54 protein-coding genes, 2 tRNA genes and 1 pseudogene (1 of these 57 only partly in view) are annotated in these 56,121 nt (G+C 62.1%); 16 read left to right on the forward strand and 41 right to left on the reverse strand.

Annotated elements, in window-relative coordinates:
• The 5 genes and pseudogenes from KO538_RS26960 to KO538_RS26980 all read right to left on the reverse strand — a co-directional run.
• Positions 1–456 (reverse strand): annotated as a pseudogene (locus KO538_RS26960) (GGDEF domain-containing protein); the annotation flags it as partial.
• A gap of 174 nt (positions 457–630) precedes the next feature.
• Complete coding sequence (locus KO538_RS26965; protein WP_070300827.1) at positions 631–1,083, reverse strand: hypothetical protein; 453 nt, start codon at positions 1,081–1,083, stop codon at positions 631–633.
• A 269-nt stretch (positions 1,084–1,352) separates the two neighbouring features.
• Positions 1,353–2,258, reverse strand: coding sequence for a ribosome small subunit-dependent GTPase A (gene rsgA / locus KO538_RS26970; RefSeq protein WP_034785059.1), 906 nt, complete (start codon positions 2,256–2,258; stop codon positions 1,353–1,355).
• Positions 2,255–2,620: a 4a-hydroxytetrahydrobiopterin dehydratase gene (locus KO538_RS26975; protein WP_219330197.1), complete on the reverse strand. Its 366-nt coding sequence runs from the start codon at positions 2,618–2,620 to the stop codon at positions 2,255–2,257. The genes rsgA and KO538_RS26975 overlap by 4 nt, the downstream gene beginning before the upstream one ends.
• Positions 2,617–3,897 (reverse strand): M48 family metallopeptidase, encoded by a 1,281-nt coding sequence (locus KO538_RS26980; protein WP_219330198.1) that lies wholly within the window; start codon positions 3,895–3,897, stop codon positions 2,617–2,619. The genes KO538_RS26975 and KO538_RS26980 overlap by 4 nt, the downstream gene beginning before the upstream one ends.
• 56 nt (positions 3,898–3,953) lie before the next feature.
• Here KO538_RS26980 and orn point away from each other — a divergent pair, with 56 nt between their 5' ends.
• Complete coding sequence (gene orn / locus KO538_RS26985; protein WP_175560553.1) at positions 3,954–4,550, forward strand: oligoribonuclease; 597 nt, start codon at positions 3,954–3,956, stop codon at positions 4,548–4,550.
• Positions 4,551–4,690: 140 nt separating this feature from the next.
• Here the strand turns inward: orn and KO538_RS26990 are convergent, their stop codons facing one another.
• Together KO538_RS26990 and gcvA are read right to left on the reverse strand one after the other, a co-directional pair.
• Positions 4,691–5,056 (reverse strand): hypothetical protein, encoded by a 366-nt coding sequence (locus KO538_RS26990; protein WP_219330199.1) that lies wholly within the window; start codon positions 5,054–5,056, stop codon positions 4,691–4,693.
• Positions 5,053–5,997, reverse strand: coding sequence for a transcriptional regulator GcvA (gene gcvA / locus KO538_RS26995; protein ID WP_092717770.1), 945 nt, complete (start codon positions 5,995–5,997; stop codon positions 5,053–5,055). The genes KO538_RS26990 and gcvA overlap by 4 nt, the downstream gene beginning before the upstream one ends.
• 237 nt (positions 5,998–6,234) lie before the next feature.
• On the opposite strand from gcvA, the gene KO538_RS27000 reads away from it, so the two are divergent.
• From KO538_RS27000 to KO538_RS27020, 5 genes are all read left to right on the forward strand, one after another.
• Positions 6,235–7,134, forward strand: a complete 900-nt coding sequence (locus KO538_RS27000) for a DMT family transporter (RefSeq protein ID WP_058051029.1) — start codon at positions 6,235–6,237, stop codon at positions 7,132–7,134.
• Positions 7,135–7,346: 212 nt separating this feature from the next.
• Complete coding sequence (locus KO538_RS27005) at positions 7,347–8,432, forward strand: hemin-degrading factor (protein ID WP_219330242.1); 1,086 nt, start codon at positions 7,347–7,349, stop codon at positions 8,430–8,432.
• Positions 8,420–9,358, forward strand: a complete 939-nt coding sequence (locus tag KO538_RS27010) for a hemin ABC transporter substrate-binding protein (protein WP_219330200.1) — start codon at positions 8,420–8,422, stop codon at positions 9,356–9,358. The genes KO538_RS27005 and KO538_RS27010 overlap by 13 nt, the downstream gene beginning before the upstream one ends.
• Positions 9,355–10,407 (forward strand): iron ABC transporter permease, encoded by a 1,053-nt coding sequence (locus tag KO538_RS27015; RefSeq protein ID WP_219330201.1) that lies wholly within the window; start codon positions 9,355–9,357, stop codon positions 10,405–10,407. Before KO538_RS27010 ends, KO538_RS27015 begins: the two co-directional genes overlap by 4 nt.
• Before the next feature lie 8 nt (positions 10,408–10,415).
• Positions 10,416–11,204, forward strand: coding sequence for an ATP-binding cassette domain-containing protein (locus tag KO538_RS27020; RefSeq protein WP_219330202.1), 789 nt, complete (start codon positions 10,416–10,418; stop codon positions 11,202–11,204).
• Positions 11,205–11,213: 9 nt separating this feature from the next.
• Here KO538_RS27020 and KO538_RS27025 read toward each other — a convergent pair whose 3' ends face one another.
• The 6 genes from KO538_RS27025 to KO538_RS27050 all read right to left on the reverse strand — a co-directional run bounded on the left by KO538_RS27025 (position 11,214) and on the right by KO538_RS27050 (position 17,611).
• Positions 11,214–11,648: a hypothetical protein gene (locus KO538_RS27025; protein ID WP_219330203.1), complete on the reverse strand. Its 435-nt coding sequence runs from the start codon at positions 11,646–11,648 to the stop codon at positions 11,214–11,216.
• Complete coding sequence (locus KO538_RS27030) at positions 11,645–13,084, reverse strand: efflux transporter outer membrane subunit (protein WP_219330204.1); 1,440 nt, start codon at positions 13,082–13,084, stop codon at positions 11,645–11,647. Before KO538_RS27030 ends, KO538_RS27025 begins: the two co-directional genes overlap by 4 nt.
• A complete protein-coding gene (locus KO538_RS27035) occupies positions 13,081–14,151 on the reverse strand; it encodes an HlyD family secretion protein (RefSeq protein WP_219330205.1) in 1,071 nt (356 codons plus the stop codon). The genes KO538_RS27030 and KO538_RS27035 overlap by 4 nt, the downstream gene beginning before the upstream one ends.
• A gap of 28 nt (positions 14,152–14,179) precedes the next feature.
• On the reverse strand, positions 14,180–15,718 hold the full coding sequence (locus KO538_RS27040) for an MFS transporter (RefSeq protein ID WP_374106894.1): 1,539 nt from the start codon (positions 15,716–15,718) through the stop codon (positions 14,180–14,182).
• Positions 15,719–15,899: 181 nt separating this feature from the next.
• Complete coding sequence (locus KO538_RS27045) at positions 15,900–16,835, reverse strand: LysR family transcriptional regulator (protein ID WP_072456293.1); 936 nt, start codon at positions 16,833–16,835, stop codon at positions 15,900–15,902.
• Between the two features lie 77 nt (positions 16,836–16,912).
• Positions 16,913–17,611, reverse strand: coding sequence for a UPF0149 family protein (locus KO538_RS27050; protein WP_034759318.1), 699 nt, complete (start codon positions 17,609–17,611; stop codon positions 16,913–16,915).
• A gap of 103 nt (positions 17,612–17,714) precedes the next feature.
• On the opposite strand from KO538_RS27050, the gene KO538_RS27055 reads away from it, so the two are divergent.
• Together KO538_RS27055 and KO538_RS27060 are read left to right on the forward strand one after the other, a co-directional pair.
• Positions 17,715–18,728, forward strand: coding sequence for a serine/threonine protein kinase (locus KO538_RS27055; RefSeq protein ID WP_219330206.1), 1,014 nt, complete (start codon positions 17,715–17,717; stop codon positions 18,726–18,728).
• Positions 18,729–18,853: 125 nt separating this feature from the next.
• Complete coding sequence (locus KO538_RS27060) at positions 18,854–21,289, forward strand: hypothetical protein (protein ID WP_219330207.1); 2,436 nt, start codon at positions 18,854–18,856, stop codon at positions 21,287–21,289.
• A gap of 10 nt (positions 21,290–21,299) precedes the next feature.
• Here KO538_RS27060 and KO538_RS27065 read toward each other — a convergent pair whose 3' ends face one another.
• The 11 genes from KO538_RS27065 to KO538_RS27115 all read right to left on the reverse strand — a co-directional run bounded on the left by KO538_RS27065 (position 21,300) and on the right by KO538_RS27115 (position 31,750).
• Positions 21,300–22,253: a hypothetical protein gene (locus KO538_RS27065; protein WP_219330208.1), complete on the reverse strand. Its 954-nt coding sequence runs from the start codon at positions 22,251–22,253 to the stop codon at positions 21,300–21,302.
• 224 nt (positions 22,254–22,477) lie between these two features.
• The gene (locus KO538_RS27070; protein WP_034759290.1) at positions 22,478–22,852 is read right to left on the reverse strand and encodes a hypothetical protein; all 375 of its coding nucleotides are present in this window, start codon (positions 22,850–22,852) and stop codon (positions 22,478–22,480) included.
• A 24-nt stretch (positions 22,853–22,876) separates the two neighbouring features.
• Complete coding sequence (locus KO538_RS27075; RefSeq protein WP_219330209.1) at positions 22,877–24,115, reverse strand: TerD family protein; 1,239 nt, start codon at positions 24,113–24,115, stop codon at positions 22,877–22,879.
• A complete protein-coding gene (locus KO538_RS27080; protein WP_034759282.1) occupies positions 24,112–25,098 on the reverse strand; it encodes an HpcH/HpaI aldolase/citrate lyase family protein in 987 nt (328 codons plus the stop codon). Before KO538_RS27080 ends, KO538_RS27075 begins: the two co-directional genes overlap by 4 nt.
• Positions 25,091–26,197, reverse strand: a complete 1,107-nt coding sequence (locus KO538_RS27085; protein WP_219330210.1) for a cysteine protease StiP family protein — start codon at positions 26,195–26,197, stop codon at positions 25,091–25,093. The genes KO538_RS27080 and KO538_RS27085 overlap by 8 nt, the downstream gene beginning before the upstream one ends.
• The gene (locus tag KO538_RS27090) at positions 26,194–26,946 is read right to left on the reverse strand and encodes an HAD family hydrolase (RefSeq protein WP_070300863.1); all 753 of its coding nucleotides are present in this window, start codon (positions 26,944–26,946) and stop codon (positions 26,194–26,196) included. The genes KO538_RS27085 and KO538_RS27090 overlap by 4 nt, the downstream gene beginning before the upstream one ends.
• The gene (locus KO538_RS27095) at positions 26,924–28,081 is read right to left on the reverse strand and encodes a phosphoribosyltransferase domain-containing protein (RefSeq protein ID WP_072456304.1); all 1,158 of its coding nucleotides are present in this window, start codon (positions 28,079–28,081) and stop codon (positions 26,924–26,926) included. The genes KO538_RS27090 and KO538_RS27095 overlap by 23 nt, the downstream gene beginning before the upstream one ends.
• Positions 28,078–29,115 (reverse strand): ATP-grasp domain-containing protein, encoded by a 1,038-nt coding sequence (locus tag KO538_RS27100; RefSeq protein ID WP_219330211.1) that lies wholly within the window; start codon positions 29,113–29,115, stop codon positions 28,078–28,080. Before KO538_RS27100 ends, KO538_RS27095 begins: the two co-directional genes overlap by 4 nt.
• Before the next feature lie 95 nt (positions 29,116–29,210).
• Positions 29,211–29,927 carry a TIGR00266 family protein gene (locus tag KO538_RS27105; protein ID WP_034759265.1) on the reverse strand — a complete coding sequence of 239 codons (717 nt, stop codon included), beginning with the start codon at positions 29,925–29,927 and terminating at the stop codon, positions 29,211–29,213.
• Positions 29,928–29,991: 64 nt separating this feature from the next.
• Positions 29,992–30,567, reverse strand: coding sequence for a TerD family protein (locus tag KO538_RS27110; RefSeq protein ID WP_034759261.1), 576 nt, complete (start codon positions 30,565–30,567; stop codon positions 29,992–29,994).
• Between the two features lie 100 nt (positions 30,568–30,667).
• Positions 30,668–31,750, reverse strand: coding sequence for a DUF475 domain-containing protein (locus KO538_RS27115; RefSeq protein WP_219330212.1), 1,083 nt, complete (start codon positions 31,748–31,750; stop codon positions 30,668–30,670).
• Positions 31,751–31,997: 247 nt separating this feature from the next.
• Between KO538_RS27115 and KO538_RS27120 the strand changes: the two genes are divergently transcribed.
• From KO538_RS27120 to KO538_RS27130, 3 genes are all read left to right on the forward strand, one after another.
• On the forward strand, positions 31,998–32,423 hold the full coding sequence (locus tag KO538_RS27120; RefSeq protein ID WP_219330213.1) for a divergent PAP2 family protein: 426 nt from the start codon (positions 31,998–32,000) through the stop codon (positions 32,421–32,423).
• Positions 32,424–32,662: 239 nt separating this feature from the next.
• Entirely contained in the window at positions 32,663–33,835 is a 1,173-nt protein-coding gene (locus tag KO538_RS27125; RefSeq protein ID WP_219330214.1) for an efflux RND transporter periplasmic adaptor subunit, read from the forward strand.
• A 3-nt stretch (positions 33,836–33,838) separates the two neighbouring features.
• The gene (locus KO538_RS27130; protein ID WP_219330215.1) at positions 33,839–37,060 is read left to right on the forward strand and encodes an efflux RND transporter permease subunit; all 3,222 of its coding nucleotides are present in this window, start codon (positions 33,839–33,841) and stop codon (positions 37,058–37,060) included.
• A gap of 78 nt (positions 37,061–37,138) precedes the next feature.
• Here the strand turns inward: KO538_RS27130 and KO538_RS27135 are convergent, their stop codons facing one another.
• The 6 genes from KO538_RS27135 to KO538_RS27160 form a co-directional block, all read right to left on the reverse strand.
• Positions 37,139–37,534, reverse strand: coding sequence for a hypothetical protein (locus KO538_RS27135; RefSeq protein ID WP_219330216.1), 396 nt, complete (start codon positions 37,532–37,534; stop codon positions 37,139–37,141).
• A 237-nt stretch (positions 37,535–37,771) separates the two neighbouring features.
• Positions 37,772–38,695 carry an S-adenosyl-l-methionine hydroxide adenosyltransferase family protein gene (locus tag KO538_RS27140; RefSeq protein WP_219330217.1) on the reverse strand — a complete coding sequence of 308 codons (924 nt, stop codon included), beginning with the start codon at positions 38,693–38,695 and terminating at the stop codon, positions 37,772–37,774.
• Between the two features lie 17 nt (positions 38,696–38,712).
• Positions 38,713–41,226 carry a TonB-dependent siderophore receptor gene (locus KO538_RS27145; protein WP_257620613.1) on the reverse strand — a complete coding sequence of 838 codons (2,514 nt, stop codon included), beginning with the start codon at positions 41,224–41,226 and terminating at the stop codon, positions 38,713–38,715.
• A 112-nt stretch (positions 41,227–41,338) separates the two neighbouring features.
• The gene (locus tag KO538_RS27150; RefSeq protein ID WP_219330218.1) at positions 41,339–42,217 is read right to left on the reverse strand and encodes an NAD(P)H-hydrate dehydratase; all 879 of its coding nucleotides are present in this window, start codon (positions 42,215–42,217) and stop codon (positions 41,339–41,341) included.
• 20 nt (positions 42,218–42,237) lie between these two features.
• Positions 42,238–43,002, reverse strand: coding sequence for a histidine phosphatase family protein (locus tag KO538_RS27155; protein WP_070300876.1), 765 nt, complete (start codon positions 43,000–43,002; stop codon positions 42,238–42,240).
• Between the two features lie 80 nt (positions 43,003–43,082).
• Entirely contained in the window at positions 43,083–44,483 is a 1,401-nt protein-coding gene (locus KO538_RS27160; protein WP_219330219.1) for an L-cystine transporter, read from the reverse strand.
• A gap of 263 nt (positions 44,484–44,746) precedes the next feature.
• On the opposite strand from KO538_RS27160, the gene KO538_RS27165 reads away from it, so the two are divergent.
• On the forward strand, positions 44,747–45,124 hold the full coding sequence (locus tag KO538_RS27165; RefSeq protein ID WP_092717848.1) for a nuclear transport factor 2 family protein: 378 nt from the start codon (positions 44,747–44,749) through the stop codon (positions 45,122–45,124).
• A 9-nt stretch (positions 45,125–45,133) separates the two neighbouring features.
• Positions 45,134–45,523: a hypothetical protein gene (locus KO538_RS27170; protein ID WP_219330220.1), complete on the forward strand. Its 390-nt coding sequence runs from the start codon at positions 45,134–45,136 to the stop codon at positions 45,521–45,523.
• A 3-nt stretch (positions 45,524–45,526) separates the two neighbouring features.
• Here KO538_RS27170 and KO538_RS27175 read toward each other — a convergent pair whose 3' ends face one another.
• The 4 genes from KO538_RS27175 to KO538_RS27190 all read right to left on the reverse strand — a co-directional run bounded on the left by KO538_RS27175 (position 45,527) and on the right by KO538_RS27190 (position 47,186).
• Positions 45,527–46,132: a YigZ family protein gene (locus KO538_RS27175; RefSeq protein ID WP_219330221.1), complete on the reverse strand. Its 606-nt coding sequence runs from the start codon at positions 46,130–46,132 to the stop codon at positions 45,527–45,529.
• A gap of 94 nt (positions 46,133–46,226) precedes the next feature.
• Positions 46,227–46,586: a hypothetical protein gene (locus tag KO538_RS27180; protein WP_219330222.1), complete on the reverse strand. Its 360-nt coding sequence runs from the start codon at positions 46,584–46,586 to the stop codon at positions 46,227–46,229.
• Between the two features lie 67 nt (positions 46,587–46,653).
• Positions 46,654–46,848, reverse strand: coding sequence for a hypothetical protein (locus KO538_RS27185; protein WP_219330223.1), 195 nt, complete (start codon positions 46,846–46,848; stop codon positions 46,654–46,656).
• 29 nt (positions 46,849–46,877) lie between these two features.
• Complete coding sequence (locus KO538_RS27190; protein WP_219330224.1) at positions 46,878–47,186, reverse strand: hypothetical protein; 309 nt, start codon at positions 47,184–47,186, stop codon at positions 46,878–46,880.
• Positions 47,187–47,499: 313 nt separating this feature from the next.
• Here KO538_RS27190 and KO538_RS27195 point away from each other — a divergent pair, with 313 nt between their 5' ends.
• Positions 47,500–48,687 carry a phospholipase D-like domain-containing protein gene (locus KO538_RS27195; RefSeq protein ID WP_219330225.1) on the forward strand — a complete coding sequence of 396 codons (1,188 nt, stop codon included), beginning with the start codon at positions 47,500–47,502 and terminating at the stop codon, positions 48,685–48,687.
• Here KO538_RS27195 and KO538_RS27200 read toward each other — a convergent pair whose 3' ends face one another.
• The 6 genes from KO538_RS27200 to KO538_RS27225 form a co-directional block, all read right to left on the reverse strand.
• On the reverse strand, positions 48,688–50,322 hold the full coding sequence (locus KO538_RS27200) for an N-6 DNA methylase (protein ID WP_219330226.1): 1,635 nt from the start codon (positions 50,320–50,322) through the stop codon (positions 48,688–48,690). It lies immediately after the preceding gene.
• Complete coding sequence (locus tag KO538_RS27205; RefSeq protein ID WP_219330227.1) at positions 50,319–50,501, reverse strand: hypothetical protein; 183 nt, start codon at positions 50,499–50,501, stop codon at positions 50,319–50,321. The genes KO538_RS27200 and KO538_RS27205 overlap by 4 nt, the downstream gene beginning before the upstream one ends.
• 248 nt (positions 50,502–50,749) lie before the next feature.
• A complete protein-coding gene (locus tag KO538_RS27210; protein ID WP_219330228.1) occupies positions 50,750–50,935 on the reverse strand; it encodes a hypothetical protein in 186 nt (61 codons plus the stop codon).
• Positions 50,925–51,920 carry an IS481 family transposase gene (locus KO538_RS27215; protein WP_219330229.1) on the reverse strand — a complete coding sequence of 332 codons (996 nt, stop codon included), beginning with the start codon at positions 51,918–51,920 and terminating at the stop codon, positions 50,925–50,927. Before KO538_RS27215 ends, KO538_RS27210 begins: the two co-directional genes overlap by 11 nt.
• A gap of 842 nt (positions 51,921–52,762) precedes the next feature.
• Positions 52,763–52,838 (reverse strand) — tRNA-Lys (locus KO538_RS27220).
• Between the two features lie 79 nt (positions 52,839–52,917).
• Positions 52,918–52,993: transfer RNA gene (locus tag KO538_RS27225), tRNA-Lys, on the reverse strand.
• 120 nt (positions 52,994–53,113) lie between these two features.
• On the opposite strand from KO538_RS27225, the gene KO538_RS27230 reads away from it, so the two are divergent.
• Together KO538_RS27230 and KO538_RS27235 are read left to right on the forward strand one after the other, a co-directional pair.
• The gene (locus KO538_RS27230) at positions 53,114–53,572 is read left to right on the forward strand and encodes a MarR family winged helix-turn-helix transcriptional regulator (RefSeq protein ID WP_034759213.1); all 459 of its coding nucleotides are present in this window, start codon (positions 53,114–53,116) and stop codon (positions 53,570–53,572) included.
• Positions 53,569–55,056, forward strand: coding sequence for an MDR family MFS transporter (locus tag KO538_RS27235; protein WP_257620614.1), 1,488 nt, complete (start codon positions 53,569–53,571; stop codon positions 55,054–55,056). The genes KO538_RS27230 and KO538_RS27235 overlap by 4 nt, the downstream gene beginning before the upstream one ends.
• On the opposite strand, the gene KO538_RS27240 is transcribed toward KO538_RS27235, so the two are convergent.
• Positions 55,050–56,121, reverse strand: partial view of an NADH:flavin oxidoreductase/NADH oxidase gene (locus tag KO538_RS27240; protein WP_219330230.1) — the 3' portion only. It continues 17 nt past the right edge of the window; the window shows 1,072 of its 1,089 coding nt (coding positions 18–1,089); its start codon lies beyond the right edge, outside the window; it ends in the stop codon at positions 55,050–55,052. The two genes, KO538_RS27235 and KO538_RS27240, sit on opposite strands and share 7 nt — an antisense overlap.

Genomic DNA, 56,121 nt, shown 5'->3' on the forward strand with positions numbered 1-56,121 from the left:
GGCCAGGCTGGCGCGCATCGCATCGCCGGCGCCGCGCGCTTGCTGCGCCGCGGCCAGCAGTTCGGCATCGCAGCGGGCATGGTCGCCGCGGTCGACGGCGATCGAGGACAGCAGCCAGTGGGCGTCGGCGCAGCCGGCGCCGTCGCCGTGTGCGCCGCAGGTGGCGCACACGGCCATGGCCAGGCTTTCCGCGGAGTCGAGCGCGCCTTGCAGCCAGGCCACTTCCGCCTGCACCAGTTGCAGGCGCGCGCGCGCCTGTTCCAATGCGGCCGCATCGAAGTCGGCCAGCGGCAGCAGCAGATGCGCTTCCTCGCTCAGCGCAATTGCTCTGTTGCCGTCACGCTGGCGCAAATGCCAGGACAGCAACAGCAGCAGCGGTACGCGCCCGGCGCCGCGCAACGGCAGCAATGCGCTTTCCCACTGCGCTACGTCATGTTCGAGCGCGAACATTTCCATTCAAGCATTCTCCCCGCAAACAGTGGCGCCAGCCTGTGTCCGCACAGGCCATGTGTCATGGCATTGTAAGCTGCATTCAGGGGAATTGTTCAGTACGCCTGTCAGAATTATGTCGCCGGCATGACGCCGCAGGCGGGGCGATTTGCCCCATGCCGCATGCGCTCTGCCGTGCGCCTAGCGTGAAACCAGACGAACGCTGTTGACGCTGACGCCGCTGATGCTGCGCGTGTCGTCAGGCAGGCGCAAGCCCGACAGCAGCTGGGCGTTGTCGATGGTCACCTGTTCGCCCGCATTGCTGAAGGCGAATGTTGCACCTTTTTGGGTGGCAAACTTGCCAGCTCCGATGGGAAGGATTCTCACACTGGGTTTTGGCTGCATTTCGCGGTCGTCGATCAGGCGGCCATAGAAGTGACTGTCTTGCTGGCGCACTTCCAGCCGTTGCCCGTTCGACAGGCGGTATTGCCGTTCGATCTCGGACGCTTCCTGCGCCGTCACATGGTAGTACGCGTTGCTGCTGACTCTGACGCTGCCAGTGGTTTGTGGAGTCGCAACGGTTTGCGCGTGGGCGGTGCCGGCGACAAGCGCGAACAGGGCGGCGGCAAGGGGGAGGAAACGTTTGGTATGCATGACATTCACCTTCGATCAGGATGGCTGGATGGATGGGAGTTAGATCGTGTGGTCGCTGGCAGGTTTCCGGCAGGGACTGGTGACAAGGTAGCAAACGGCCTTTGCCATCGCCAGCGGCAGGCGATGGAAGGCAGGTTTTACGCGATGAAGTGCATAAAACGGCAGATGAACGGTTTTGGGATTAAAGTCGGAAGGCGTGCTCGGCGGCGAAATTAAATTTCGCCTGCCGGGTGTTTTGCGGCGCTATATTTGAATGAGGGAAATATTTCTTAATACAAGGTCTGCGCCGATTCGTGCAGCAGCTGGCCATACAGGGTATGGCGCATCTTGGCAATCTTGCCTTCCGATAAGGCTTGCAGGATGGCGCATTGCGGCTCGATCAGGTGGCGGCAGTTATAGAACTTGCAGCCGCCAAGATACGGCTGGAATTCGCGGAAGGCCCGCTCCAGCATGCCTTCGGACAGGTGGTACAGGCCGAATTCCTGGAAGCCGGGCGAATCGATGATGGAACTGTTCGCGCCCAGTTCGTCGAGCTTGTACAAGCGCGTAAAGGTCGTCGTGTGCTTGCCCGTGTCGAGCGCGGCCGAAATTTCGCGCACGGCGATGTCGGCGTCCGGCACCAGCAGGTTGATCAGCGACGATTTGCCCATGCCCGACTGGCCGATCAGGATCGACGACTGGCCCGCCAGCAGCGGCGCCAGGGTGGCCACGGCGTGCTCGGGTTCGGCACGGGCCGACACTTCATCGACGGGGTAACCCATCGAGGAATACGGCAGCAGGCGTTCGCGGGCGCGCTCCAGCGAAGCGGTCACGTCCGTTTTGTTGAGGATGATGCGCGCTTCGATGCCGGCCGCGTCGGCCGCCACCAGCGAGCGCGAGATCAGGTCGTCGGCAAAGCCCGGCTCCGTCGCCACGACGATGAACAGCTGCGTCAAATTGGCGGCCAGCAATTTCGATTTGTACTGGTCCGAGCGGTACAGCAGGGTCTTGCGTTCCTCGATGCGGTCGATGACGGCCTGGTCGTTGGAAGTGCGCGTCAGGTGCACGATGTCGCCAACGGCCACATTGGTTTTCTTGCCGCGCGTCACGCATTGCAGCTTGGCGCCGTCCACGTCGGCCAGGTAGTGGCGGCCGTGGGCGGCGATGATGACGCCCGTCAACTTGCCTTCGCTCATGCGGACACCTGGCTGCTCTGGTAGATGAGGTCTGCCTTGGCGGCGCAGATAAAGTCGTTTTCGGACAGGCCGCCGGCGCCCTGGTTGACCGAGTGCGTGTCGTAGCGCACGGCGCAGGTTTTGTAAGTAATGATGAGCTCCGGATGGTGGTCTTGCGTATGGGTCATATAGGCCAGGGCGTTTACGAACGCCAGGGTCTGGTAGTAATTCTTGAAGCCGAAGTCGCGGCACAGCTTGCCATTTTGCACCGTCCACTGGGGCAGCAGGGCGTGCAGGGTGGCGATGTCCGTGTCGCCCAGCGCCTGCTGGCGCTGCGCGCAGGACAGTTGGGCCAGGTCTTGCGAGGTCGATGGCGTATTCATGTGGCAGCCCCTTTCAGGTGGCGGATGCGCACGCTGGCCGGCGGGTGCGAGTCGTAGAAGGCCGAGTGCAGCGGGTCGGGCGTCAAGGTCGACGCATTGTCTTCATACATTTTGACGAGGGCCGAGACGAGGTCGTCCGCCTGCGTGTGCGTGGCGGCAAAGGCGTCCGCTTCGAATTCGTGCTTGCGCGAGCTGAGCGACGTCAACGGTCCCAGCAGGAAAGTGAAGACGGGCAAGGCCAGCATGAACAGCAGCAGGGCCAGCGCATCGGTCGGCTGGCCCGTCAAGGCCAGGGCGACAGGGTCGACACCGAGGCCCGCGTAAAACCATGGCTGCGTCTTCAGGAAACCCAGCAGCGCGAGGAAACCCAGCGAAATGACGAACATCATGGCGATGCGCTTGACGATGTGCTTGAGCTTGAAGTGGCCCAGTTCATGCGCCAGCACGGCTTCGATTTCCTGCGGCGCCAGGCGCGACAGCAAGGTGTCGAAGAAGACGATGCGCTTGTTGGCGCCAAAGCCCGAGAAATACGCATTGCCGTGGGCGCTGCGCTTCGAGCCATCCATGACGAACAGGCCTTTCGAAGCGAAACCGACGCGCTGCATCAAGCCTTCGATGCGGCTTTTCAGCGCTTCGTCGGCCAGCGGCGTGAATTTGTTGAACAGCGGGGCGATGACGGTCGGGAACAGCACCATCATCAGCAACTGGAAGCCGCTCCAGACGAACCACGCGTACAGCCACCACAGGTCGCCCGACTTGGCCATCAGCGCCAGCACGACCCAGATCAGCGGCAGGCCGATGGCCGCGCCCAGGCCCACGCCCTTGAGCATGTCCGTGAAGAACAGCTTGCGCGCCATGGTGTTGAAGCCGAAGCGCTGCTCCAGCACGAACTGGCGGTAGTAATCGAAGGGCAGGTCGATCAGGCCGGAAATGGCGGCAAAGGCGGCGATCAGGCCGATCTGGTACAGCATGGGCGAGCCCGGCCCCATCCATTCATTCAGGTGCAGCGCCAGCCATTGCAGGCCGCCCAGCAAGGTAAAACCGATCAGCACGGCGTAGTTGACCAGCAAGGTCAGCAAGCCGAACTTGGTCTTCGCTACCGTGTAGTCGGCGGCCTTCTGGTGCGCGGCCAGCGGGATTTTTTCCGCGAATTCGGGCGGAACAGCGGCGCGGTGGGCCAGCACGTGGCGAATCTGCCGCGAAGCGAGCCAGAAGCGCACGGCCAGGGTCAAAACGAGGACGGATACAAACAAAATCGAAAACGCGAGTGAATACATTCTGTGCCTGTGAGAAAATGGCTGATTATTTAGTTTGATTAGGCCAAGAGAGAATTATGTCACAAGCGACCGACTTAACTGCATCCACCCCCGCACCCACCGTGCCGGCACGTCCAAACGAGATGAACCTGGTCTGGGTCGACATGGAAATGACGGGCCTGGAGCCCGATACCGACCGCATCATCGAAGTGGCGGTGGTGGTCACGGACATGCATTTGAACCTGCTGGCCGAAGGCCCCGTGTTCGTGATTCATCAATCCGATGAAACCCTGAACAAGATGGATGCCTGGAACAAGGGCACGCACGGCCGCTCGGGCCTGATCGACAAGGTGAAAGCGTCGACCGTGACGGAAGCGCAGGCGGAAGCGGAACTGATCGCGTTCCTGAAGAAATACGTACCGGCAGGCAAGTCGCCCATGTGCGGCAACACCATCGGCCAGGACCGCCGCTTCATGGTGCGCGGCATGCCAAAGCTGGAAGCGTTCTTCCACTATCGCAATGTTGACGTGTCGACACTGAAAGAGCTGTGCAAGCGCTGGAAGCCGGAAATCGCTACCGGTTTCAAGAAGCACCAGAAGCATACGGCGCTGGCCGATATCCTGGAATCGATCGAGGAATTGAAGTACTACCGCGAGCACTTCATCAAATTGTAATGATGTTGTCGGCTTACGCGCTGCGCGCTAAGCCGACCTATGGGCTCTGATCTGTTGCTCCGGCTGGTTTGGTGGTGTTGTCGGGTTACGAGCCATCCACCGCCGCTGGCGTAGGTCGGCGTTGGTCGGCGTAGGTCGGCTTAGCGCCTTGGCGCGTAAGCCGACGCATCCACCAGCTCGACATCGAGGGCGGACCAGACGCCATCCTCACCCTGCCATTCCAGCGCAAACGGTCCCGTTTGCCGTAAAGCCGTGATCCAGCGCACTGCGCCAGGCTGGCGGTAGTATTCCACGCACTGGCCGAACCCCTGTTCCAGCCGGCAAATAACCAATCCCTCGCCCGCGACGGCGCACCATTGCTCATCGACATCGATCAAGGCTGCGGCCGGGTCGCCATAGAACTCGCCCACGCTGGCTTGCCGGCCATCGGCAGCGATCACCGTGGCGTGCTCATATTCATGCTGGACACTATATGCGGCGCTGCGCGCCAGTTCCCTGCTCGTCATGCTGTCTCCACTGTTGGCCAGACGGTTTCCTGGTCGGCGCGCGCCTCGGCGATCAGCCATTCGCAGAATGCATGCACGAGGGGCCGCGTTTCCGCCTGGGGCGAGCGCAGCAGATAATAGCAGTGGGGGCCGCGCACGGCGTGTTCGAATACGCGCACGAGGCGGCCCGAGCGCAAATCGTCGCCGATCAGGGGACTGGCGGCAATGGCCACGCCCTGGCCGCTGGCGGCCGCGTCCAGGCACAGATAGGTGTGCGAAAAGCGCGCGCCGCTGTTGCCGCTATTGCCGCTGTAATGCACACCGCAGCTGTGCAGCCAGCGCGTCCAGTCGATTTCGCCGGGCAGGTGCACCTCCGGTTCGTCGTGCAGCAGCGGATAGCGCAGCAGGTCGGCCGGCTGGCGCAGGCTGGCCGCGTTGGCGCGAAAGCCAGGGCTGCAGACGGCGGAAAACCATTCTTCCATCAATAAATCGACTTTCAGGCCCGGATAGCGGCCCGGTCCCAGGCGGATGGCTACGTCCACGCCGTCGCGCGCCAGGTCGACCGGGTGCATCGACGCCAGCACGCGCAACTCGATCTGCGGATAGCGGTCGCGCAGCCGGCCCAGGCGCGGCATCAGCCAGCGCGAGACGAGCGAGCTGGTGGCTGTCACCGTCACCACCTTGTCATCGCCCTGGCGCCGCGCCTGCTCGGACACGTCGGCCAGCTGGTTGAGGATAGGCCCCAGCGAGGCCGCATAGCGCTGGCCGGCATTGGTCAGCACCACGCCGCGCGGCAGGCGCTGGAACAGCACGATGCCCAGCCACGCTTCCAGCTGTTTCACATGGTGGCCGATGGCGCCAGCGGACACGTGCAATTCTTCGCCCGCGCGCTGGAAGCCTTCATGGCGGGCGGCCGCCTCGAAGGCGTGCAGGGCGGCGAGTGGGGGCAGGGGACGTGACATGGCACTCTCAAGAGAATTGAGCCTCAGTAATATTTGGCCTATCCGTGAAGAATATTGGTTTGTTTCATTTTGCGCAAGCGAATATGATGCCGTCACTGCGTGAAGTGACCCGCAATAGGATTCACGCATGCATCATCTCCCGGCCTTGCTGGGCATTTATATTTACAACGTTACAACGCCTGGAAAACCGTCGCGATACGCAGCAGGTTTGCCCAGGTGTACTCAAAGAGGTTAGTCATGTCTGATCGCCGCGCTGTTGCGCTGGTGTTGCTGTCGGCCGCCGGTTTCGGCAGTTCCGCAGTGTTTGCCAAGGCGGCATATGCGTCCGGGGTCAACCCGTCGACCATGCTGGCCTTGCGTTTCGTTATCGCCGCCATGCTGTTGCTGCCGCTCGTGTGGCTCGGTGGCTGGCGCTTGCCGCGCGGCCGCCTGCTGGCCGGCTACATGCTGATGGGCCTGATGTACACGGCCCAGTCGCAAGGCTATTTCAATGCCCTCATGTATGCCAGCAGCGGCCTGTGCGGCATGCTGCTGTACGTGTATCCCGTGCTGGTCACCATCCTCGCGCTGGCGCTGGGCTGGGAAAAGCTGGACCGCCGCATGCTGGTGCTGATGGCGCTGGCCATCGCCGGCATGGCCATCACCCTGGGCGGCAAGCTGCAGGGTCAGCCCATCGGCATCGCCCTGGCATTGATGGCGGCCGGCGTGTACGCCGTGTACATCCTGTTTGGCAACAGCCTGTCGAAAAGCCGCGAGAATATTCACCCATTGGCCGCATGCGTCGTGATCCTGGGTACGGCAGGCCTGTCGAACAGCGCGATCGCCTTGTGGCAGGGCGTGTCCTTGCCAGGCACGGCGACGGGCTGGCTTGCCGTCAGCGCCATCGCCCTGTTTTCCACGGCCATCGCCATTGCCGCCTTCTTTGCCGGCGTGGCGCAGATCGGCGCGGCCAAGGCGTCCATCATTTCCACGTTCGAGCCCGTGATCACGATGGCGTTCGGCGTGACCTTGCTGAAGGAATCCGTCAGCGGCACGCAATTGCTGGGCGGCGCCATGGTGCTGGCCGCCGTCGTCTTGCTGGCGCAGCGGCCCACTGCCAAGCCGGTCTCCATGCCGGCCGTGCAAGCGAGCGCCTGACCTTTTTTCCCGAACTGATCGGTTGTATCGATCGGTCTCCTTTGCGCCGCGACGGGTTTCCTGTCGCGGCGCTTTTTTTTGCGCGGTTTTTCTTCACATAAATAACACTTGATTGCGAATGATTCTCATTTATAATTGACTTCAAGATTCCCCCACCACCAGCCAGCCCATGCCAGCCAGTGTTCGCCTTGAAAGGAGACACCGTGTCGAGCATGCCCCCTATTTGCAATACCGAGCTGGTCAGCAGCGAATTTACCCGCCTGCGCCGGGAGAAAAAAGCCCGCCACCGCGACATCGCCGAGGAACTGGGCATTTCCGAAGGCGAGCTGATCGCCGCACATGCGGGCCTGTCGCTGGCCAATGGCGCCTTGCTGGGCGCCGAGCGCCTGCGGCCCGACTGGCCCGCCATCATCGCCGCGCTGGAACCGCTGGGTGAAGTCATGGCGCTGACACGCAACGCTTCGTGCGTGCATGAAAAGACGGGCGTCTATCGACAAGCCAGCCACAACAATCACGTGGGCCTGGTGCTCGGTGGCGACATCGACCTGCGCGTGTTCTACCGCCAGTGGGCGCATGGCTTTGCCGTACGCGAGATGGGAGAAAAGGAAGTGCAGCGCAGCCTGCAGTTTTTCGATGCGGCCGGCCAGGCCGTGCACAAGATTTTCCTCAAGCCGCAAAGCGATATTGCCGCCTACGACGCGCTGGTCGCGCATTTTGCCGACACGGACCAGGCGGCCGGCATCGCCGTGAAGGCGCCAGCGCCGCCGCCGGCCGAGCTGCCCGACGCGCAGATCGACGTGGCCGGCTTTCGCGCCGCCTGGGCCGACTTGCGCGACACGCATGAATTTTTCACCATGCTGAAAAAATACTCGGTCTCGCGCCTGCAGGGCTTGCGCTTGGCCGAGTCCCGTTTCGTGCAGCAGCTCGACAAATCCTGCGTGCTCGACCTGCTCAAGGACGCCGCGCTTGAAAAAGTATCGATCATGGCTTTCGTCGGCAATGCCGGCATGATCCAGATCCATTCGGGCCCCGTGCACAAGATCGCCGTGATGGGGCCGTGGATCAATATCCTCGACACGCGCTTCAACCTGCATTTGCGCGAAGACCATATCGCCAGCGCCTGGGTGGTGAAAAAGCCCACGGTCGATGGCCTGGTGACGTCCGTGGAACTGTTCGACGCCAAGGGCGACACCATCGTCATGTTCTTCGGCGAACGCAAGCCGGGCGTGCACGAGCTGTGCGAATGGCGCCATATCGTCGACAGAGTGGCGCAGGAGGGCGAACTATGCGCCGCATGATCGCCGCCAGCGTGGCGCGCCGCATCGCGCTGAAAAAGATGGGGGCGGGAGCGCTGGCCCTGGCCGCGCCGATGCAGGTGCTGGCCGCCGTGTCGGACGCGGCCAAGCCTGTGGCGAAAGCGCGGCGCATCGTCAGCGTGGGCGGCGCCCTGACGGAAATCGTCTATGCGCTCGAGGCGCAGGGCGAACTGGTGGGCGTCGATACGACGTCGCTGTATCCGGCTGTGGCGCAACAGCTGCCGCAGGTCGGCTATGCGCGCACCTTGTCGGCCGAAGGCGTGCTGTCGCTGGCGCCCACGCAGCTGATCGTCACCGAGGAAGCGGGGCCGCAAGCCGTGCTGCGCCAGGTGCGCGACGCGGGCGTGCCGGTGGCGGTGCTGAACGCGAATAACAAATTCGAAGGCTTGCTCGAACGGGTGAAACAGGTGGGCCAGATCACGGGCCGTGCCGATCCGGCCGCACGCCTGGCGCAAGCCTTGCAGCAGCAGTGGGACGGCGCCCTGGGCAAGGTGCGCCAGCGCGGCCACTCGCCGGTACAATCAGCCGTGCGCGTGCTGTTCATCCTCGCGCATGCGCCGAACCAGGTGATGGTGGGCGGGCGCGAGACGGGCGCCGACGCCATGCTCGCGTATGCGGGCGCCGTCAATGTGATGGGCGGGCAGGGTGGATTCGCCGGCTACAAGCCGCTCACGCCGGAAGCCGTGATCGCCGCGCGGCCCGACATCGTGCTCGTCACGGACCAGGGCTTGAAGGCCTCGGGCGGCGTGGACGGCATCTTGAAACTGCCAGGCTTGGCGCAGACGCCGGCCGGGCGCAAGCACCGCATCGTGTCGCTGGAAGCCATGCTGCTGCTGGGCTTTGGCCCGCGCATGCCGCAGGCGCTCATGGAACTCGACGCCGCCTTTGCGAAAGCCATGGCTGCATGAACGTGGCATCCGTGGTGTCAGCCGCCCCATGGCGCTGGCCACGCTGGGGCGCTGGCGGGCTGCTGGCGGCCGCACTGGCTGGCGGCCTGCTCATCGCCGTGCAGGCGGGCGCCGTGCCCGTGACACTGGCCGACTGGCTGGCGCCTTTTCAAACTGGCGGAGAAGCGCTGTCCGGCGGCGCGTATGTGCTGTGGCATATCCGCTTGCCGCGCGCCCTGTTCGCCGCCCTGATCGGCGCCGCGTTGGCGCTGGCCGGCGGCCTGACGCAAGGATTGTTCCGCAATCCGCTGGCCGACCCGGGGCTGCTTGGCGTAAGCAGCGGCGCCGCCTGCGCGGGCGCGGCCACCATCGTGTTTGCCGCCAGCCTGCACGTGGCGCCCGAGTTGCGCGTGTGGTTGCTGCCTGGGGCCGCGTTTGCCGGCGCCATGCTCATCTGCGTGCTGCTCGACAGGGTCGCCCGCTGGGCCACGCCCGGCTCCATCGTCGGCCTGCTGCTGACGGGCGTGGCGCTGAACGCCATCACGGTGGCCGTCATGGGCCTGTGCATCTACCTGGCCAGCGACGACCAGCTGCGCACCCTGACTTTCTGGACATTGGGTTCGCTGTCGGCCGGCAGCTGGCGCCAGGTGGCGGCTTTGCTGCTGGTGCTGGCCGGCGCGCTGTGGGCCACGCGCTTCCTGATGCGCTCATTGAACGCGCTGGCGCTGGGCGAGGCGCAGGCGCTGCACGTGGGCGTCGACGTGGGCCGGCTGCGCACGCAGGTGATCGTGCTGGTGGCCGTGCTGACAGGGTTTGCCGTCGCCTGGTGCGGCGGCATCGGTTTTATCGGCCTGATCGCGCCGCACCTGGTACGCACCTGGCTGGGCGCCGACCAGCGCCGCGTGCTACCGCTGTCCATGCTGGCCGGCGGCTTGCTGCTGCTGTTGGCCGACACCCTGGCGCGCACGGTCGCCATTCCTGCGGAAGTCCCCGTCGGCATTTTCACGGCCTTGCTGGGCGGGCCATTTTTCCTGATGCTGTTGCGGCGCTTCCGCCACGGCACGGCCTAGAGGTGAACATGACGCCCCTGCTGGAACTCTCCTTCGCCACAACACAACTGGGCCAGCAGTATTTCGGCCCCTTCAACGTGCGGGTGGCGCCCGGCGAGCGCATCGCCATCCTCGGTCCCAGCGGCGCGGGCAAGTCGACCCTGCTCAAACTGATGGCGTGCGAATTGCAGCCGCAGGCGGGCCAGGTGATGCTTGCGGGGCGGCCGCTGGCGCAGTGGCCGCTGGCCGACCTGGCGCGGCGCCGCGCCGTGCTGCCGCAAGGCTCGAACGTGGCCTTCGGCTTGCAGTGCGAGCTGGTGATCGGCCTCGGGCGGGTGGCGCGCCTAGTCGACCCGCAACTGGAGCGCATCGTGCAGGACGCTGCCGCCCTGGCGCATGCCGCGCAGCTGCTGCGCCGCCGCCTGGACACTTTATCCGGCGGCGAACAGGCCAGGGTGCAGTTGGCGCGCATCTTCGCGCAGATGTGGGACGTACGCGATGGCTTGATACTGGTCGATGAACCGCTGGCGGCGCTCGATCCCGGCCTGCAGTTCGATCTGCTCGACAGCCTGCAGCAGTTCTGCGCTGCGCGCGGCCACGCCGTCATCGCCATCCTGCACGACATCAATCACGCCTTGCTGGGCTTCGAGCGGCTGCTGCTCGTGCGTTCGGGCCAGCTGGTCGCCGACATCGCCAGCGATGCCGGCGCCGTGCCCGCCCTGGCCGCGCTGTACGGCATCGCCCTGACGACGGCCACCAGCAGCGATGGCCACGTGTGCGTCATCCCTGCCAGGAGCGCCGTGCGCAGGGCGGCCTGACCGACTCACTCACCACACGTCCGCCGCGCGCGGCCGCGCCATCTGGCCGCTGCCCAGCAGCCACACCATCAGGGCGTCGGCCTGTTCGCGTGTGGCCGCCACTTCCTGCACGATGCCGAAGGCTTTCATGGCGCCGGCCGCCATCGCCTGCAGGCGAGCACGCTGTTCCGCGTCCGCCTCGATGGACACCAGACCCCGGCAAATGGCGGCCAGCGCCACCTTGTGATGCTTGAGCCACAGGCCGCGCCGCTTGCGGTCGACGTGCGCTTCATCGCTGCGCTCCTCTTCGAACAGCATGACGAACGGTTCGCCATGGCGCAACAGGGCGTCCATGTCGTTTTCCCACAGCGGGGCATAGCCGGCGACGGCCGTTTCAGGGCGAAAGCGCACGATGGGAAAGTCGCTGACGTCGTGGATGGAGAAATGTGCGGGATCCGGTTTCATTGGGTACTTTCTTGCGAGGTGCTTGAAAAGGCTTGCCAGCCGCCGCCCAGCGCCTTGTAGACCTGGACCAGCGACAGCGACGCGGTGGCGCGGCTGTCGACCAGCGCCGCTTCGTTGTTCAATAAGGTGTTTTGCACGTGCAGCACGTTGATCAAGTCCGTGCCGCCCTGGCGGTACTGCAGTTCCGCGCTGCCCAGCGCGCGGCGTCCCTGTTTGACGGCTTCATCGAGGCTGGCCTGGCGGCGGGCGTTGGCCTGGTAGCCGGACAAGGCGTCTTCCACCTCGTGCCAGGCGGCCAGCACCGTCTGGCGGTAGGCGATGGCCGCTTCCTGCTGCTGCGCTTCGCGCAATTGCAGGTTGCCGCGCAGGCGGCCGCCATCGAACAGGGGCACGCTGAAGCCGGGACCAAAGGCAAAGCGCTTGGCGTCCCAGCCGATATCGGACAGCTGCATCGCTTGCAGGCCGATGCTGCCCGAGAGCGTAATGCGCGGATAAAAATCGCCCTGCGCCACGCCGAGGGCGGCCGTGGCCGCGTGCAGCTGCGCTTCGGCGCGGCGGATATCGGGACGTCGCTCGGCCAGGCTGCTCGGCACGCCCAGCTGCACTTGCATGGCCACGGCGGGAATGTCCTTGACCGCCGCCAGCTCCGCCTGCAAGGCTTGCGGCGGCAGCGCCAGCAAGAGGGCGAGGGCATTGCCCAGGCGCGCTACGCGCTGCTGCAGCGGCGGCAAACGCGCTTCGATGGTGGCCACGTGGGCCGCCGCCTCGGACTCGTCGAGCTGCGTCGCCGCGCCTTCGCGCAGGCGGATGCGGGTCAGCTCCAGCGTATGGCGGGCGATGTCGAGCAGCTGCTGCGTGATGGCCAGGGTTTGCTGCGCGCCGCGCAGCTCGATGTAGTCGCGCGCCGTCTCGGCCAGCACGGCCAACAGCACGCCGCGCTGCGTCTCCATCGCCACGTCGACGCGCGCGTCGGCCGCTTCGACTTCGCGCCGCACGCGGCCCCACAGGTCCAGCTCCCAGGCTGCATCGAGGTTGCCTTGCCACAGGCTGTAGGCGGATTTTCCGTTCAGACGCGACGGGTCGCTCAAGCCTTGTTCGCTGTTGCGCGCGCGGCTGTAGCCGCCATTCGCGCCCAGCGACGGGCCTTGCGCGGCACCGATGACGCCACGCGCGGCGCGGCTTTGCTCCAGCCGGCTGGCGGCCGCCAGCACGTCGAGGTTGGCGCCGGCGGCGCGCCGCAGCAGGGACGACAAGGTCGCGTCGCCAAAGCTGTCCCACCAGTGCTGCTCGATGGCGCCATCCTGTGCCGCCGCGAATCGGACATCTTCCGCCTGACGCCATTGCTGACCCAGGTCATGGGGCGGGCGCTGGAAGTCGGTGCCGACGCTGCCGCAGCCGGCCAGGCCTAGGGCCGTGATCAAGATCAGTGCTTTCATCGCGCGCTCACCTGTTGCAGCTGTTGACGGCGCGCGGCCGTATCGATGCGCACTTCGGCCGACATGCCCACGCGCAGGCGATGTTCGCCATCCTGCGCCGGGTCGAGCGCGATCCTGACGGGGATGCGCTGCACCACCTTGGTGAAGTTGCCGGTGGCGTTTTCCGGCGCGATGGCGGCAAACGTTACGCCCGTGGCCGGCGCGATGCTGTGCACGGTGCCGTGCAGGAGCACGCCCGGATAGGCATCGACGGCGATACTGGCGCGCTGGCCCTGGCGCACGTGCGTGAGCTGGGTTTCCTGCAGGTTGGCGACAACGAAGCTGCGGTTCAGGGGCACCACGGCCATCAGGCTGGCGCCGGGCGCCACGAGGGCGCCGACGCGCACGGCGCGGCGTCCCACGATGCCGTCGATGGGGGCGCGCAGCTGCGTATGCGACAGATCCAGTTCGGCCCGTTGCAGGCTGGCGCTGGCGCGCAGCAGGGCTGCTTCGGCTGCGCCTTGCTGCGCTTGCAAAATGTCCGTCTGCTTGCGGGTGGCGACGAGGGCGGCGCGGTTTTGCGCCAGGCGCGCGCGGCTCACGTCGTAGCGCGACTGCGCCTGCTGCGCATTCTGCACGCTGCCCGCGCCCTGGCCGGCCAGTTGCGTTGAACGGGCCAGTTCCTGCTGCGCCAGTTTGTCTTCCGCCTGGTTGGCCTCGACCAGGGTGGTGGCTTGTTCGATCACCGATTGCTGGCGCTGCACCGTGGCGCGGGCATAGTCCAGCTGCGCCTCGGCGCCCGCGACTTCGGCGCGGGCCGAGGCGGCGGCGGCCTGATAATCGCGGTCGTCGATGCGGGCCAGCAGCTGACCCGCCTTGACAGCCTGGTTGTCTTCCACCAGCACTTCCCGCACGATGCCACCCACCTTGGGGGAGAGCACGGTGTAGTCGGCGCTGATGAAGGCGTCGTCGGTGCCTTGTTCATCGCTGCGGGAAAACAGCAGTTGCCAGGCGCAAAAGGCGAGGGCGCAGGCCAGCAGGGCCAGGCCGAGGAGAAAAGCGCGCGAGCGCAGTATGGGTTTTTGCATGGTGAAGCTCTTTCGTAAAAAAGGGAAGTCAGGCGGCGCGCGGCGGATAGACGCGCGTCGGCAGGATGGGGATGATCACAATCATGGCCAGCGCGATGGTGGCCACCGTGAGGTACAGGTCGGACGAAGTCAGGGTGACGACTTGCGCATGCATGCGCTGTGCCAGGCCAGGATCCAATCCCGCCATGTCCACGCCGGCCGGCAGGTTGCCCAGGCGTTCGCTGAGCACCGTCGAATGAAAATGGTTGCGGCGCGTGATCAGCGCATCGAGCACGCCGGTGGCGACGACGGCCGACATGCCCTTGATGGTGTTGAACCAGGCCGAGGCGAATGGGCCATCCTGCGGCGCCAGGCCTGTGGTGGCCAGCAACAGCAAGGGAATCACGGCCATCGGTTGCGCAAAGATCTGCACCGCTTGCAGCAGGTAGAAATGCGTGCGGATCCAGTCGGGCGACATGCGCGCGCCCAGCACGCAGGACAGGGCCAGCATGCCCAGGCCGATGGCCAGCACCCAGCGGCAGTCGACGGCGCGCAGATTGCACAGGGCGGCCACCAGCGGCAGGGCGACCAGCTGCGGCAGCGCCACCATCAGCATCACTGGCGCCGTTTGCAGCGGGCGGTAGGCGTGCACCTGCGCCAGGTAGGACGAGGGGATCAGGATCACGGCCAGCAGCACGAACAGCACGCCGCCCAGGGTCAGCAGGGCATGGCTGAGATTGCGCCGCGACAGCAGCTGCAGCTTGAAGAACGGCAGCGGGTGCGACCACTCGTTAATGAAGAACAGCACCAGCAGCACGGCGCCGCCGCCCAGCAGCACGCAGATCAGGGGCGAGGCGAACCACGCCAGGCGCTCGCCCTGCAGCAGTCCCACCACCAGCATGCTGATGGCGGGCAGGCCAAGCAGCAGGCCGCGCCAGTCGAACTGGCGGAAACGTTCGAGGCGCAGCGGGTCTTGCGGCAAGCCCCAGGACACCATCAGCAGGGCGACGATGCTGCCCGGGACGACTTGCCAGAACGCCCATTGCCAGCCCAGGTATTCGGTCCAGAACGCGGCCAGCGGCGTGCCCAGACTGGGCCCGAAGGTGGCGCTCAGCGCATAGCCGCCCAGGCCATACAGCTTGATGTTCGGTGGCAGGAAGCGCAGCGCCACCGTCATCAGCATGGGCGGCAGGGCGCCGCCGGCCGCGCCCTGCACCACGCGCAGTATCATCAGCACGGACAGGTTCGGCGCAAACGGGCATAGCAGGCCGGCGGCCATGCAGACGATGATGGCGGCGGCCGTCAGCCGGCGCAGCGAAAAGGTGACGGAACACCACGGCGCGAACGCCATGGCCGACACCGAGGCAGCCGCATACAGGGCCACGAGCCAGCTGGCGTCGTCGCGCGCGATGCCCATGGCGCCGCGGATGTCGGCCAAGGCGATCTTGGTGATGTTTTCATTCAGGCCGGCGACCAGCACGGCCAGCAGCACGCCGGTCAGGCCCGTGGCCAGGCGCAGGCCGAAGATAGGAGGTGAGGGAGGCGGCGCGGCCGCAGGGGCGGCGCCGGGAAGCGGTACAGCGGACACAGGGAACTCCGTGGATGAGGATCAGTCCACGCAGTATAGGTAGCCGTTAATCTTGTGAAAATTGATAATTAAGGAAGTGTGAATTGCGTCTGACGCAATGATGGGGGCGGACCCTGTGGGTCTGACCCCGGTCTTTGTCGTTGGGTTTGGCGTCTGGCGTGTGAGCTCAGATCAACCCCAATCAAATGCTGGGGTCAGACCCGCAAGGGTCTGACCCCGTGCACAGCTCCTTGATCATGCGGCGCAGCCAGCGGTGTGCATGGTCGTGGTCGAGGCGCGGGTGCCAGGCCTGGAAGACTTCCACGCTGTCGACGGGGATGGGCAGCTCGAACGTGCGCAGCTTCAGGCCCAGGCGCTCGACGATGGCCAGCAGCGGCGTAGGCATCAGCGGCAGCAGCAGGCGCGAATCGGCCACGGCGAAGATGGCGGACTGGAAGTTGGGGCTGATCAGCGAAACCCTGCGCGTGTAGCCCCGCTCCGCCAGGGCCGTATCGAACGGGCCGCGCGCCAGGCCGCGCCGCGAGACGCTGATATGTTCGTACTCGGTAAAGCTGTCGAGGTTGATGGGGCCGTCGAAGATCGGGTGGTCGCTGCGGGCGATGCCGACAAAGCCGCTGCTAAACAGCTGCTGCAGTTTGATGTCGGGCGCAAAGGCGCGCCGCGCGCTGATGTACAGGTCAATGCGGCCCGCGTGCAGGGCGTCGTTTTCCGTGGCCCCGTCGCCTTCGGGCACGAAGCGCAGCACGGTGTGCGGCGCGTGCACGGCCAGCAGGTCGCGCAGCTTGCCGCCGTAGGCGCCGACAAACACGTCATTGGCGCACAGGCTGAACGTGCGTTCCAGGGTGCGCAAGTCGACTTCGCGGCCGGACGTGAAGATGGCGTGCGCCTGCTCCACCACGCCGCGCACCTGCTCGCGCAATTCCAGCGCGCGCGGGGTGGGCGCCAGGCCGCGCCCGGAGCGCACGAAGACGGGGTCGCCGATGGCGTCGCGGATGCGCGCCAGGGTGCGGCTCATGGCCGGCGCGCTCAGGTTCATGCGCCGCGCGGCGGCCACGGCGCTGCCTTCCTCGAGCAGGATGTCGAGGGCGACGAGCAGGTTCAGGTCGGGGAGTTTCATGCGCCGATTATAGCCCGGGGGCCAGCGCCGGCGCTGCGCCGGCAGGACGCCGGCGCAACAGGGATGCTACTGCGCGATTACTCTGCTGCAGGCTCGGCGCCGCAGCATTTCTTGAACTTCTTGCCGCTGCCGCAAGGGCAGTCGTCGTTGCGGCCTACTTTCGGCTCTTCGCGCTTCATGGTTTGCACCGGTGCCTTGCGGCGCGGGACCCAGAAACGGTGGATGGCCGGCAGGTTCGCTTCCAGTTCCTGCGCCAGCTTGTGCGCCTTGACCGGGTCTTCCACCAGTTTCAGTTCTTCTTCCTTGATTTCGTCGGCGCCCAGCAGGTAGATAGGCTGCATCAGTTCGGCCACTTCGGAATCCCAGATCTCGTTCCACGAGCCCGGACGCAGTTCCATGCCGTCCCAGAAGCCCCAGCACCACGCTTCGGCGTCGATCAGGGTCTGGCCTTCGTAGTCGTGCTCGACGAACAGGGCTTCGAATTCTTTCGGCGCCACTTCGAACGTCACCAGCACTTCGTTCATGAAGCGCATGATCAGGTTGACGATGCGTTCTTCTTCCTTGCTGTTCTTGAACTTCGGCGCGTCGTTGACATCTTCGCCCCACACGCGCGGCAACCACTCGGCCGGCATGATCGGTTCCGGACCGATGGCCACGGCCGTCAGATAGCCGTGCAGCATATCCATGGTCATCGCGTCTTCGGAGCACCGGTCCGACAACAGGAATTGGTCTAATTCGTCAAATTCTTTTTCTGATAATGGCTGTTCGAGTTGCATGGCTTGCTCTTTTATTGAATGTAAGGCGCCAGTATACGCCTTGCTGCGGCTTGCCGCCCAAGTGTTTGCACCGGCGGCCCGCGCGCGCCTTACAATGTCGCTTATGCACAATGAAAACCAGCCGCACGAGGACGACCGGCCCGTCCATCCCTTTTCCGCCCTGAGCCCCGATTGCGTGCTCGACGCCCTCGACAGCGTGGGACTGCGCGGCGATGGCCGCCTGCTGGCCCTGAACAGCTATGAAAACCGCGTCTACCAGGTGGGCATCGAAGACAGCGCGCCGCTGGTGGCCAAGTTTTACCGTCCCGCGCGCTGGAGCGATACGGCCATCCTGGAAGAACACGCGTTCGTGTCCGAGCTGGTCGAGCGCGAAATCCAGGTGGTGCCGGCGCTGGACATCAATGGCAGCACCCTGCACCAGTACCAGGGCTTCCGTTTTGCCGTCTTCCCCCGCCATGGCGGCCGCGCGCCCGAGCTGGACGACCCGGCCACCCTGGAATGGATAGGGCGCTTCATCGGCCGCATCCACGCCGTCGGCGCGCTGTCGGCCTACAAGGAACGGCCGGCCCTCGACCACCAGACGTTTGGCGTCGAACCGCGCGAGTTTCTATTGGAAGGTAATTTCCTGCCGCCCGAACTGCTGGCCGCCTATTCCAGCGTGGCGCAGCAGGCGCTCGATGGCGTCAAGCGCTGCTATGACCGCGCGGGCGACGTGGCCATGCTGCGCACGCACGGCGACTGCCATGGCGGCAATGTGCTGTGGACGGACGCCGGTCCCCATTTTGTCGATTTCGACGATAGCCGCATGGGGCCGGCCATCCAGGACCTGTGGATGATGCTGTCGGGCGAGCGCAGCGACCAGGTGCGCCAGATGAGCGACATCCTGGCCGGTTACGAAGACTTTTGCGATTTCGACCCGCGCCAGCTGTACCTGGTCGAAGCGCTGCGCACCCTGCGCCTGATCCATTATTCGGCCTGGCTGGCGCGCCGCTGGGACGACCCCGCCTTCCCCGTCGCCTTCCCGTGGTTTAACACGCAGCGGTATTGGCAGGACCGGATATTGGAACTCAGGGAGCAGGTGGCGTTGATGGACGAAGCGCCATTGTGGCCTGTTTGACCTAAACGCCCGAAAAGGGCGGTAAAAGGCGCTCTTCTTGCCGCGCTGATTTGTGCATGCCTGTTCGATAATGGTGCTAATAAATTCCTAGAAGCAACGGAATTCACCCGAACAAGCGAGAAATCATGCAAGCACAGCAAAATCAGCGCCAGGCCGCCTCCCTCACCGTCGCGTATTCCGCCGACGACGAGTTCGACCAGGACAGCATCGTCTCGCTGCATGATTTCAAGGACCTGGAAAGCAAGACGGAAGCGCCTGCTGCTGCCATCGCGTCCGAGCTGCAAGCCGAACCGCAGGCCGAGCCGGCAGCTGAAGCCGACAGCAAGGCGCCCGCCGTCGAGCGCCAGAAAATGGAATTGAAAGCCATCCACGAGGCGATTGCCCGCGTGGAAGCGGAAGCGAAAGCTACCTGCGCCGCCGAAAGCCGGGCCCTGGCCGAGGCGCGCGTGCGCTCGCTGGCCGAGGATCGCGCCGCCATCGACGCGGCCGCCGCCGCCGCTGCCCAGCAAAATGCGCAGGCAGCCGAAGAAGCGATTGCCGCCAACCGCGAACGTCTCGATACCATGCGTGCCGCCGCGCAAGCGAGCGTGGCCCGTCTGGAAGCCGTCAAGCAGGAGACGGCCGAACTGCGCGCCCGCGTGGAGTCCGATAACGAAATCCGCCTGGCCGCCGAACAGCGTTCGCGCGCCGAGCAGGAAAGCCGCTTGCGCGCCAGCGAACAGGTGGCCGTGCAGTCGGAACTGGCCGAGCAGGCCGCCCGCGCCGCCGAAGAATTGCAAGTGCAGACGGAGCAGGCGCGCCTGCAGGCCGTCGAGCGCGTCGCCGCCGTGCAGGCGGCCAAGGAAGAAATGGTGGGCATCGCCTCGGCCGACGCACGAGTCGCCGTGCTGGCGCGCGAACGCGAGCGCCATGCGCACGGCGCGCGCCAGACGGCGCAGATGCTGGCCGAAGCGGAAAGCGAAGCGCTGGACTTGACGGTGCAGCGCGAGCGCGCCGACCAGATCGCGCTGGAATCGGCCTTCAACCGCGCCGCCGCCGAAGTGCGCGCCCTGGAAGAAGCGCGCGCGCTGGCGCACCTGGAACAGGAACGCGAAGCCATCGCCTTGGCGCAGGCGGAATCGGAACGCCATGCGGCGCAATCGCTGCGTTTGCGCCTGCAGACGGAAAAGGAATTGCGCGACGCGGCCATCCACCGCGAACGCCTGGAAATGGTCGCCGTGGCCAGCGCGCAGGCGCGCCGCGATGCCGACGTGCGCATCCTTGCCGCCACCGAGGCACGCATCGAGGTGGACCGCCAGCTGCGCGCCGTGGCGCTGGCCCGCGTGGCCGCCGAACAGGATGCGGAAATCGCCGGCCACGCCAAGCTGGAAGCGGAAACGGCGGCCCTCGAAGAAACCAAGGCACGCGAAGCGGCCGAGCAGGCAGCCGCCGTGGCCGCCGCCCGCGAACTGGAAGAGCAGCAGCGCGCCGCCAGTCTGGCGCAGGAACGCGCCGAACTGGCGCGCCAGGCATCGGAACTGGCCGCCAGCCAGAACGAAGCCGAGCAGGCCGAAGTCGATGCCGGCAAGGCGACATTGGCCGCGCAGGAGCAAGCGTCGCAACTGGCGCAGGAAAAAGCCCGTCAGGCGGAGCAGCTGCTGCAAGCGGAGCAGGAGCGCCTGGCCGCGGAACAAGCCGCCATCGCCGCCCTGAAAGAAAAACTGGAAGCGGAAGCGCTGGCATTCAACGCGGCGCAGGAACGCATCGCCACCGAAGGCGCGCAAGCGGAACTGCTACGCGGCCAGCACGCAGCCGAACAGGCTTTGCGGGAAGCGGCGCAAAAGGAAGCGGACGCCATCCGCATCCTGATGGACCAGGCCTTGGTCGAAGGTGAAAAAAAGGCCGCCGCAGCGCAAGCCGTGCAGGCGCAGGCGCGCCTGGCCGTGGAACTGGGACAGGTACATAGCGAGCGCGCCCGCGTGGAAGAAGACAAGGCGCAAGCGGCCGATGCGCTGCTGGCGTCCGAGCGCGATTTCGTCGCGGCCGAACGCGAGTCGCTGGCCCTGATCGCGCAAAAACTGGTGCAGCAGCGCCAGACCAGCAGCGCCGAAGAGCGCGCCTCGCAAGCCATCGCCGGCCGCCTGGAAGCGGAAAAGCAGGCCACGGCAGCCGCCGAAACGCGCGCCGCCATGGAACAGCAGGCGCTCGATGCCATGCGCCAGCGCGAGCAGCTGGAACTGGCCGCGCAACAAGCGGCCAGTGAGAAACTCGACGCGCAGCAAGCTTTGCTGGCCAGCGCCCAGGCCCATGCGGCCTTGCAGCGCAAGGCGGCCGAGACGACGCGTGCGATGGCCGCCGCCAAGCAGCAATTGCTGGAACGGGAGCTGGAGCGCGCGCAGCAGCAGGAGCGCGAACTGGCCGCCCTGCGCGCCAGCCTGGAGCAACCGCAAAGCGCGTTTTCCAGCTCCCTGACCGCCGCCCGCGCGAAAGCCGAACAGGTGAGCTCGGCCAGTCTGACGCGGGAAGTGATCGAGCGGCTGACGCAGCCGAATGACGCGGGAGCCGTGTGGCGTTCGCGCTAGGCTCGAACGTTTAAAACTTCCTGCCCACGCCCACCAGCAGCACATCCGCATCGCGGTGGTAATCCGTTACCACCCGGTTCCACGCCACTTGCGCCAGCCAGTGGCGGTTGACGTGGTAGCGGGCCACGGCTGACAGCAAGCCAGTCAGGCGCGCGTCGTGGCCCTGGGTGTCGCGGCCGTCCCAGGCCACGTATGGCCCGGCACCCATGCCGAATTCCACCTTTTCATTGAGCGAGCGGATCAGCCACAGCTGGGCGGCCGCGCCGCGCCGGTGCGCCAGCGCCGTGCTGCCTTCGTCGATGACGGTGGCGCTCCAGTCCACGTATTTTCCCGCCGCGCGCCGGTATTCCAAGGTGAACGGGCGCGAGGATTCGGAGCGGAAGCTGTTGACGATGGTGTGGCCTGTCGATAGGGTCAAGGTGTCGTCATACGCCCAGTTCTGCAAGTGCAGCTTGGCGCCCGGCACGCCGTCATAGCGGTAGCCGGCGCCGATCAGCAGGTGCGTGGTGGCGTCCTTGCCGCTGGGACGGATGCGGTTGACCTGGGCCAAGGCATACCAGCGGTTGTCGAATTGCCAGCGCGCCTGCAGGCTGGCGATGGAACCCCAGCCGTGGTCATTGTCGAAATTGTGCGGCGCTTCGTCCGTCTTGGCCGTGTCGAAGAAAAAATAGCGGCCGATGCCGGCACCCAGCATCAGTCCCTGGTCCACGTTTTTCGTGCGCAGCCACACCTGGCCCGCCATGCCGTCGCGGTGATGGTCTTCCGGATGCCCCTCGTTGATATACGACAGGCTCACCGCATTGTAATTGCCCACCGGCTGCGTGTAGCTGATGGCACCGACAAAGGTGCGTTCATTGGTCGAGTGCACTTTCAGGGCGCCGGCCATGCCGGAGATATCCTGTGCCCGGGCAGACAGGGGGAGGATGGCGGCCAGCAGGGCCAGGACGGTGTATGGCAGGCGCATGACGTTTCCAGTGACAGAGGTGAATACACGCTAACGGTCGTCTGGCGGAGCATCATGCGATTGCGCAAGCATCTTGCACATTGGCTACATTTATGGACTGTACTGGCCAGAACTCATCACAAGTGTATAAGAAAGTGAGAATGTGTGAGGCGCGCCAGCGATGAGGCGTGAGGGAGGCGCCGGCCTGGAAGGGCCGGCCGGCGCGATGCTGCGAAATTACGGTATTACTGGCTCAATACGACTTTATCGGCAAAATATTCCGTCTCGCCGAAGCATTGCGTGGGCACGCCCTTGTGCTGGCTGTAGGTGACGAGGATGCGCTTGCCGGCGGCGGCCGTCAATTGCTTCGCCACGTCTTCATCGCGCACGCTGAACTGGAATTTTTCCGGGATGGTGCCCGGCAGCGCCGTCAGCAGCAATTCCCCCTCCCATGTCTTGCAGATCCAGCCCCGCTTGGAGAACTTCTGCAGGTAGCCCGCCCGTTCGCCTTCCGAGTACGAGAAGCTGAGGGCCATCCACGTGTAGGCTGCCAGCAGCAGGAAGCCGGCCACGAGGAAGATGGCAAAGGCGAAGGTGACTTTTTTGGTCGTAGGGGTCATGGTTGGGTTGTCTAGGTAAAAGGATCAGTCCTTGCGGCCGGCTTTCCAGTTCAGGCCGAAATTGTAGCGTTCGTCCATGGCCTGGTGCGCCGTGATTTTACCTTGGCCGCCGAAGTATTCCACCAATTTTGTCACCTGCAGGTTGCCGCCGTGGTTTTCCAGCATGGCGATGGCGCACATGGCGTGCTGGCTGTCGCTGTCGAGGCGCACTTCCACTGTGGGCTGGCCGGGAATCTCGATCGTCACGACGCCATCCGTGGCGGCCCAGTTCGGCACGCCTTCGTAGATGAAGGCGTAGACGAGCACGCGCTTGATCTGGTCGAAATGGGTGCCGTTGATGAAGATGTTTTCACCGCTGCTGATGCTGCCCGTGCGGTCGTCGCCTTCCAGGTGGATGTAGGGCGGACGGTCGTAGGCGCCCCAGCTGTTGCCCAGCGCCTGCACGGCGCTTTTGCTGCCATTGCTCATTTCAAACAGGCAGCCGATATCGAGGTCGATGCCGCCCGAACGGCCAGCCGGCTTGTTGAACAGCTTGCCGAGGAAGCCCGTGTCCAGTTTCGATGCGGGCGCCTGGCCTTGCGACGCATTCTGGTTCCAGTTCAGGTTCACCTTGATGCGGCCATAGCCGTCGCTGTCGCGCTTGTCGAGCGAGATCTTGTCGCCGCGCTTTTCCAGGCGGATTTTCGACAGCGAGATCTTATTTGCCGGCGGCGGGGCCGCTGGCGTGGGGACTGGAGCCGGCTCAGGGGAAGACGAAGCGGCCTCGCTGCCGCCAAAGTGCTTCAGCAGCGCCGCCAGGCCACCCGCGAAACCCTGGCCCACGGCGCCGAAGCGCCAGCTGCCGTCGCGGCGATACAGTTCGCCGATGATCACGGCTTTCTCGTCTTGGAAGTCATTGCCCGTGAAGGCAAACGTGGCCGCCTGGCCCAGCGCCATGCTGGAGTTGCCCAGCGCGCGCATGCTGCCCTGTTCCGTCGCCGCCGTGAATACCAGCTTGTCGATCGAGGCGGGCAGGCGGGAAAGGTCGACCTGGAAGGTGGAGCGGGGACCGTTCAGCTCCACCGTGACGGCGTTGTCCGGCGCGCTTTTCTGGTTGTAGAACACCATGTAGCGGTCGTCCGACAGCTTGCCGGCCGCATCGACGCCGAAGCAGCTGACGTCCACTTCCATCGAACCCGAAACGATATCGAGCGTGACGGCAAACGGGCCATTCAAGCCCAGGTCCGCCAGTTTGCCTTTTTGTCCGCGTGTGAAATTGGTCATGGTCGTGCAATCCCTTCGTCGCTTGAGAGTTGAGTCAATGAGGTAGTCGGATGGTGCGCGGCGGCGCCATCGGCCGCATGGCGGATGCCGAACAGGCGCGCCTGCTCGATGATGCGCAGCGCCCAGCTGGAATGGGTCGCCACTTCGCACATCGATTCCTGCATGCGGAACACGGCCGGGCTGTCCGGGTCGATGATGCGCAGCGCCAGTTCGATGTCCGACTGCGCCACCTGGTAGTGGCGTTCGATCTGCGGCACCTGGTCCGGGTGGATGGCCGTCTTGGCGATCATGCCGTGCGCCATGTCCTGCGCCACTTCCGCGTCCAGCCAGCTGCCCTGCGACAGGTGCTCGAAGACGGGCGCCGTCAGCTGGAAGCCGTGCGGCTTGAAGATCGTCACCAGGCGGCCGATGACCTGGCCCAGCGGCGTCTGGTAGATGGTGCCGCTGGTGGGGCGGCGCAGTCCCAGCAGGGCCAGCAGATCGTTGCCGCCGATGCGCAGGGCCAGGATGCGGCGCCGCACTTCGGGCGCGGACAGGATGATGCGGAACTGCTTCATTTCCTCGTCGTCGAACACTTCCGCCGTTTCCAGGGTCGGCATCAGCAGATGGTGCGTGTGGCGCACCAGCTCGAAATACGCGTTGAAATTGCTGCGCGTGGATTTCGGCAGCACGAAGCCGCTCAATTTGTCGGCACCGGGCATGGCCAGCACGCGTGCCAGCACGTCGAGATTGCGCACGCGCACGAAGCGCAAGGTGTCCGATTCGTCGCACATGTTCTGCAGCGCCAGCGACAGATTGAACAGCGCGTAACTGAGGTCGCGTTCCGCGATGGCGTCTTCGGTGCAAAGGATCACCGAGCGCAAATGGCTGAATTTGTCGCCATTGGCGATCGCCAGCAAGTCCTTGTGCGTGGTCGGCACATACATGGAGGCGCCGAGCGCCGCTTTATGCTCGCTTTGTGGGTGTAGGGAGTTGTTATCCATCGACTGCGCTCCTGATAAGGGCGACCGCCTGGTAAGGCAGCGCCGGTTCTACTGTGACGGGTATGGCTTTTTCCTGCGCCAGAAGCAGCAAATGTGCCACGTCCGGCGCATTCGTGTCGCGCACGATCAGGCGCTCGGGCACGCGGCGCAGCAGCACGCGCGTCGCTTCGCCGATGCCGGGCTTGATCAGGTTGATGTCGCTGATGCCGTATGCTTGCTGCGCGGCGGCCATGTAGGCTTGCGAGCGGGCCGCCATGGCTGGCGCATCGCTCGCTTCGGCCAGCGGGATGCCGCTGCTGGCGGCAATTGCCACGGCGTCGGTCACCAGGCCGTCGGCGAAAGCGCGCGACTGGTCGTGCTGCTCGAACTGCGCGTAGTACACGCAGCCGTGGAAGTCGTCCGGGCCGATGGCTTCGTTGAGCACGGAGCGGCTGACGAGCCCCGAGACGGTGGCGTTCAGAATGCTCGACGGGATCAGATAGTCGCTGGCCGAGGCGGCGCAGGCGGCCGTGCCGGCCAGGTCGGACAGCACGAACAGGCCGCCATCGATCGCCGTGCCATGCGCGGCATTGAAGTCATTGACCGTCTGGCGCAGTTCGCGCGAAATCACGCCCTTGCCCGTCCAGCCGTCAACGAAGACGAGGGAGTCGGCCGCATGGCCCTGCGCCAGGATGTGCTGCAGGGCGTTCGCATCGATGCCGCGGTCGCGGATGATGGAGACGGAATAATGGCTGCATTCGCGCTGGAATACCTGGCGCAGCAAGTGACCCAGGATGACGCCCACGGGCGTGCCGGCGCGCGCCAGCGACACCAGGGTGATGGAACCCGTGCGGCGCGCCGCGATCAGCGCGGCCAGGCGCAGGCAGTCGCGCGCCATCTGCAGGCGGTTGGCCGCAAACGCGCTCTGGAACAGGGCCAGGTAGGCGGGCGAAGGCAGGGATTCCGGCGACAGCATTTCGCTGTAGTGGCGCTGGCCCGACTGGATCAAGCGCTCTTTTTCGGCCAGGTCGCGTATCGGTTCGAGCGCCATCGGCGTGAGCAGAAATTCCACGTCTTCCTGGCGGTAGCTGCCGCTGAAATGCTGCGTGCCTTCGGTCATAGCGCCGCCACCGTGAGTGCCGCCAGCTGGGTGCCGTTGGGGATGATGGCGTAGTCGCAGGCGGCCATGAAGCGCGCGTCCGAACGGCTGTCGCCCATGCCGAAGCTGACGATGGGGCCGTGTTCGGCTTCCAGTTCCGCGCGCAGGTAGGCGACGGCGCGCGCCTTGTTCAAGGTCTTCGGCAACACGGCCAGGTTGTTGCCGTTTCGGTGGATGAAGTAATCGGAACCTTCGCTCGCGATCCACTGCTGCAGCACCTGCTCTTCGATGTCGGCCAGGCGTTCGCCGCGCGCTTCATGGTCCTTGACGACGATGTAGAACGGCGTGTTGTAGTCTTCGATCAGGCGCGCGCGCGAAGGCATGCCCGCCTTGGCCTGGAAATCGTCGATGATGCGCATGGCGTCCCGCAGGCCGGGCAGGGCCGTCTGCATGTCGTCCTGCATCAGGGCCAGCCAGCCCGCATCGAGCGCGCCGCCCGGCTGCAGCACGATGCCGCCGTAATCGAGCACGCTGTAGCTGGTAAACGGCAGGTCGACGCGGCGGAAGGCGTCGCCATTCCTGGCCGTGGCGGGAATCAGGGTCATGCCGCTTTGCGCGAATTCAAAGAAGGCGCGCTGGCGCGCCGTCGTAAATGAACAGGCGTCGCCATTTTTCAAATAGGCGGCCGCTTGCAGGTCGGTCTCGCCCGGGCATTTTTTCGGGGTCTGGAACAGTGTGTCGTCCAGATCAACAAACAGGAATTTCTTCAATTTTGGTCTCTGACTGAAAGTGGAACAGGCGGCCGTTCAACTGGCCGGCGAGTTGCATGAGGGCCGGGCTGGCCGGGGTTTCATGGCAGATGAAAACGTGCTGGTACTGGCCAGGCGCCACGTTGTACAGGTAGTTGGCGATGCCTTCGCCGTAATTGTCGTCGCAGTTGACGATGTGGCCGACGGAACCCCACGACAGGATCGGCGAGCGCGTGGTCGACTGCACCACGACGTTCTTGCCCAGCGCTTCGAGTTCGCGCGCCAGCAAAAACGACGGGTGCATGAATTCGCCCGTGCCCAGCACGAGCACGGAGTCGCCGGCGCCGATTTCCTGCGCCAGCTGCACGGCCAGGCCTTGCGGCGGCGCCAGGGCGCGGCCCACGCCGATGCGGCCGAACGCGGGGCTGGCGCCCCGTTCCGCATTCGCCTCGAAGCGCTGCGCGCTGGCCGCCACCGGCGCCGGCGCATCGCCGGCCTGGAATGCATACTGGCCGGAGAGCGCCGCGCCGATGCTGGTGGGCAGGCCGAAACGCTCGCTCAAGCCCGCGTTGGCGGCCTGGCCCATGAAATTGGTAATGACGCCCAGGTGCAGTTTTTCCAGCTGCGGGTAACGCGCGCGGCACACTTGCACCAGGTTGGCGAAGGTGTTGCCGGTCGACGCTTCATCGTCGATCAGTACCAGGCTGCGCGCCGTGGAAAACAGGGCGCTGGCCGCGTCCGATAAATGCAGGAACTGGCGCGGCGCGTGGCTGTGCGATTCCTCGAATTCGAAGAAGGGCACCGTGCCCACGCGGTAGCGCGAGCTGTGCAAGAACAGGGCCTTGCCATTCGGATTGGCGCGCAGCCATGCCTCGAACACGCCCTGGCCCAGGCCGACGGCCGTTTCCGCCATGGCGATGAAGACGACGGGACCGGGCAGGCTGGGAGGAATCTGCGCGGCCAGGTCGTCGTGGATGGTTTGCATGGCGCGCGGCGTGACGGGCCAGTGCTTGCCCAGCACCTTGGACAGGAACAGGAAGCCCCGCTTGGCGTTGGCGCGCGCGGCAAAGCCGATCAGCCAGTCCAGCGGAAAGCGCGCCTCGTCCACTGTCAAGGTCAGCTCGCCCGTGGGCATCTGCTGCTTGACGATGTTCATGGCAGCTCCACGGCGTAGGCGGCTTCGCCCACGCGCATGCCTTCCTGGACGGCGGGCACGGTGAGCTTGTCAAAGCCCTGGTCGAAACCGGCCAGCGCGAGGTAGGGCAGGTTGGGGCCGGCCGCGCAAGCCATGCCGATGCCGCCCGACATGCGTGGGTTGATCTCCAGCAGCGCCAGGCCATTCGCGCCTTCGCGGAACTGGATGTTGAAGACGCCATTCAGGCGGTAGTCGTGCGCCAGTTTCTCGCAAGCCGCCAGCAGGTCGTCGCGCAGTTCGATCAGCTGGCCGCTGCCGCCACCATGCAGCTTCTTGCGCGGGACGGCGCAAATGAGCTTGCCCTGGTCGGCGACGCAGTCGGCGCTGTATTCGTGGCCATCGAGGTATTCCATCAGCAGCAGTGTCTTGAACGATGCCATCTGCGCCAGGCCTGTGCGCAACTCCTGCGCATTGATCTGGTAGGCCGCGCCGGCCAGCAGCAGCTGGGCGCTGGTGCGCTCTTCATCGAGAATGGCAAAGCCCAGCGCATACACGGATTCGGACGGCTTGATGCACAGCTTGCGATGCAGCGGGCGCAGTTCGGCGTAGGCGGCGTCGTATTCGGCGATGGTCGTCACGGCGCGGTAGTCGGCCGGGCGCGCCATCGGCAGATCGAGGCCGTCGCAGAAGCGCGCCTTGTCATGCATCAGGGTCAGGGTGTCTTCACTGGCCACGCTGAGCACGCGCGTGCCGATGGCGGCGAAGCGCGCGCTGGCGCTGCCGATCAGGCCCGCTTCCTTGCCGGGCCAGAAAATCGTGATGCCCCGCTCGCGGCAAAATTCCAGGCACCACTCGACATAATTGAGGCCCGTGAGGCCCGACGGTTCGACCGCGTATTCGTGGGCCGACAGGAAGGCGGCCGCGTGCGCGTTCGTATTGCTGCACACGATGTGATAGCGGGGCGCGCCGCCAGTGGCGGCCACGTCGGCCTCGCGGATCAGACGCATGGCCGTGCCGACCGAGGAAAATGTTTTGTTGAACCAGACTCTTTGCATGTACGGGGACCGGGTGGAAATAGGGGAAGCCGCGCGCAGGTGCGCGCGCGGGGATTCTAAACGACCAGACTTAACCTGGCCTTAGAGGGAGGAAATCAGCCGGCTTTGCCCGACGCCGTCCACTTCAGGAACGCGTCGCGGTTGCGCGAGCAGATGAAGACCTTGCCCGAGCCGGAAAAGCGCAGCACGATGCCTTCGCCGCTGGTCACGCTGTTGACGATATTGCCGAGGAAGCCGCCGATACCGCCGCCGCTCGCGCCGCCGCCCGTGGTCACGGAAATCTCATATTTCAGGCTGCTGTCCCAGCAGACCACGTGGGAATTGTCGATCACGACATCCTTGCCCGGCTCGACGTCGAGCTGGAACATGGAGCCGAAGCCCGACACCACGACTTGTCCCGTGCCGGCCGTCTCCATGACGAAGAAGCCGCCCGACTGGGCGAACAAGGCGTTGCCGATGCTTTGCGTGCGCACCTTCATTTCCGTGCCCGAAGTGGCGGCGACAAAGGCGCCGTCGTTGAGCAGGTACTGGCGCGCGCCCACGTCGACCACTTCGATGGCGCCAGGCAGGGTGGGCGAGAGCAGGCAGTCGCCGCTGCCGCGCACCGCTTCGATGTGCTGCTGGAAGAACGATTCTCCATTCGCGAAGCGGCGCATGATGGCGCTGCCCAAGCCGCCCGTCATTTTGCCTTTCAAGTCCAGCGCCGTCTCCATCATCACCATCGCATCGGATTCGCAATAGATGGTTTCGCCCTGCTTCATGCTGACGTGCAGGAATGGATCGACGTCGCCCGTGACACTAAATACTGGCATGATAAATCTCCAAAAAAAAGCCGCCTGATGATATTCAGGCGGCTGCGTTTAGCTCATGAAAAAATCAAGCGTTGACGCCGAACGAACGGGCGAGGGGGCCCAGGCCGCCATTGAAGCCCTGGCCGATCGCCTTGAACTTCCATTCGCCGTTGTAGCGGTAGATTTCGCCAAAGATCATCGCCGTTTCCGTCGAGCTGTCTTCGGACAGGTCGTAGCGGGCGATTTCTTTTTCGCCTTCCGCGTTCAGGCAACGGATGAAGGCTTTCGAGACCATGCCGAAGTTCTGGCGGCGCGCGTCGGCATCGTGAATGGTGACGGTGACGCTGATGCGGTCGATGTCGGCCGGCACGCGCGACAGGTCGATTTCGATGCGCTCATCGTCGCCTTCGCCTTCGCCCGTGGTGTTGTCGCCCGTGTGGACGACGGAGCCGTCGGTCGACTTCAGGTTGTTGTAGAAGATGAAGTCAGAGTCGCCACGGACTTTGCCGTCGCTTTTCAGGAGGAAAGCACTACCGTCAAGGTCGAAGGTGGCGCCGTCCGTCGAACGAGGATCCCAGCCGAGGCCGACGATGATCTTCTTCAGGTTCGGTGCTTCCTTGCTCAGGTTGACGTTGCCGCCTTTTTGCAAACTGATTGCCATATGGTGCTCCTTTTCAATAATTGACTCAAACATGCCTTCATGGGATGAGCGCCAGGCGCTCGTGCCATTACTCTTTCAACTGGGGGTGAAACCCCCGATTTCAAGCTTCCGCAGCGTGCCGTTTGCGATAACGCAGCGATGACCACAGCGAGACGAGGATGAAGGCCACGCCCGACAGGCCCGTGAACCACTCCGGAATATGGTACTTGACGGACGCCAGCATGATCAAGGCGAGGATGCCGATCGCATAATGGGCGCCGTGCTCGAGGTAGACGAATTCGTCCAAGGTACCCTTGTGCACGAGGAAGACCGTCATCGAGCGCACGAACATGGCGCCGATGGCCAGGCCCAGCATGATGATGACGACGTCGTTGGTGATGGCAAAGGCGCCGATCACGCCGTCAAAGCTGAACGAGGCGTCCAGCACTTCCAGGTACAGAAAGCCGCCGATGCTGCCGCGTGCCACCGTTTTTACCAGTTCGCCATTGCCGTTTTTGGCCGGCGCCGCGCCTTCCTCATCATCGTCCTGCAAGTCCGGTTCGCCTTCTTCCAGCAAGCCGCTGATCCAGTTCACGCCGATGTAGACGGCGATGCCGACGATGCCCGAAGCGAGCACGCTGTATTTTTCGTCCACGGGACCCATCGCCACGCAGGCCGCCACGGCGCCCATGGTGATCAGCACGGCCAGGCTTTCGGTGCCCAGCGCGTTGACTTTTTCCTCGGCCCAGCCCAGCCAGTGCAATTCCTTCTCGTCGTCGAACAGGAAGTTCAGGAAGACCAGCAGCAGGAAAGCGCCGCCGAAGGCCGCCACTTGCGCATGGTTGTCTGTCAGGTGCTTGGCATACACGTCCGGCGTCGTGGTGGCCATGGTCCACACGTCGACCAGGCCCAGGCCCGTGGCCACCGATACGATGACGAGCGGGAACAGCAGCCGCATGCCGAAGACGGCCACGAGGATACCGACCGTCAAGAAGAGTTTTTGCCAGAACTCATTCCAGTGGCGCAAGACCGAGGCATTCACCACAGCATTGTCGAATGACAGCGACACTTCCATGATGCCCAGCACGCCCGTGATCCACAGTGCCTGGATCATGCCGGCCATGCCGCCATGGCTGTAACCCCACCAGCCCGACACCGCCATCAGGATAAAAGTGACTAAAAAGGAAATTCTGAAATGCCGCATGAGGACCCCGTTGCAAGTATGAAGACGTTTGATTATCCGCGCCGCTGTGCGCGCCGCACTCAGTGTTGATATACGTCAATTGTTGTATATGCCATGATTTTATATGATCGCCGCCGCCGGCGGCGTTTTTATGGCCTGGCGAAGGACAGTTCTGCTGGCGCGGATGATCTGCGATAATTGCGGCGCGCCTGTCTGGCTGCCGCAGCCCCTGACACACTCTCTACATATATATAAGAAGGAATACCCCGTGGATATCGCTTACCTCGTCACGCCCCTGATCACCTGGATCCTGGTTGGACCGATCAAATTTCTGATCAACAGTGTCCGCACGCGGCAATGGGCGTTCGGCCTGGTCGGCAATGGCGGCTTTCCCAGCAACCATAGCGCCGTCGTGTCCAGCATGGCCACGCTGATCGCCTTGCGCGAAGGCATCGGTCATCCCGCCTTCGGCGTGGCCGTGACCTTGGCCTTCATCGTCATCATTGACGCCAACAGCCTGCGCCAGCACGTGGGCAAGCAGGCAGCCGCCATCAACCGCCTGGCCGGCGAAGCGGCCAGTCCTGCGCACAAGACCTTGCGCGAGCGCATGGGCCATACCCTGGTGGAAATCGCCGGCGGCCTGTGCACGGGCGTGGCCATCGGTTTCCTGATCAACACCGTGTTTGCCCGCTAAGTTCGCTTTTCCTGAAACGCAAAACCCCGCTTCAAGGCGGGGTTTTGCGTTTCAGGGCGTAAAAACTACGTTTCATCCATTGAATAAAGCATTACAGGAAACGGCCGATTGACATGCCCAGACGCACTCATGGATACTTTGGCGCTTGTGGTTTTAATAAAAATATATGCCTGCTATCACCTGCAGCCCTATCCGGGCCGCCGGGACGGCCGTGGCGCTATCTATCCGGAGAATTACCCATGTTGCGCAAAACCCTGTTTGTTCTGGCAATCGCTTCTGCCTTGGCCGCTTGTGGCAAAGAGTCCAAAGATCCCGGCAAAGGCGGCAAGGATGGCAAGGAACAGGCGGGCGCCGCCGTCAATCTCCTGGTGTCCCCGGAAGACATGCTGACCATCCAGAGCAATGCGCTGGCATCGGGACCCGTCATCACCGGTTCCGTGCAGCCCGAGCGCAACGCGGACTTGCGCGCCGAAGTGTCGGCCGTGGTGATCCAGGTGCTGAAGGAAAACGGCGAAATCGTCAAACGGGGCGACGTGCTCGTGCGCCTGGATGAAACGGCCATTCGCGACAGCCTCAATTCGGCGGAAGAAGCGAGCCGCGCCTCGAGCCAGGTGCTGGAACAGTCCGAACGCATGTTCCAGCGCATGAAAACCCTGCGCGCCTCGGGCATGACGTCCACGCAGGCGCTGGAAGACGCGGAAATCCGCCGTAACAATGCGCAAAGCGATTTGTCCGCTGCGAAGAGCCGCGCTGCCCAAGCCCGCCAGCAACTGCAGCGCACCCTCGTGCGTGCGCCGTTCGACGGCATCGTGAGCGAGCGCAAGGTATCGAATGGCGATACGGCGCAAATCGGCAAGGAATTGATCAAGGTCATCGATCCGACCAGCATGCGCCTCGAAGGCCTGGTGTCGGCCGACAAGATCGGCGTCGTCAAGGTGGGCCAGCCCGTGCTGTTCCGCATCAATGGTTATCCGGGCCAGGATTTCGCGGGCAAGGTGCGCCGTGTCGACCCTGCCGCCAACGCCGTCACGCGCCAGGTGGCCGTGCTCGTCGATTTCAACGACAAGGAACAGCCGCGCGTGGCGGGCCTGTACGCGGAAGGGCGCATCGAGACGGAAACCGTCAGTGCGCTGATGATCCCCGATTCGGCTCTGGTGAAGGCGGGCGACGTCACGTATACGTGGAAGGTCAAGGACAAGGCCTTGCATAAGGTCAACTTGCGTATCGGCGCGCGCGACGTGCGCACGGGCCAGTGGGAAGTGCAAAGCGGCCTGGCCAGCGGCGACACCGTGCTGCGCACGCCAGGTTCGACCTTCAAGGATGGGCAGAAAGTGGAATTGACGGCCGGAAAAGTTGTACCCGCCGCCGCCGTGGCCAGCAGCAGCGCCGCCGTTGTCGGTAAAGGAAACTAAGCCATGTTCCTTTCCGATTTCAGTATCAAGCGGCCCACGGCCACCATCGTGCTGATCCTGGCGATGATGTGCGTCGGCTTGCTGGCGCTCAAGAAACTGCGCGTCAATCAGAACCCGGACGTCGAAGTACCCTTCATCGTCGTCAGCATTCCTTACCCTGGCGCCTCGCCCGACACGGTCGAGCGCGAAGTGGTGAACCGCCTGGAAAAGTCGCTACAAAGCATTTCCGGCGTGACCGAAGTCAACAGCGATTCGAATGAAGGTTCGGCCAGCATCTTCCTGAAGTTTTCCTTCAACACCAATTTGATCGAAGCGTCCGACAATATCCGCAATGCGATTGCCGCCGTGCGCTACAAGTTGCCGACGGAAATGCGCGAGCCTATCTTGCAGCGCATCGACCCCGCCGCCGAGCCGATCATGCAACTGGCGCTCTCGTCGAATTCGCAAAGCCATGCGGAAATTTCGCGCCTGGCCGAAGACGTGCTGTCGGACCGCTTCCGTACCGTCGATGGCGTGGCGCTGGTCAACGTGGGCGGTTCGCTCAAGCGCGAATTGTCCGTGCTGCTGCGGGCGGAAAAATTGCGTGAATACAATGTGTCCGTCAGCGACGTCGTGACTGCCTTGCGCAACCAGAACACGAACGCCCCCGTGGGCAAGGTGCGCGGTATTCTGGACGAGAAAAGCATCCGCCTCGTGGGTCGCATCGAGTCGCCAAGCGACTTCGAGAAAGTCGTGATCAAGCGCCGTGGCGAGGAAATCGTGCGCCTGGCGCAAGTGGCCACCATCGAAGATGGTTTTGCCGAAGTCAACAGCCTGAGCATGCGCAGCGGCAAGCCCAACGTGGGCATTTCCATCACCCGCGTGCGCGACGCGTCCACCGTCAGCGTGGCCAACAAGATCCGCGACATGGTGGCGGAAATCAACAAGACCTTGCCGAAGGGGACCTTGCTGCAAGTGACGCGCGACGGCGGCGAAAACGCCCAGCATAGCCTGAACAACGTGATCGAATCGCTGGTGCTGGGTGCCGTGCTGACGATTTTCGTCGTCTACGCCTTTTTGAACTCGTGGCGTTCGACCCTGATCACGGCGCTGAGCCTGCCAACATCCGTGATTGCCGCCTTCATCGCCGTGTGGCTGTGCGGCTTTACCCTGAACTTCATGACCTTGCTGGGCCTGTCGCTGGCCATCGGCGTGCTGATCGATGACGCCATCGTCGTGCGGGAAAACATCGTGCGCCACATGCAAATGGGCAAGGACCGCCGCACGGCCGCGCTGGAAGGCACGGCCGAGATCGGCATGGCCGTGGCCGCCACGACGTTCTCCATCATCGCCGTCTTCATCCCCGTGGCTTTCATGCCCGGTATCTCCGGCGAATGGTTCCGCCCGTTTGCCTTGACGGTGACGTGCTCGGTGCTCGTCAGCCTGGGCATCTCGTTTACGCTCGACCCGATGCTGTCGGCCTACTGGGGCGACCCGGTCGAGGAACACTCGGCGCCGAAAAAAGGCATCGGCCGCGTGCTCGATAAATTCAACCATTGGTTCGACCATCAGGCCGACCGCTATGGCCGCGTGATCGCCTGGGCCCTGCATCACCGCCGCTGGATGGCCGTCATCGCCTTCGGCAGTCTGGTGGGCGCCATTGTCCTGCACGCGACGCATGGCGGCACGAGTTTCTTGCCAGCATCCGATTCGGGCAACTTGATGATCAATGTGCGCACGCCATCGTCGAGCAGCATCGAGTATTCGCGTCTGAAACTGGAAGCGGCGGCCGTATTGGCGCGCACCTTGCCTGAAACCAAGGATACCAACAGCTCCATCACCGCAGGCGGCGGACGAGTGTATGTCGACATCGGCAAGCGCAACACCCGCAAGCGTTCGGCCAAGGAAATCGCGGTCGAGCTGCGGGAGAAAATGTCGCGTCTGGTGGGTGCCGAATACGTGGTGCAGGATGACTTGAGCAACGGTTCGCAAAAGCCGATCCAGGTGGAATTCACGGGCCCGGATTCGCGCAAACTGATGGAAATTACCAACGCTTACATGGACAAGCTGCGCGCCATTCCTGGCGCCGTCGACGTGGGCTTGTCCGAGCAGGATCCGAAGAACGAGCTGCAGATCGAGCTCAACCGTGGCTTGGCCAACTCGATGGGCATTTCCGTCAATGACGCGGCACAATCGTTGCGCGTGGCGTTTGCTGGCGTGGAAGTGGGCGACTGGGTCGATCCGACGGGCGAGACGCGCGACGTGGCCGTGCGCCTGCATCCCGACGACCGCGTGGCATCGGAAAACATCGAGCGCCTGCCGATCAGCGTGACGGGCACGTCGCAAATGGTGCCGCTCGACCAGATCGCCACCATTACCATGGGCAAGGGTCCGTCCGGCATCGAGCACAAGAATGGCAAGCGCACGATCACCGTGTCGGCCAATGCGCAAGGCCGCTCGAATGGCGAAGTGACGAGCGACGCCATGAAGCTGGCCAACTCCATCGACTTCCCGCCCGGCTACGGCCTGGCGCTCGGTGGCGCGGGCCAGGACCAGCAAGAGCTGTTCACGGAAATGCTGATCGCGCTGGTGATGGGTATCGGCCTGATGTATTTGATCCTGGTGATGCAGTTTGGTTCTTTCACGGCGCCGGTGGCCGTGATGATGTCCTTGCCGCTCAGTTTGATCGGCGTGGTGGTGGCGCTGGTGATCACCAACAACACCCTCAACCTGATGAGCTTTATCGGCATCATCATGCTGATGGGCCTGGTCGCCAAGAACGCCATCCTGTTGCTCGATGCGGCGCGCAAGCGCGAGGAAGAGGGCCATGGCCGCGAAGACGCGCTGATGTATGCGGGCCGCATGCGTCTGCGCCCGATCCTGATGACGACGTTTGCGCTGATCGCCGGCATGTTCCCCGTGGCGCTGGGCCTGGGCGAGGGCGGCGAGTTCTACCGTCCATTGGCGATCGCCATCATCGGCGGCACCATCACCTCGACGATTCTGACCCTGCTGGTCGTGCCGACCTTCTATGACAGCATCGAGATCGCCCGCGATGGCGCCGTGGCCAAGTTCCACCGCCGCGCCGCGCGCATGCCTGTGGCCGTGGCCATGATCCTGACCTTGCTCGAGTGCGTGCTGACCCTGCTGATGGTGCGCTTCGTCTACCGCATGCTGAAGAAGACCGTGCTGTTCCTGATGGGACGCCGCACACCGAAAGCGGCGCCGGTCAGCCTGCAAAAGTAATACCGGGCCAAGGCGCAGCTTTCGCTGCGCCGTGGTATTGCAAGAGCCTTCTGCGGAAGGCTCTTTTTTTGCCTGCGCTTAACTGCTGCGCGGCGGCGTGGTGGTACCCGTACCTGTACCCGTACCTGTACCCGTACCTGTGCCCGTACCTCCGGTGCCGGTTCCCGTGCCCGGCGTGGTGCCGTTGGGTTGCGTGGTTGGCGGCGTGGTCGTGCCATCGGGATTGGTCGTGCCTGGTGTCGTCCCCGGCGTCATGCCGGGTGTCGTGGTATCCGGCGTGGTGGTGCCCGATGTGCCGCTGGTCCCGCTTGTTCCGCTGGTGCCGGGTGCGGTTGCCGGGTTCGTCGTGTTCGGCGATGTGGTGGCACCGGTGCCAGTGTCGGTGTCGTTACGTTTGTTGCATCCGCCCAGCAGCGCACAGACGATGGCGCTACCGAGAACGAGCTTGCTGGTGGTCAGGAGTGGAGCCGTCATGATTGTTCCTTTTCAGTGGAATGCTGTCGTGGAAAAGCATGCCTTGCCAGATCGCGCATCTGGAACAAGGCTGGCATCGTTTGCAAAATTTAGAGTAGGCAGGTGGGCGCAGGTTCACCACAATTACAAATGAGCGGCGTTGTGGGCGCGCGGAGAGCGTTCGGTTTGACGTAGCGCAAACTTGCAGTAGCAAAATTTGAAACGGCCAGGACTGTGTGCCCTGGCCGTGGACCATGCTTATTTCGACGGAGAAATCTTGCTCACTTCCACTTCCCAATCCACGCCCGACTCGACGTGGTGTTTTGCGGCAAAGTCACCCTGGCTGATGGCCACGGCCACGTCGAGCAGGCTGTTCAGGTAGACGAGGGGCTTGCCCTTGGCCACGCCGCCAAACGTGTGCTCGAACGGCGCCGTCACCTTGGCCACTTGCTTGCCCTTGTGCAGGATGCGCACTTGCAGCGGATCGTGCAGTTTGACCTGCAATTCGTCGAGCAGCGATTTCGGGATATTCGTCCACACGTTGCCATACTTGACGTCGAGCACGGGCACGATGCCGCGGATGGTATTGCCGTCGCGTACCGGTTTTTGATACGCGATCTTGACCACGGATTCGCTCGGTAATTGCGGGCCCACCTGTTCATAGCGGATGGCACCCGAGGCCAGGCGCGCACCGACATAAGCGTACACGTCGCGGCCATGGAAGGTGTAGGACTCGGCGGAGCCCGCCAGGCGGTTGACCTTTTCATCGATTTCGCGCAGTTCGGCCACGCCGTCGCGCTCTGCAATCAGGGTGAACAGGCCGTTGTCCGGCCCCACGAAATAGCGGCCGCCCTTGGTTTTCAGCACCACCGACTTGCGCGCCGTACCCACGCCCGGGTCGATGACGGACACGAACACCGTGCCTTGCGGCCAGTAATTGGCCGTCTGGTACAAACGGTAGGCGCCCAGCCAGATGTCGTAATCGGGAATCTGGTGCGTCAGGTCCGAGATGGTCAGCTGGGGATCGACGCCATAGGCCACGCCATGCATGGCGGACACGGCGCCATCGGCCGTGCCGAAGTCCGTCATCAGCACCAGCGGCGTGGCGGCCTGGGCGGCGGACAGCATGAGGGCGCTCAGGCAGGCGCCAGCGACGAGGTGGGATATTTTCTTGATGATCATGGGTTCTTTCCGTGGCGTTAGAAGGTGTAGTTCAGCTTGGCGTAAAAGTACGCGCCGTTGACGCCGATGGGGTTGATGAAATTGTAGGGCAGGGCGCCGCCATACGTGGCGTTATTCGTTTCCCGCACGCGCTGCGGATAGCGGTCGAGGATGTTGTTGCCACCCACGCTCAAGGTCAGCTGCTTGCTCAGTTTCAGCTGGCCTTCCAGGTCCAGCGACCAGACGGCGCCGAAGCGCTGTGCGGGGATGCCGTCGATCAGGGGCGCATCGTTGTCGTACGAAAAATCTTTCAGCTCGCCAAAGCGCGTGGCGCGCGCCTGCACGCCCCAGCCGGCTGCCTGCCAGTCGGCGCCGAGGATCAATTTGCTGTTGGGGGACGCATGTTTGATGCGGAACAAACTCGTCTCCGTCAGCAGGGTCAGACTCGGATCGATATTGGCCAGCGCAGCGGAACTCTGGCGCACCTTGTCGAGGCTGGTCTTGTTCAGGTTCAGCGCCGCGTTCAGGTTCAGTTTGCCTGACGTGAACACCAGGTCGTGGTTCAGCACCACGTCCAGGCCGCGGGTAGCGGTGTCGAGCAGATTGGCCAGGTAGGCGACGGACTGGATGTCGCTGCGGCCATTCGCGCCCAGGTAGGCCGTGACGGCGTCGCTTTGCAAGTCGCTCGAGCGTGTGATGCGGTCGCGGATGCGGATCACGTAGGCGTCCACCGTCACGCTGGTGGCGGCGGCCGGTTTCCAGGCCAGGCCCAGCGAGACGTTGGTCGATTTTTCAGGTTTCAGCTGTTGCGCGCCGAAGCTGCGCGCCAGCGGGTCGCTGGCCGGCAGCAGGGCCGCCGTTTGCAGGGCCGTGCCATCGGCGTTGAAGTTCAGCGTGGCAAAGCGGAAGCCCGTCTGTACGAGGGCCGGTGCGCGGAAGCTGTTCGACAGCGAGCCGCGCACGAGGAAATTGTCCGTCACTTTGTAGCGCGTGGACAGCTTGCCCGTGCTGGCGCTGCCGAAGTCGCTGTAGTGCGAGTAGCGGGCGGCGGCGCCCACCAGCAGGCGCGGCGTGAGGTCGCTTTCCACGTCCGCATACACGGAGCGGATCTGGCGGCTGCCATCGTAGGCGTCCGATGGGCGCAAGCCCGGTCCCGCTTGCGCGCCCGGCGGCGCGTCCGTGAAGCTGCCGGCCGCATACGAGGCAGGGTCGCCGGCCGAGCTGGTGTAGGTCTCGCGCATCCATTCCGCGCCCACGGCCACGCTCAAGGGGGCGGGCAAGCCGATGCCGATGGTCCGCGTGGCATCGACGTTCAAGGCATTCTGGCGGAAATCGAAGCCGGCCAGGCTGAAGCGCGTGGGGCTGGCCGCGCCCAGCGAGGCGTTGACGGAGTGGCTCACGCCGTAGTCAAAGCGGTCGCTGCCGTGGCGCGCGCTGGCGTCCCAGTTCCATTCGCCCGCGCTGCCGCGTACGCCGGCCACGATGCTGAGGTCGCGCTTGTCGCCGTTGGTGACGGGGCGGTAGCCGTTCGGATACAGGGCCAATACGTTCGACGGGTCGCCCGGATAGCGGAAGTAGGCGCTGCCGTCGGACTTGCGCTCGTTGAGGGTGGCAAACGAGTACAGGTCCAGGCCGTTGGCCAGGGTGAGCTGGGTGTTGTAGAACAAATAGTTGTTGCGCTGGCGCGAGTCGCCGGACTTGAACACGACCTTGCCGTCGAGCGCCTGGTCGGCCGGCGTAAAGTTGTAGGACGTCCAGCCCGCGTCGCTGGGGCCGGCCCGTTCCGTGGGCGAGCGGCGCCGCGTTTCCGCGCCGAAGCGGAAGAATCCCGCCTCGCCCAGCGGCACGCCATAGTCGGCGTTGACGATGACGGTCTGGCCATCCGTCAGGGTTTGGTCGGTCGGCTCGAAATGCGTGTGGTTGGCGCCGTAGCTGACGGAAGCGGAGCCGCCCGTGCGCGCCTTTTTCAGCACGATGTTGATCACGCCCGCCACGGCATCGCTGCCGTACTGGGCGCCGGCGCCGTCGCGCAGGATTTCGATATGGTCGATGGCGTTGGGCGGAATCGCATTGATGTCCACCGGCACGGTGCCGGCAAAGCTGCTTTCCGTGTCGAGCACGGCGCTCGTGTGGCGGCGCTTGCCGTTGATCAGCACCAGCACCTGGTCGGGCGCCAGTCCCCGCAACTGGATGCCGCGCACGGAGTCCGACGCGCCGCTTGACTCGATGCGGGGGAAGTTGATCGACGGCGACAGGTTTTGCAGGGCCGCGCCCACGTCGCCCGTCGACAGCGCATTGCTCACTTCGCGCGCGCCGAATCGGTCGATGGGCACGCTGCTGTCGAACACGGTGCGGTTGCGCGCGCGCGAACCGACGACGGTGACCTGGTCGATGCTGGCGCTGGCCGTTTCAGCGGCGTTGCCTGTGCTGGTGCTGGTTTGCGCGTCCTGTGCCCAGGCGGGCGCGGTGCCCAGCATGGCGCAGGCCAGCACGATGGCGCGCAGCGGCGTGGCGGGAAGGGATGGGGAGGCGGTTGAATGGCGCGGATACAAGGCGGTGTCCTTTGGGCTCGATTAGTGTTCGTATGGAAACAGTTGCAATGAGCTTAAGGGAGGCGCCCGCCGGCGCTAACGATTCTTTCTGGATATGCTTATGCTGTTGTTTTTATGCCGCCAGATTGCGCAGCAGCGCTGGAATCTCGGCCGGGATTTCGCGCGCCAGGTAGCCGAGGATGCCGAAGCGCAGGGCCAGCTGTTCGCCCGCCAGCGCATGCAGGGCGATGCCCCAGGCGCACGCCTGCTCCAGCGGCGCGCCTCGCGCGGCCAGGCCCGTGATGATGCCGGCCAGGGTGTCGCCGGAGCCGGAAATGGCCAGGCCGATATTGCCGCCCGCATGCGTCCAGGTCGTGCCATCGGGCATGGCGATGACGGTCAGCGCGCCTTTCAGGGCGACGATGGCGTTCCAGCGCCGCGCCGCGTCTGTGGCGCAGGCATGCGGGTCGGCCAGCACGGCGTCTTTGGACAGGCCCAGCAGTTGGGCCAGCTCGCCCGCGTGCGGCGTCAGCAGGACGGGCTGGTCGAAGCGAAAGTGCGCGGGCTTGCGCACGACCTGCATGGCGCAGGCGTCAAGAATCAGACGGCTATTCGCAAACAGGGGCAGCAGGTGACGCATCAGCTCGCAGCTGGCGGCCGTGTCGCACATGCCTGGCCCGACGAGCACGGCATCGACCTTGCCGGCCAGCGGTGCCAGCTGGTGTTGCGCCTCGTGCCGGAAGCCGCCTTGCGCCGTTTCGTCCAGGCCGATGACCCGCGCCTCGGGCATGGCGATGGCTACCTGCGCCGCCACCGACGCACCCGTCGCCAGGGTCAGCTTGCCTGCGCCCGCGCGCAGGGCGGCCGTGGCGGCCAGCACGATGGCACCCGGCATCTCGGCCGAGCCGGCGACGATCAGCAGATGGCCGCGCACTTCCTTGTCGCCGTCGGGCTTCGGCATGGGCAGGGGCCAGGAGCGCAGCAGGGTAGCGGTGATGTCGGTAGTGTCCATGCATGGTCTCCGAAAAAAAACTAGGACTTGGGCGCGGCCGGCATGTCGGGCTGGGCCGTGACAGGTGTACCCGATTCTTCCAGTGGCGCGACGAAGTTGCACAGGTCCAGCTGCAGCTTGCCGTGCTTGCCCAGGGCGGGATTGAAAGCATAGGAAGTGACGCCGCAGTTGGGCACGTCAGCCGCCTTGTCGATGGCCAGGATGGCTTGCTCGTCGCAGCGCTCGAGCAGGTAGCGGAAGCAATTGACGATGACCTGATGGCCGACGATCAGCACCCGTTCGCCCCGGTATTCGCGGGTGATGGTGTCGAGCACGCTGCGCAGGCGCAGGATGACGTCGCACCAGCTTTCGCCGCCCGGCGGACGGAAGTAAAACTTGCCGACGTGCTGGCGCTGCTCGTGCAGTTCCGGGTACTTGCTGGCGATGCCGTGCACGGTCAGGCGGTCGAGGATGCCGAATTCCTTTTCGCGCAGGCGCTCGTCGGCCACCACGGAGTTCAAGCTGTCCGCATCGATGCGCGCCAGCACGGCTTGCGCCGTCTGCTGCGCCCGCACGTACGGCGAATACAGCACGACGGTCGGTTGTTGTTCAGGGGGAAGGGTGGCGAACCAGTCGCCCAGGGCTTGCGCCTGGCGCGTGCCAAGCTCGGAGAGGGGGACGTCGACATCGCGCTCGGCGATGGCGATCAACAACTGTTTTTCCGCTTCGGCGGCATCGCGCGCCACGTTGCCGGCACTTTGGCCGTGACGCACGATCCAGATTTGCTGCGGCCATTTCTGTTCCATCGCCTTGCGCCTTCCTCCGTATTTATTGTTGATAAATATAGAGGAAAGCGGCAAGGCGCGGCGCGCCGCTGGAGAGCTGCTTAGGCGGCGTGTTCCGCTTCATCGAGGTCCGGCGCATCGTCGCTGTTGTAGACGGCCAGGTCGGTCTGTCCCATGACCCGGCTGGTGACTGTGCCGGCCGTGATCGAGCCGCTCACGTTCAGGGCCGTGCGGCCCATGTCGATCAGCGGTTCGACGGAGATCAGCAAGCCGGCCAGCGCGACGGGCAAGTCCATGGCCGACAGCACGATCAGCGCGGCAAACGTGGCGCCGCCGCCCACGCCGGCCACGCCGACGGAACCGATGGTGATGATGGCCAGCAAGGGCAGCAGGAAGCTGATCGTGAAGGGATCGACGCCGACGGTCGGGGCGATCATCACAGCCAGCATGGCGGGATAGATGCCGGCGCAGCCGTTCTGGCCGATGGTCGAGCCGAACGAGGCGGCGAAGTTGGCGATGCCTTCCGGCGTGCCCAGGCGCTGGGTTTGCGTCTGCACGCTCATCGGGATGGAACCGGCGCTGGTGCGCGACGTGAACGCGAAGGCCAGCACGGGGAAGACTTTTTTCACGAAGCGCAGCGGGTTCAGGCCCACGCCGGCGATGATGGCCAGGTGCACGAGGAACATCAATATCAGCGCGCTGTACGAGGCAACGACGAAGTTGATCAGTTTCAAGATGTCCGTGTAGCTCGACGAGGCCACCACTTCAAACATCAGCGCGAACACGCCGTACGGCGTCAGGCGCAGCACCAAGGTGACCATGCGCATGACGATGGCGTGCGCCACTTTCATGAAGTTCTCGAACGAGGCAAAGATTTCCGGCTTTTTCGCCGCGATGCCTGTGGCCGAGATGCCGATGAAGATCGAGAACACGACCACGGCGATGGTCGACGTCTTGCGCGCGCCCGTCATGTCGAGGAAGGGGTTGGTCGGCACGAAGCTGACCAGCAGTTTCGGCAGGGACAGGGCTTTCGCCGTTTCCAGCGAGCCTTGCAGCTGCATGCCCCGCGCCACTTCGGCGGCGCTCGACGTCAGGCCGACAGCCGTCAGGCCGAACAGCTTGGCCATCAGGATGCCCAGCGCGGCGGCGATGGTCGTGGTGATGAGCAGGGTGCCGATGGTCAGCGCGCTGATCTTGCCCAGCGAGCTCGCGTCCTTGAGTTTCAGGATGGCGGAAATGATGGACACCATGATCAGCGGCATGATGATCATCTGCAGCAGTTTGACGTAGCCGCTGCCGACGATGTCCATGTATTCATTGGTGCCGGCGATGATGGGCGAGCCGGCGCCGTACAGCCACTGCACGGCCGCGCCGAGCAGCACGCCCAGGCCCAGGCCCGTGAAGACGCGCACGGTAAACGTCGCGTGTTTGCGTTGCTGGTGGAACATGAAAGCGAAGACGAGCAACGCAACGAGCAGGTTCAGGATGATGTTAATTGCCATGAAGGGGCCTTATCTTGGTTTTATTCGAGACTGCACGGAGCACATAAAACAGTACTACAACTGACAGCTGCCCCAGCCCGGGGCGGAAGGGCAAGCACTGTACAGTACTATGGTGGCGTTTTGCGCAATACCGCTGCGAATATTACGCTATATAAATATGCTTCACAGGTATAAGCCTTGTGGCTGATTGTGAATTTAGCTATTTCGTGCAAGCATGCTTTTCCCGTTTGCTAAGATGCGCCAGACTATTTGATAGGAAGAAGATGAATGCATTAACTGAAGTACAAGTGCTCGATGCGGAAGAGCGCTTGCGCCTGGCCATGATGGCCTCCGACGTGGCCGCGTTGAATGTCTTGCTGGCCGACGATTTGCTGTTTACGAATCACCTGGGCCACTTGCTGAGCAAGCATGCGGACCTGGCCGCGCACGAGCAGCGCCTGCTGGCCATCACCGACTTGCGCGCGTCCGAGCGCCATGTGCGCATCAACGGCAACGTGGCCGTCGTTTCCGTGCGCATGCAGCTGACGGGCACCTATCACGACGTGGAAACGCATGGCGACTTCCGTTTTACGCGCGTCTGGGCGCAGGACGCGGCCGGCGCGCTGCAAGTGATCGCCGCCCATTCCGGCGTCGTGGCTTGAGGAGTATCAGTGGATCATCGTTCCAAAGGGCAGCTGTTTGAAGCTGTCATCGCCGCCGGCCCGGCCACCCTGGCCATCACGGCCGGCTATCCCGTGCTGTTGTACAACCTGGTGCGCACCTGGGCCGACGCCCCCGGCGCCAATGCGCTGGCCGCGCTGCTGCTGACGGGCGGCGTGTGGGCCTTGCTGGAATTCTGGCGCATCGCGCTGGCCACGGTGGCGCGCAAGGCATACGCATTCAACTGGCGCTTCTGGCTGGCCATCGCCGGCTTTCTCGGCTGCTTCGTGCGCTTCGTGCCGGATATGCCGGCCGGAATGATGCTGTTGCTGATGGTGCTGCCAGCGCTGGCGTGGACGCATTTCATCTTGCTGCAGATCAAGCGCCCGCCCAACTTGTAAGTTTTAGTCTTCCTCTTCGGCTTCCACTTTCAGCCAGACGATGCGGCCATTGCCCGCCTCATGCAGATGGGCGAGCAGGGCGGTGGCCGCCGTTTCAGGCAGGCTGAAGTCGAACAACACGTGCTCGCCGTGTTCCACATTCAGCAAGGCGGCGCCGGCGCCATCGAGTTCGCGGCGCAGCATGCCTTCCATCGCATACGGCACCGTGCAGCGCAGGGTTCGCTGGCGCACGATGGCCGTCTTTTCCGCTTGCAATAACGCTTGCGCCACGCTATCCGTGTAGGCGCGCACGAGGCCGCCCGCGCCGAGCTTGATCCCGCCAAAATAGCGCACGACGGTTGCCAGCACGCCTTCCAGGTCCTGGTGGCGCAGCACGTCGAGCATGGGCCGTCCGGCTGTGCCGCTCGGTTCGCCATCATCGACGGCCGCCGACTGCCCGCCCGCCAGCAGCGCCCAGCACACATGGCAGGCGCCCGGATGCTGCGCCTTCAAGTCATTGACCACCTGCTGCGCGCTGGCGCGGTCCGTCATCGGCTGCACGCAACCGATGAAACGGCTTTTCTTGATGATCAGTTCGCTGTGGACTGGGGTGGCAATGGTAAAGGGCATGGGGCAGGGTAATGATGCTGGAATGCCAGCATCATAGAACAAACCGCGCCATCGCTTCCAGTCATTGCGTCGGCAGAACGCAGGAGCTTCCGGTCTATGACGATCTGATGGGACGCTTGGTGATGATAATGTCAGCGTAGACAATTAAAAATTTGATGCACTTGTATCCAATCATGCAGAGAAATATGACAAGGATGACTTTGTACAACGTTCCCCATGCGCTGCGCTTGCTTGCGTCAGCAACGCTATCTTGTACGAATGTAGGTGTTTTTCTGCTGTTGTCTTGCAAGGGCCGGCCTGTGTGGATATCCACTCCCCTTGCCCGGCGATCCATTTCCAGCTTGGCTGCAGCACCAAATGGATGATCGTGAGCGTTGATGCCCGCACTGGCTTGCTCTTGCGGGCTGGCGCCATGGAGGTAATGTGGAATGTGGTGGGAATCGTCGTCGTTCATATTGTTCTGGGTCGGTTGATCATGGCAGGTGATTGCCTGCTTATTGTAGTGGCGCAAGCACGCTGATCTAGGTCGAGTCGGCCAGGAGGTCGAGGATCGGTTGCGCTTCGTCGTGGTATTTCTTGACCACCATTTTTCGCAAAGATGTGCAATTTTTTTCCGCCCGCGCCAGATCGGCAAGCGTGCGGCCGCCTTTCAATGGAGACAGACAGATGTCGCGCAACGCCGTTGTGTTTTTTTTGTTGTAAAACAAGTATTGCAAGAGGAATGCCTTGCTCTGCTAATTGCCCATTACGTTGCCATCGACGATTGTTGATCCAGCGATGCTATGCAAGATGGGCTAATGTGGCAGGCGTAGGCGGAAGCGTTGATACGGTTGAAGCCGGCGCCGTTGTGATCTTTTATGGCCGGATCTTCCATGGTGGACGCAACTGCTAATTCGCTTGCTGGCATCAAGGAGGCAAGCTGGGCCTGACTCATGTAGGTGCTGGCCGGACTCAGTTGATAGTCTGCGCTGATTTGCTGTCCTATCCAGTCAGCGATTCGATGATGTTCGAGCTGTTTGCCCTGCGCGTTGCCGAACATAGTGTGCAGCAGCACTAAAACAATTCCCCCGCCATGAATATGCCGGAGATAATCTTAGCCAGAAGAAAAAACACGTATTTCAGTTCCCCCGGGCATACCGGATCGCCGCCCAATCAATGAAGGTGAGTTCACAGAGGAAGAAATAAGTGAAAAAATACGATTGATTGAATCATTTAAGAATGGTACTCAGGAATAAAAAAGCCACCTATAAGGTGGCTTTTTTCATTCGAAAGTGATTTACATAAGCTAGTGTTGGATGCACACCATGCAATATCTTTACTAAAGGCAACTATCTTGATATCATATTCCAACCTCATAGGGAGATGATATGGCAAAAGCGAAATTCTTGTTACAAGCTGTGACGAAACATGACCACTCTACAATTATCAGACAAACCCTTGAAAAAGACTTGGATAGCTTGCTTGTAAGCGTTGCTTTTGCTAGAAGCCAAGGTGTAATGACTATAAAATCCGCATTGGAGAGGAATAAAAAAAATTCTTTTGTTTTTGTTGGAATTAGAAATGACATAACCTCTTTCCAAGCTTTAGAAATTCTTTTGTCTACTGGAGCAAATATTTGTGTGGTTGATACAGGATCACAGAATACGATATTTCATCCTAAGATTTACCTTGCTAGAAAGGACACGGTCGCAACTGCGATAGTCGGCAGTGCTAATCTAACTTTTGGAGGATTAAATAATAATATTGAAGCTAGTTCTATTTTAGAATTAGATTTAACAAATAAGGACGACGAAGAATTTGTGGTGGATGCTGAGTCTCTATTTTCTGGTCTGATCGTAAAATATCCTCAGCATATAATTGCTATTAAGAAAAAAGAAGATATTGAGGCTCTTATAAATACCGGCCGAGTCGTCGATGAGGCGGTCATTCGTAAGCATAGAGGAATTAGATCTTCGAAGAAATTAGATGATCAATTACCTTTAATGGACTTGTTCAAAAATTTCCCCATACCTGTTACCAAAAGAAGAGGACCAAGAGGACTTTTAGATACGATTGTAGTTAATGCCAACGGGAGAGAGACGCCTATTGATGTCCCTAGTATCACTGCTCCAAACATTCGTGATTATTATTTGGTTTGGCAGAGTAAGGAACTAAAAGAAAGAGATCTTAATATTCCCAAAGGTGGAAATACTAATCCTACTGGTTCTATGCTGTGGAAGAAGGGCGCAATGGACCAGATTGACCAAAGGCACTATTTCAGAGATGAAATATTTGCTGATTTGGACTGGGGATTTGATTATGCTCTACCACACTACGAACGAGCAAATGCTTTATTTCACTTTTTAACTAAGGGTGAATATAGAGGGGGATTTTTGCTAAAGATTTCTCATAATACAGATACTACTTCTAAATCGTATGAACAACTGAATGCTATGACTAATATTAGTTGGGGTATGGCTAAGTCGGTTGTTGCACGAGAAGACTTACTTGGTAGGGTTATGAAGCTATATAGAAAAGACACAACCCCACCCGTATTTGCAATTGAGATAGATTAATTAGTCGGCGATCCGCTGTCTTCGATTCTTTAACCGCTTCCAAGCGTTTAATAATATTCTTTGTTGAGTGCTTGTGACTCCCAGTGCTCCTAAAACAATTCTAGACTGTTGTTCGAGAATTTCAGGAGCACTTTTATCCTTGTAGATTTGGTTGAGCTCATCAAGGTCATGTTCTTCCAATCCTTTTGGATAGGCGATGAGTAATTGTTCGATTTCTGACGGAACTAGCTCTAGGACGCCACCTCCGTAATGCCGCCCCTCAAGCTCTGCACTTAATGCAGTTAGTGCTGTCCCAAAACAATACACCAATTTCTTGGATAAAATATCGCCTTTTGTAGTTATTCTATATGCGGTGTCAGTTGTATAAGCTCCGACTGTATTAAGAATTAACTTGGGCATATCATGGGACCGCTTTAGCATTCCTATCTCTGTGGCATACACGGATGGGACTGTATACCAAGGTTTCCTAATTCTACATTTATAGCGGGTTTGGAGATCTTGCGATTCACCATATGCAATATATTCTTTTACTTTTTTGGGTAGCTTTCCTAGCTCGTCTTTGATTAATATAAAGTTTGTCGGATTTCCTTTTTCGGCATTTTTTTTGTGCTGTTCGTTGTCATATATTAGCCCTGGGCAGTGTTCGCTTCGTCCAAACATAGGGTGAGCATAGTCTTCTAATCCGTATTCCTTCACTACATCGTCAGCAACTAAAAAGAACTTGTTAGCTCCAGTTACAATGCCGACGTCTACTTTTGCGATATTATGGAATTTATGGACTTCATCAAGTTTGAGAAGTGATTTGAAGAGTTCTCTTTCTTCTTTAGTTAGTAAAGCTTGTGTCCACTTTCCTTCTACTGTTTCACCATTGATTCTTGGAACTCTTTCAAACAAGTCTTCTGGATCTTCGTTAAGAAAATCTTTGCCAGCCACTTTATGGATACCCAATCCATAAGAATGCTCGCTGACTGTTTGCTTTTTTTCTGCAAATAAAATAACTGCGCCTTGAAGCGTATTTTCAAACCAGATTTCTTCTGGATCGATAATTAGTAGTTTGCTGCATTGTTCTCCAAGATAAGTTCTTAAAGACTGAGCATGCATGACATGAATAATTTCTGCTGGTAAAATCATTCCAAGTCTACCACCCGGTGCAAGTATTTTAATTGCAGATATAACAAATGGAACCCATGCGTTGGTATGCTTTGTAAACTTTAAGTGTTCGCTCTTGAATATTATTTCTGCTTTATCCTGCGAGTCTTTAGGGAGATATTGGTAGCGAATAAATGGCGGATTTCCAACTACGCCATCATAAGCCGTTTTCCCTGAATGTATGATACGAATTGCATGCTCAAGAAAGTCAGAGTTTTCAATTGTTGCATGCATATCTAGTTCAAGAGAAAGAGCTTTAGCTTTTTCCGCTTCTTCTTTTAGTAATTCGAAACCATGAAACTGGATGTTCTTGTGTTCTCCGATATTATGCAGAGCTTTTAGAAAAATCCCGTCACCACAACTTGGTTCTAAAATATTCTTCGGAGACGAGTTTGCTACCCATTTGGCGATATAGGTTGCCAAGTATTCTGGAGTGTAGTAACCGCCACGAAGTTTTTGCTCGGATTCGTTTTCAATAAAATTCATTTTTTATTATTCTTCGTGGTAAAAATTTCAGGGTGATTGCACTGCATATGTTCTTCAATTGCTTTTATAAACCAGTCTTTTAAAGACATCTGTTCTAAAGCTAGGCATGCATAAATTTTTTTCTTGAGCGCTGGCTCAATTTCTAGAACGATTCTGCCCGATTCGCCGATTGCCATCATGTGCCTTATGTTATGTTACATATGTCACATAATTCTATCGTTTAAGATTGGTTACGTCAACCTAAAATGAGTTTTTGATATGTTTCTGTCAACGAAAAAGCCACCTTATAGGTGGCTTTGTTTTGATGTTTCTGCGTTTACTTGGTGAACAAACCATTAATGAATTGTTCAACCTCATCCTTTTCGTATTGTTTTTTTCTTCTTCATTAGGATTTTCGACAAAGTAATCTTTACCTTTGTTCTTGAGGTCATTCCAGTAATTTTTTTGCGTCTGCTGTGAGTGCGTTGCAATCACGACCAATCCACACTTTGAATTTTGAAGGGCGACCTTTTTTAGTTTTGACTGCATGTTCTAGGATAACAATTTTTTGTTCCGACGCTTCAACCTTCGGAAGAATAATCAAGCCTTCACTTGCCAACAGGTTAGTTGTCAAGACCCGCCTGGTTATAAACACGTTTAACGAATAATTCCGGCTTTTTCGCCTGCCATTTCTTCATTGCCTGAATCGGCGTTTCGTTGTTGAGAGCACGCTGCGGGATGTTGTGGTTATAGATTTTCAAGTAATTGCGCAGTGTCGATTCGAGCTCGGCCCTGGAAGCGAAGCGGGTCTGGTTGACGACCTTGCTGATGCGGCCGTTGACGCGTTCCACCATACCGTTGGTCTGCGGATGACGTGGCGGGATCAGGCGATGTTCGATCGCCAGTTGATGGCATAGCATATAAAACGCGTGCTTGCCGCTGGGAATCCGGTCGCCCGTTTCCGGGTCTTTTTTCTTGCTGCTAAAGCGGTCGGTGAACTGGCTGCCATTGTCGGTGAGCAGCTTGACGATGGCAATCGGACAGGCTTTGTTGAGCTTGATCAGGAAGTCGGTGCTGCTGCTATCGGACTGGTCGGCGTAAATCTCCATGAAGACCCAGCGCGTGGCGCGGTCGATGGCGACGAACAGGTAACGGCGTTCGGTTTCATCGGGCATCTGCGGCAAGTACTTGATATCCATATGTAAAAAGCCAGGCTCGTAGTCCTTGAACGACTTTTTGATGACCGGCTTGTCGCCTTCTCTGGCAGCCAGTTCAAGCAGGCTGGAGACACCATGACGACGCAGGCAGCGCCCCAGGGCGGCGCGCGAAAGCGCTGGATTGACAAACTCGCGGGCCACCGCCAGCAGGTCGTCGGTGGGCAGCAGCAGCGTGGTGCGCAGCTCCACGACGACCAATTCCTGCGCAGGCGTGAGCGTGGTGTGCATGGTACGCGGCCGGTGCGAAAGATCCTCGGCGCTGTCGCGGTTCTGCCACTTGCGGATCGTCAGACGACTGACATTGTAGCGCTCAGCCTGCTCCCGTTGAGAGAGCGTCGAGTTGCGGATTTCGTCCCGGATCAGATGAGTGGTGCGGGCTTGGCTGTGAAGGGCTTGGCTCATGATGCTGGCAGTTGGATGACAGGATTCAACAGTGTACTCAAAAGCAACCGGGCCCTGAAAAATGGCAGGCTGCGAGTTGGAATATGATCACCCATATCTAAATACCTATTTGCCGAGTACTGTCGAGCCACTTTCAGCCTTGGTCAAGCGGATTTTGATCTTGTGCATAGTAGAGTATCTGATAATGGATGTCAGCGTATTTAGCAAGAGATGTTGCTTTCAGGTACTTACTTCTGCAGGGCGGTCCAGCCTTTGTCTGTTTTGACCATGCGCGTGTTGATGACACGTCCTGCGCCGTTTTCGACATCGCAGTTGTAGCCCGATGGTTCGGCCTTGCTACAGCTGATCAGCTTGAACTTGGCAACGATCGCGGGAACGTCGGCCTATATGAAGTCGGGCTTTTGCAAGGTCAGTTCCCTGGCCAGAGCCTCGCGAATTTCCGTGTCACTGGGTGCACCGCTGCAAGCGGACAAGGCTGCAAGAGTTGTGATGGGAGCAATTTTTTTGTACATGATCAAATTTCCAAGTTGTGTGAATCAGCGGGCAAATCAAGCCGGCCTTGATACATGTGCCAGCCTGTTTATCTCTGCCCCATTCTGCTCCCCAGCCTTGGCAGTAACCAGTGTTTTGACATAACCGAATTATTACGTCGTCCAAGTCATTGAAATGAATAGGCTTTTATTTGATCGTATCACTGCGGAAAGCGATAGTGGCCTGGCCGACGCGCTCGGTGCAAGCTTGCTGCCGCGTCGCTGAGTGTCAGTGATGCGAGACAGGATTGTGGAAATCAGGGCGGCAAAACAAAAAAGCCAACCGCGAACGGTTGGCTTCTCTGAAGTATTTGGTAGGCCGTGCGGGATTCGAACCTGCGACCAACGGATTAAAAGTCCGCTGCTCTACCAGCTGAGCTAACGACCCAAAAACTTTGACTACTTGCTGCGGTAACACTGTGCGGTACGGGCTTGCCATGGCGGCAAGTCAGCATGCTGCAAATTCTTGGTAGGCCGTGCGGGATTCGAACCTGCGACCAACGGATTAAAAGTCCGCTGCTCTACCAGCTGAGCTAACGACCCAAGGGCGGCTATTATGACGGCCAAAGCGGGTTTTGGGAAGGGCGGGGATGGAAAAAAGCCTTGCATGGCGCCCGGGTACGGCATAATATAGGTAGATAGCCTACCTACTTATAAATTCTTATGCCCACTACCGAAGACCTTCCCATCCCCGAACGCGCGCTGGCGCTGTCCGATGAATTGCGCACGGCGTTCAAGCGCCTGCTGCGCTCCATGCAGCGCGAAGGGGGCGAGCTGGAGGGCAGCGTGTCGATGATGCAATACATGCTGCTGGCCCTGATCCACGAGCAGCCTGGCATCGGCGTGGCCGCGCTGGCGCGCCTGCAGAACGTGCGCGGGCCGACCGTCAGCGCGCAGGTCAAGTCGCTGGAAGAAGCGGGACTGGTCGAGCGCGGCGCGCCCGATCCGCAAGACCGGCGCCGCTCGGGGCTGCAGGTGTCCGCGCAAGGCCTGGCCATCCTCGAAACCCTGCGTGCGCGCCGCCGTGATGTGCTGGCGCAGCGCATTGCCCGTCTGACGCCGCAGCAGATCGATGCACTGGAAGCGGCCATGCAGCCGCTGCTTGAGATCGGACAAGCATGAGCCATCACGATCAAGCCAACACTGGTGTAAAGCCCGTCACCGAGCGCGAAGTGCGCGCCATCTATCTGGGCCTGATGGCCGTGCTGGGACTCGGTGCGCTGGACCAGAGCATCGTCGCCACGGCCTTGCCGCGCATTGTCGATGACCTGGGCGGCATGGCCCATTTGTCGTGGGTGGTGACGGCGTACGTGCTGGCCTCGACGGCCACCATGCCCCTGTACGGAAAGCTGGCCGACCAGTACGGCCGCCGCCCCATGATCATTACGGCCCTGCTGACCTTCTTGCTCGGATCCGTGCTGTGCGGGCTGGCGCAGAACATGACGGAGCTGATCATCTTCCGTGCCATCCAGGGTCTCGGGGCGGGCGGCTTCATGCCGCTGGCGCAAATCATCATCGGCGACATCGTGCCGCCGGCCGAGCGGGGCAAGCGGCAGGGCATGGTGCCCATCGTGTATGCCGTCACCAGCGTGCTCGGTCCCGTGCTGGGCGGCGTGATCACGGATGCCTTGTCGTGGCACTGGATTTTCTATGTCAACCTGCCCATCGGCGCGGCTGCCTTTGTCATCATCGCGCGCGCCATGCGCAAACCGGCGCGCACGCATGCGCACAAGATCGACTATCTGGGCTCGGCCTTGCTGACGGGCGCCATCACGGCGGCGCTGCTGGTGCTGGCGCTGGGCGGCACCGAGTGGCCGTGGGATGGGCTGGCCATCAAGGTGTGCGGCGGCATTGCCGTGCTGCTGGGGATCTGGCTGGCGGTGCACGTGGGGCAGGTGGATGAGCCCGTGCTGCCGCCCGACCTGTTCGAGAACCGCACCTTCAATATCGCCAGCCTGGTCATGGCCGTGACCTTCATGGGCCTGATGGGCGCCAGCGTCTTCTTTCCCCTGTTTTTCCAGCTGGTGATGGGCACGAGTCCGGCTGAGTCCGGCGTGATGACGGTGCCGATGATGGTGGGGCTGGTGGCGTCCTCGATCTTCAATGGCAGGGTGTTGTCGCGCTCGGGCAAGTACAAGATGGTGCAGGTGGCGGGATTGGCCGTGGCGCTGCTGGCGTTTGCCGTGCTGGCCTGGGGCATGGAAACGTCGCGTGGCTACTGGGTCATCGAGCCGGCCATCTTTTTCCTCGGCACGGGGCTGGGACTGGTGATGCCGAACATGACGATCGCCGTGCAAAATGCCTTGCCGCTGGCGCGCCGCGGCGTGGGCACGGCCATGCTGGCCTTTTTCCGCTCGCTGGGCGGCTTGCTGGGCGTGACGGCGTCGGGCGCCATCCTCGCGCACCAGCTGCACAAGCACGGCGTGGAAGCCGTCTCGGCGCTGGGCGCGCAGGCGGCGACGCAGACGGTGGACGTGTACCGCCATGCGATCGCCAGCGTGTTTGGTGCCGGCGCCGTGCTGCTGCTATTGGGACTGGTCTTCCTGTTGTTCCTGCCGGAACTGCCCCTGGAGGGGCATCCGGCAACGGTCAAGGACGATCAGTAGCGCTCGAGCCAGTGCGCGTATGGCGCCGGCAGGGTCCACGAGGCGCGTTCCACGCCGAGTTCCTTGGCGGCAAAGTATGCCCAGTGCGGATTGGCCAGATGCGCCTTGCCCACCATCACCACGTCGAGCTGCTCTTCCTTGACGACGCGCTCGGCAATCGCCGGCGTGCCGAAGCCCCAGGCGGACGAAACAGGAACGCCCGCTTCGCGGCGCACGCGCTCGGCAATCGGGCCCATGAAGGCCGGGCCCCATGGAATTGATACGTCGGGAATCGTGAAGCCCATGCTGACGCTGATCATGTCCATGCCGGCATCCTTGAACTGGCGCACGAGGCCGATCGATTCGAGCAGGGTTTGCTCGTCGCGGCCGTCAAATTCCAGCACGCCGAAGCGGATCGTCAACGGCAGGTGTTCGGGCCACACTTCGCGCACGGCTTTCAATGTTTCCAGCAGGAAGCGGCTGCGGTTTTCCAGGCTGCCGCCATAGATATCGTCGCGCTGGTTCGAATGGGCGGAAAAGAAGCTTTGCGCCAGGTAGCCGTGGGCGAAGTGCAGCTCCAGCCATTCGAAGCCGACTTCGCGGGCGCGTACGGCCGCGTCGACGAAGTTCTGTTTCACGCGGGCGATATCGTCGAGGTCCATGGCGCGCGGCACTTTCGGCAGGCCGCCGCCAAAGGCGATGGCGGACGGGGCAATGGTTTGCCAGCCGCGCGCGTCGTCTTCCGGAATGTGGTCGTCGCCTTCCCATGGGCGGTTGGCGCTGGCCTTGCGGCCCGCGTGGGCGATCTGGATGCCGGGCACGGAGCCGGCCGCCTTGATGGCTTTCACGACAGGCACGAACGCTTGCGCCAGGTCATCGTTCCAGATGCCGGTGCAGCCGGGCGTGATGCGGCCTTCGGGCGCCACGGCCGTCGCTTCGACGATCACCAGTCCCGCGCCGCCACGGGCCATGCCCGCGTAGTGCGACAGATGCCAGTCGTTGGCCTGGCCATCGACGGCCATGTACTGGCACATGGGCGGCACGGCGATGCGGTTGCGCAGGGTGATGTCTTTGAGGGTGTAGGGC

This window comes from Janthinobacterium sp. NKUCC08_JDC, from assembly GCF_019345575.1.
GTDB lineage: Bacteria > Pseudomonadota > Gammaproteobacteria > Burkholderiales > Burkholderiaceae_D > Janthinobacterium > Janthinobacterium aestuarii.

Bases quoted from the DNA above. Each gene is read 5' to 3' on its own strand.
- KO538_RS26965 (WP_070300827.1), bottom strand. From the start codon at position 1,083: ATGCATACCAAACGTTTCCTCCCCCTTGCCGCCGCCCTGTTCGCGCTT.
- rsgA (WP_034785059.1), bottom strand. From the start codon at position 2,258: ATGAGCGAAGGCAAGTTGACGGGCGTCATCATCGCCGCCCACGGCCGC.
- KO538_RS26975 (WP_219330197.1), bottom strand. From the start codon at position 2,620: ATGAATACGCCATCGACCTCGCAAGACCTGGCCCAACTGTCCTGCGCG.
- KO538_RS26980 (WP_219330198.1), bottom strand. From the start codon at position 3,897: ATGTATTCACTCGCGTTTTCGATTTTGTTTGTATCCGTCCTCGTTTTG.
- orn (WP_175560553.1), top strand. From the start codon at position 3,954: ATGTCACAAGCGACCGACTTAACTGCATCCACCCCCGCACCCACCGTG.
- KO538_RS26990 (WP_219330199.1), bottom strand. From the start codon at position 5,056: ATGACGAGCAGGGAACTGGCGCGCAGCGCCGCATATAGTGTCCAGCAT.
- gcvA (WP_092717770.1), bottom strand. From the start codon at position 5,997: ATGTCACGTCCCCTGCCCCCACTCGCCGCCCTGCACGCCTTCGAGGCG.
- KO538_RS27000 (WP_058051029.1), top strand. From the start codon at position 6,235: ATGTCTGATCGCCGCGCTGTTGCGCTGGTGTTGCTGTCGGCCGCCGGT.
- KO538_RS27005 (WP_219330242.1), top strand. From the start codon at position 7,347: ATGCCCCCTATTTGCAATACCGAGCTGGTCAGCAGCGAATTTACCCGC.
- KO538_RS27010 (WP_219330200.1), top strand. From the start codon at position 8,420: ATGCGCCGCATGATCGCCGCCAGCGTGGCGCGCCGCATCGCGCTGAAA.
- KO538_RS27015 (WP_219330201.1), top strand. From the start codon at position 9,355: ATGAACGTGGCATCCGTGGTGTCAGCCGCCCCATGGCGCTGGCCACGC.
- KO538_RS27020 (WP_219330202.1), top strand. From the start codon at position 10,416: ATGACGCCCCTGCTGGAACTCTCCTTCGCCACAACACAACTGGGCCAG.
- KO538_RS27025 (WP_219330203.1), bottom strand. From the start codon at position 11,648: ATGAAACCGGATCCCGCACATTTCTCCATCCACGACGTCAGCGACTTT.
- KO538_RS27030 (WP_219330204.1), bottom strand. From the start codon at position 13,084: ATGAAAGCACTGATCTTGATCACGGCCCTAGGCCTGGCCGGCTGCGGC.
- KO538_RS27035 (WP_219330205.1), bottom strand. From the start codon at position 14,151: ATGCAAAAACCCATACTGCGCTCGCGCGCTTTTCTCCTCGGCCTGGCC.
- KO538_RS27045 (WP_072456293.1), bottom strand. From the start codon at position 16,835: ATGAAACTCCCCGACCTGAACCTGCTCGTCGCCCTCGACATCCTGCTC.
- KO538_RS27050 (WP_034759318.1), bottom strand. From the start codon at position 17,611: ATGCAACTCGAACAGCCATTATCAGAAAAAGAATTTGACGAATTAGAC.
- KO538_RS27055 (WP_219330206.1), top strand. From the start codon at position 17,715: ATGCACAATGAAAACCAGCCGCACGAGGACGACCGGCCCGTCCATCCC.
- KO538_RS27060 (WP_219330207.1), top strand. From the start codon at position 18,854: ATGCAAGCACAGCAAAATCAGCGCCAGGCCGCCTCCCTCACCGTCGCG.
- KO538_RS27065 (WP_219330208.1), bottom strand. From the start codon at position 22,253: ATGCGCCTGCCATACACCGTCCTGGCCCTGCTGGCCGCCATCCTCCCC.
- KO538_RS27070 (WP_034759290.1), bottom strand. From the start codon at position 22,852: ATGACCCCTACGACCAAAAAAGTCACCTTCGCCTTTGCCATCTTCCTC.
- KO538_RS27075 (WP_219330209.1), bottom strand. From the start codon at position 24,115: ATGACCAATTTCACACGCGGACAAAAAGGCAAACTGGCGGACCTGGGC.
- KO538_RS27080 (WP_034759282.1), bottom strand. From the start codon at position 25,098: ATGGATAACAACTCCCTACACCCACAAAGCGAGCATAAAGCGGCGCTC.
- KO538_RS27085 (WP_219330210.1), bottom strand. From the start codon at position 26,197: ATGACCGAAGGCACGCAGCATTTCAGCGGCAGCTACCGCCAGGAAGAC.
- KO538_RS27095 (WP_072456304.1), bottom strand. From the start codon at position 28,081: ATGAACATCGTCAAGCAGCAGATGCCCACGGGCGAGCTGACCTTGACA.
- KO538_RS27100 (WP_219330211.1), bottom strand. From the start codon at position 29,115: ATGCAAAGAGTCTGGTTCAACAAAACATTTTCCTCGGTCGGCACGGCC.
- KO538_RS27105 (WP_034759265.1), bottom strand. From the start codon at position 29,927: ATGCCAGTATTTAGTGTCACGGGCGACGTCGATCCATTCCTGCACGTC.
- KO538_RS27110 (WP_034759261.1), bottom strand. From the start codon at position 30,567: ATGGCAATCAGTTTGCAAAAAGGCGGCAACGTCAACCTGAGCAAGGAA.
- KO538_RS27115 (WP_219330212.1), bottom strand. From the start codon at position 31,750: ATGCGGCATTTCAGAATTTCCTTTTTAGTCACTTTTATCCTGATGGCG.
- KO538_RS27125 (WP_219330214.1), top strand. From the start codon at position 32,663: ATGTTGCGCAAAACCCTGTTTGTTCTGGCAATCGCTTCTGCCTTGGCC.
- KO538_RS27130 (WP_219330215.1), top strand. From the start codon at position 33,839: ATGTTCCTTTCCGATTTCAGTATCAAGCGGCCCACGGCCACCATCGTG.
- KO538_RS27135 (WP_219330216.1), bottom strand. From the start codon at position 37,534: ATGACGGCTCCACTCCTGACCACCAGCAAGCTCGTTCTCGGTAGCGCC.
- KO538_RS27140 (WP_219330217.1), bottom strand. From the start codon at position 38,695: ATGATCATCAAGAAAATATCCCACCTCGTCGCTGGCGCCTGCCTGAGC.
- KO538_RS27150 (WP_219330218.1), bottom strand. From the start codon at position 42,217: ATGGACACTACCGACATCACCGCTACCCTGCTGCGCTCCTGGCCCCTG.
- KO538_RS27155 (WP_070300876.1), bottom strand. From the start codon at position 43,002: ATGGAACAGAAATGGCCGCAGCAAATCTGGATCGTGCGTCACGGCCAA.
- KO538_RS27160 (WP_219330219.1), bottom strand. From the start codon at position 44,483: ATGGCAATTAACATCATCCTGAACCTGCTCGTTGCGTTGCTCGTCTTC.
- KO538_RS27165 (WP_092717848.1), top strand. From the start codon at position 44,747: ATGAATGCATTAACTGAAGTACAAGTGCTCGATGCGGAAGAGCGCTTG.
- KO538_RS27175 (WP_219330221.1), bottom strand. From the start codon at position 46,132: ATGCCCTTTACCATTGCCACCCCAGTCCACAGCGAACTGATCATCAAG.
- KO538_RS27180 (WP_219330222.1), bottom strand. From the start codon at position 46,586: ATGAACGACGACGATTCCCACCACATTCCACATTACCTCCATGGCGCC.
- KO538_RS27195 (WP_219330225.1), top strand. From the start codon at position 47,500: ATGGCAAAAGCGAAATTCTTGTTACAAGCTGTGACGAAACATGACCAC.
- KO538_RS27200 (WP_219330226.1), bottom strand. From the start codon at position 50,322: ATGAATTTTATTGAAAACGAATCCGAGCAAAAACTTCGTGGCGGTTAC.
- KO538_RS27205 (WP_219330227.1), bottom strand. From the start codon at position 50,501: ATGATGGCAATCGGCGAATCGGGCAGAATCGTTCTAGAAATTGAGCCA.
- KO538_RS27215 (WP_219330229.1), bottom strand. From the start codon at position 51,920: ATGAGCCAAGCCCTTCACAGCCAAGCCCGCACCACTCATCTGATCCGG.
- KO538_RS27230 (WP_034759213.1), top strand. From the start codon at position 53,114: ATGCCCACTACCGAAGACCTTCCCATCCCCGAACGCGCGCTGGCGCTG.
- KO538_RS27235 (WP_257620614.1), top strand. From the start codon at position 53,569: ATGAGCCATCACGATCAAGCCAACACTGGTGTAAAGCCCGTCACCGAG.